The sequence below is a fragment of the Nonomuraea sp. NPDC049129 genome, from assembly GCF_040648495.1.
In the GTDB taxonomy this organism is placed as follows: Bacteria; Actinomycetota; Actinomycetes; order Streptosporangiales; family Streptosporangiaceae; genus Nonomuraea.
In genome coordinates this window covers 1-55011 of record NZ_JBEZDU010000022.1, presented here as the reverse complement: position 1 = coordinate 55011, position 55011 = coordinate 1, and the positions used below count along the sequence as shown (strand labels likewise).

Annotated in this window: 60 protein-coding genes and 1 riboswitch (1 of these 61 only partly in view); of the genes, 35 read left to right on the top strand and 25 right to left on the bottom strand. The window is 70.9% G+C overall.

What is annotated here, in order from left to right:
• Positions 1-178: the 3' end of a carbohydrate ABC transporter permease gene (locus AB0B64_RS45720; RefSeq protein ID WP_357945026.1), read on the top strand. The gene continues 650 nt to the left of window position 1, outside the view; only the last 178 of its 828 coding nucleotides appear in the window; its start codon lies off the left edge, out of view; it ends in the stop codon at positions 176-178.
• 53 nt (positions 179-231) lie between these two features.
• On the opposite strand, the gene AB0B64_RS45715 is transcribed toward AB0B64_RS45720, so the two are convergent.
• Positions 232-582: a hypothetical protein gene (locus tag AB0B64_RS45715; RefSeq protein WP_358188051.1), complete on the bottom strand. Its 351-nt coding sequence runs from the start codon at positions 580-582 to the stop codon at positions 232-234.
• 142 nt (positions 583-724) lie between these two features.
• A complete protein-coding gene (locus AB0B64_RS45710; protein ID WP_358188046.1) occupies positions 725-2491 on the bottom strand; it encodes an AMP-dependent synthetase/ligase in 1767 nt (588 codons plus the stop codon).
• A 105-nt stretch (positions 2492-2596) separates the two neighbouring features.
• On the opposite strand from AB0B64_RS45710, the gene AB0B64_RS45705 reads away from it, so the two are divergent.
• Genes AB0B64_RS45705 through AB0B64_RS45675 form a run of 7 tightly spaced genes read left to right on the top strand, consistent with a single transcriptional unit; the run spans position 2597 to position 8238 of the window.
• The gene (locus AB0B64_RS45705; RefSeq protein WP_357945035.1) at positions 2597-3364 is read left to right on the top strand and encodes a metallophosphoesterase; all 768 of its coding nucleotides are present in this window, start codon (positions 2597-2599) and stop codon (positions 3362-3364) included.
• A 21-nt stretch (positions 3365-3385) separates the two neighbouring features.
• Complete coding sequence (locus AB0B64_RS45700; RefSeq protein WP_357945038.1) at positions 3386-3823, top strand: SRPBCC family protein; 438 nt, start codon at positions 3386-3388, stop codon at positions 3821-3823.
• A gap of 1 nt (position 3824) precedes the next feature.
• Positions 3825-4982, top strand: coding sequence for an ArsA family ATPase (locus AB0B64_RS45695; protein WP_358188036.1), 1158 nt, complete (start codon positions 3825-3827; stop codon positions 4980-4982).
• The gene (locus tag AB0B64_RS45690) at positions 4975-5376 is read left to right on the top strand and encodes a hypothetical protein (RefSeq protein WP_357945041.1); all 402 of its coding nucleotides are present in this window, start codon (positions 4975-4977) and stop codon (positions 5374-5376) included. Before AB0B64_RS45695 ends, AB0B64_RS45690 begins: the two co-directional genes overlap by 8 nt.
• 47 nt (positions 5377-5423) lie before the next feature.
• Positions 5424-6356: an ROK family glucokinase gene (locus AB0B64_RS45685; RefSeq protein ID WP_357945043.1), complete on the top strand. Its 933-nt coding sequence runs from the start codon at positions 5424-5426 to the stop codon at positions 6354-6356.
• Positions 6357-6371: 15 nt separating this feature from the next.
• Positions 6372-7064 (top strand): endonuclease/exonuclease/phosphatase family protein, encoded by a 693-nt coding sequence (locus AB0B64_RS45680; RefSeq protein ID WP_358188027.1) that lies wholly within the window; start codon positions 6372-6374, stop codon positions 7062-7064.
• A 37-nt stretch (positions 7065-7101) separates the two neighbouring features.
• Positions 7102-8238, top strand: coding sequence for a hypothetical protein (locus AB0B64_RS45675; protein ID WP_357945049.1), 1137 nt, complete (start codon positions 7102-7104; stop codon positions 8236-8238).
• A 28-nt stretch (positions 8239-8266) separates the two neighbouring features.
• On the opposite strand, the gene AB0B64_RS45670 is transcribed toward AB0B64_RS45675, so the two are convergent.
• Positions 8267-8725: a hypothetical protein gene (locus tag AB0B64_RS45670; RefSeq protein WP_357945051.1), complete on the bottom strand. Its 459-nt coding sequence runs from the start codon at positions 8723-8725 to the stop codon at positions 8267-8269.
• 46 nt (positions 8726-8771) lie between these two features.
• Positions 8772-9530, bottom strand: a complete 759-nt coding sequence (locus AB0B64_RS45665) for an alpha/beta fold hydrolase (protein ID WP_357945054.1) — start codon at positions 9528-9530, stop codon at positions 8772-8774.
• Between the two features lie 147 nt (positions 9531-9677).
• Here AB0B64_RS45665 and AB0B64_RS45660 point away from each other — a divergent pair, with 147 nt between their 5' ends.
• On the top strand, positions 9678-10379 hold the full coding sequence (locus AB0B64_RS45660) for a lysophospholipid acyltransferase family protein (RefSeq protein WP_225298509.1): 702 nt from the start codon (positions 9678-9680) through the stop codon (positions 10377-10379).
• Between the two features lie 98 nt (positions 10380-10477).
• Here AB0B64_RS45660 and AB0B64_RS45655 read toward each other — a convergent pair whose 3' ends face one another.
• Positions 10478-10933 carry a MarR family transcriptional regulator gene (locus AB0B64_RS45655; protein ID WP_358188014.1) on the bottom strand — a complete coding sequence of 152 codons (456 nt, stop codon included), beginning with the start codon at positions 10931-10933 and terminating at the stop codon, positions 10478-10480.
• Between the two features lie 84 nt (positions 10934-11017).
• Here AB0B64_RS45655 and AB0B64_RS45650 point away from each other — a divergent pair, with 84 nt between their 5' ends.
• The gene (locus AB0B64_RS45650; protein WP_358188007.1) at positions 11018-11449 is read left to right on the top strand and encodes a DoxX family protein; all 432 of its coding nucleotides are present in this window, start codon (positions 11018-11020) and stop codon (positions 11447-11449) included.
• Between the two features lie 62 nt (positions 11450-11511).
• On the opposite strand, the gene mmuM is transcribed toward AB0B64_RS45650, so the two are convergent.
• From mmuM to AB0B64_RS45625, 5 genes are all read right to left on the bottom strand, one after another.
• Positions 11512-12378 carry a homocysteine S-methyltransferase gene (gene mmuM / locus AB0B64_RS45645; protein WP_357945062.1) on the bottom strand — a complete coding sequence of 289 codons (867 nt, stop codon included), beginning with the start codon at positions 12376-12378 and terminating at the stop codon, positions 11512-11514.
• Between the two features lie 89 nt (positions 12379-12467).
• Complete coding sequence (gene otsB, locus AB0B64_RS45640) at positions 12468-13286, bottom strand: trehalose-phosphatase (RefSeq protein ID WP_358187999.1); 819 nt, start codon at positions 13284-13286, stop codon at positions 12468-12470.
• 42 nt (positions 13287-13328) lie between these two features.
• Positions 13329-14048, bottom strand: coding sequence for a Crp/Fnr family transcriptional regulator (locus tag AB0B64_RS45635; RefSeq protein ID WP_358187992.1), 720 nt, complete (start codon positions 14046-14048; stop codon positions 13329-13331).
• 115 nt (positions 14049-14163) lie between these two features.
• Complete coding sequence (locus tag AB0B64_RS45630) at positions 14164-16587, bottom strand: VIT domain-containing protein (protein ID WP_357945071.1); 2424 nt, start codon at positions 16585-16587, stop codon at positions 14164-14166.
• Positions 16584-17441 (bottom strand): helix-turn-helix domain-containing protein, encoded by an 858-nt coding sequence (locus AB0B64_RS45625; RefSeq protein ID WP_358187985.1) that lies wholly within the window; start codon positions 17439-17441, stop codon positions 16584-16586. The genes AB0B64_RS45630 and AB0B64_RS45625 overlap by 4 nt, the downstream gene beginning before the upstream one ends.
• 108 nt (positions 17442-17549) lie before the next feature.
• Here AB0B64_RS45625 and AB0B64_RS45620 point away from each other — a divergent pair, with 108 nt between their 5' ends.
• Together AB0B64_RS45620 and AB0B64_RS45615 are read left to right on the top strand one after the other, a co-directional pair.
• Positions 17550-18017: a DNA starvation/stationary phase protection protein gene (locus AB0B64_RS45620; RefSeq protein WP_357945077.1), complete on the top strand. Its 468-nt coding sequence runs from the start codon at positions 17550-17552 to the stop codon at positions 18015-18017.
• 156 nt (positions 18018-18173) lie between these two features.
• Positions 18174-19196, top strand: a complete 1023-nt coding sequence (locus AB0B64_RS45615; RefSeq protein ID WP_358187980.1) for an alkaline phosphatase PhoX — start codon at positions 18174-18176, stop codon at positions 19194-19196.
• A gap of 68 nt (positions 19197-19264) precedes the next feature.
• Here the strand turns inward: AB0B64_RS45615 and AB0B64_RS45610 are convergent, their stop codons facing one another.
• Positions 19265-19588 carry a hypothetical protein gene (locus tag AB0B64_RS45610; protein ID WP_358187976.1) on the bottom strand — a complete coding sequence of 108 codons (324 nt, stop codon included), beginning with the start codon at positions 19586-19588 and terminating at the stop codon, positions 19265-19267.
• On the bottom strand, positions 19570-20481 hold the full coding sequence (locus tag AB0B64_RS45605) for a helix-turn-helix domain-containing GNAT family N-acetyltransferase (RefSeq protein WP_358187973.1): 912 nt from the start codon (positions 20479-20481) through the stop codon (positions 19570-19572). Before AB0B64_RS45605 ends, AB0B64_RS45610 begins: the two co-directional genes overlap by 19 nt.
• Before the next feature lie 22 nt (positions 20482-20503).
• Here AB0B64_RS45605 and AB0B64_RS45600 point away from each other — a divergent pair, with 22 nt between their 5' ends.
• Both AB0B64_RS45600 and AB0B64_RS45595 read left to right on the top strand, forming a co-directional pair.
• Positions 20504-21418 (top strand): lactonase family protein, encoded by a 915-nt coding sequence (locus AB0B64_RS45600; RefSeq protein ID WP_358187969.1) that lies wholly within the window; start codon positions 20504-20506, stop codon positions 21416-21418.
• Between the two features lie 125 nt (positions 21419-21543).
• Entirely contained in the window at positions 21544-22902 is a 1359-nt protein-coding gene (locus tag AB0B64_RS45595; protein ID WP_358187966.1) for a N,N-dimethylformamidase beta subunit family domain-containing protein, read from the top strand.
• On the opposite strand, the gene AB0B64_RS45590 is transcribed toward AB0B64_RS45595, so the two are convergent.
• Positions 22899-23627: a Clp protease N-terminal domain-containing protein gene (locus tag AB0B64_RS45590; protein ID WP_357945093.1), complete on the bottom strand. Its 729-nt coding sequence runs from the start codon at positions 23625-23627 to the stop codon at positions 22899-22901. The two genes, AB0B64_RS45595 and AB0B64_RS45590, sit on opposite strands and share 4 nt — an antisense overlap.
• A gap of 361 nt (positions 23628-23988) precedes the next feature.
• Positions 23989-24591 (bottom strand): IS607 family transposase, encoded by a 603-nt coding sequence (locus AB0B64_RS45585; protein WP_357945096.1) that lies wholly within the window; start codon positions 24589-24591, stop codon positions 23989-23991.
• Positions 24592-24669: 78 nt separating this feature from the next.
• On the opposite strand from AB0B64_RS45585, the gene AB0B64_RS45580 reads away from it, so the two are divergent.
• Positions 24670-25695 (top strand): 6-phosphofructokinase, encoded by a 1026-nt coding sequence (locus AB0B64_RS45580; protein ID WP_358187960.1) that lies wholly within the window; start codon positions 24670-24672, stop codon positions 25693-25695.
• Positions 25696-25830: 135 nt separating this feature from the next.
• Here the strand turns inward: AB0B64_RS45580 and AB0B64_RS45575 are convergent, their stop codons facing one another.
• The gene (locus AB0B64_RS45575; RefSeq protein ID WP_357945100.1) at positions 25831-26685 is read right to left on the bottom strand and encodes an MHYT domain-containing protein; all 855 of its coding nucleotides are present in this window, start codon (positions 26683-26685) and stop codon (positions 25831-25833) included.
• Between the two features lie 62 nt (positions 26686-26747).
• The gene (locus AB0B64_RS45570; RefSeq protein WP_358187953.1) at positions 26748-27761 is read right to left on the bottom strand and encodes an MHYT domain-containing protein; all 1014 of its coding nucleotides are present in this window, start codon (positions 27759-27761) and stop codon (positions 26748-26750) included.
• A gap of 113 nt (positions 27762-27874) precedes the next feature.
• Between AB0B64_RS45570 and AB0B64_RS45565 the strand changes: the two genes are divergently transcribed.
• The 3 genes from AB0B64_RS45565 (at position 27875) to thiI (ending at position 31112) form a co-directional block, all read left to right on the top strand.
• Positions 27875-28975 carry a DUF5931 domain-containing protein gene (locus AB0B64_RS45565; protein ID WP_357945106.1) on the top strand — a complete coding sequence of 367 codons (1101 nt, stop codon included), beginning with the start codon at positions 27875-27877 and terminating at the stop codon, positions 28973-28975.
• Between the two features lie 240 nt (positions 28976-29215).
• The gene (locus AB0B64_RS45560) at positions 29216-29857 is read left to right on the top strand and encodes a response regulator transcription factor (protein ID WP_357945109.1); all 642 of its coding nucleotides are present in this window, start codon (positions 29216-29218) and stop codon (positions 29855-29857) included.
• A 58-nt stretch (positions 29858-29915) separates the two neighbouring features.
• Positions 29916-31112, top strand: a complete 1197-nt coding sequence (gene thiI, locus AB0B64_RS45555) for a tRNA uracil 4-sulfurtransferase ThiI (protein WP_357945112.1) — start codon at positions 29916-29918, stop codon at positions 31110-31112.
• A gap of 110 nt (positions 31113-31222) precedes the next feature.
• On the opposite strand, the gene AB0B64_RS45550 is transcribed toward thiI, so the two are convergent.
• Together AB0B64_RS45550 and aroF are read right to left on the bottom strand one after the other, a co-directional pair.
• Positions 31223-31513, bottom strand: a complete 291-nt coding sequence (locus AB0B64_RS45550) for a YiaA/YiaB family inner membrane protein (RefSeq protein WP_357945114.1) — start codon at positions 31511-31513, stop codon at positions 31223-31225.
• Between the two features lie 112 nt (positions 31514-31625).
• Entirely contained in the window at positions 31626-32657 is a 1032-nt protein-coding gene (gene aroF, locus AB0B64_RS45545) for a 3-deoxy-7-phosphoheptulonate synthase (RefSeq protein WP_357945117.1), read from the bottom strand.
• A 257-nt stretch (positions 32658-32914) separates the two neighbouring features.
• Here aroF and AB0B64_RS45540 point away from each other — a divergent pair, with 257 nt between their 5' ends.
• The 3 genes from AB0B64_RS45540 to AB0B64_RS45530 all read left to right on the top strand — a co-directional run bounded on the left by AB0B64_RS45540 (position 32915) and on the right by AB0B64_RS45530 (position 35535).
• Positions 32915-33511 carry a sulfite oxidase-like oxidoreductase gene (locus AB0B64_RS45540; RefSeq protein WP_357945120.1) on the top strand — a complete coding sequence of 199 codons (597 nt, stop codon included), beginning with the start codon at positions 32915-32917 and terminating at the stop codon, positions 33509-33511.
• A gap of 44 nt (positions 33512-33555) precedes the next feature.
• Complete coding sequence (locus AB0B64_RS45535) at positions 33556-34728, top strand: histidine kinase (protein WP_358187936.1); 1173 nt, start codon at positions 33556-33558, stop codon at positions 34726-34728.
• Positions 34729-34794: 66 nt separating this feature from the next.
• The gene (locus AB0B64_RS45530) at positions 34795-35535 is read left to right on the top strand and encodes a LytTR family DNA-binding domain-containing protein (RefSeq protein ID WP_357946337.1); all 741 of its coding nucleotides are present in this window, start codon (positions 34795-34797) and stop codon (positions 35533-35535) included.
• A gap of 589 nt (positions 35536-36124) precedes the next feature.
• Here the strand turns inward: AB0B64_RS45530 and AB0B64_RS45525 are convergent.
• Positions 36125-36967 (bottom strand): deoxyribonuclease IV, encoded by an 843-nt coding sequence (locus AB0B64_RS45525; RefSeq protein WP_358187930.1) that lies wholly within the window; start codon positions 36965-36967, stop codon positions 36125-36127.
• Positions 36968-37122: 155 nt separating this feature from the next.
• Between AB0B64_RS45525 and uraD the strand changes: the two genes are divergently transcribed.
• The 9 genes from uraD to alc all read left to right on the top strand — a co-directional run bounded on the left by uraD (position 37123) and on the right by alc (position 45053).
• Positions 37123-37608 (top strand): 2-oxo-4-hydroxy-4-carboxy-5-ureidoimidazoline decarboxylase, encoded by a 486-nt coding sequence (gene uraD, locus AB0B64_RS45520; protein WP_357945128.1) that lies wholly within the window; start codon positions 37123-37125, stop codon positions 37606-37608.
• Complete coding sequence (gene uraH / locus AB0B64_RS45515; protein ID WP_357641973.1) at positions 37605-37907, top strand: hydroxyisourate hydrolase; 303 nt, start codon at positions 37605-37607, stop codon at positions 37905-37907. The genes uraD and uraH overlap by 4 nt, the downstream gene beginning before the upstream one ends.
• 3 nt (positions 37908-37910) lie before the next feature.
• Positions 37911-38783, top strand: coding sequence for a factor-independent urate hydroxylase (gene pucL, locus AB0B64_RS45510; protein ID WP_358187919.1), 873 nt, complete (start codon positions 37911-37913; stop codon positions 38781-38783).
• Positions 38784-38787: 4 nt separating this feature from the next.
• On the top strand, positions 38788-39648 hold the full coding sequence (locus tag AB0B64_RS45505) for a xanthine dehydrogenase family protein subunit M (RefSeq protein ID WP_358187913.1): 861 nt from the start codon (positions 38788-38790) through the stop codon (positions 39646-39648).
• Positions 39648-40121, top strand: a complete 474-nt coding sequence (locus AB0B64_RS45500; RefSeq protein ID WP_357945137.1) for a (2Fe-2S)-binding protein — start codon at positions 39648-39650, stop codon at positions 40119-40121. Before AB0B64_RS45505 ends, AB0B64_RS45500 begins: the two co-directional genes overlap by 1 nt.
• The gene (locus tag AB0B64_RS45495) at positions 40118-41515 is read left to right on the top strand and encodes an 8-oxoguanine deaminase (protein ID WP_358187905.1); all 1398 of its coding nucleotides are present in this window, start codon (positions 40118-40120) and stop codon (positions 41513-41515) included. The genes AB0B64_RS45500 and AB0B64_RS45495 overlap by 4 nt, the downstream gene beginning before the upstream one ends.
• A gap of 131 nt (positions 41516-41646) precedes the next feature.
• A complete protein-coding gene (locus AB0B64_RS45490; protein WP_357945143.1) occupies positions 41647-42786 on the top strand; it encodes a glycerate kinase in 1140 nt (379 codons plus the stop codon).
• 11 nt (positions 42787-42797) lie between these two features.
• Positions 42798-44108 carry an allantoinase AllB gene (gene allB / locus AB0B64_RS45485; RefSeq protein WP_357945145.1) on the top strand — a complete coding sequence of 437 codons (1311 nt, stop codon included), beginning with the start codon at positions 42798-42800 and terminating at the stop codon, positions 44106-44108.
• On the top strand, positions 44109-45053 hold the full coding sequence (gene alc / locus AB0B64_RS45480) for an allantoicase (protein ID WP_358187894.1): 945 nt from the start codon (positions 44109-44111) through the stop codon (positions 45051-45053). It begins immediately after the preceding gene.
• 58 nt (positions 45054-45111) lie between these two features.
• On the opposite strand, the gene pknB is transcribed toward alc, so the two are convergent.
• The 4 genes from pknB to AB0B64_RS45460 all read right to left on the bottom strand — a co-directional run bounded on the left by pknB (position 45112) and on the right by AB0B64_RS45460 (position 49527).
• On the bottom strand, positions 45112-47052 hold the full coding sequence (gene pknB, locus AB0B64_RS45475; protein WP_358187890.1) for a Stk1 family PASTA domain-containing Ser/Thr kinase: 1941 nt from the start codon (positions 47050-47052) through the stop codon (positions 45112-45114).
• Between the two features lie 228 nt (positions 47053-47280).
• Complete coding sequence (locus AB0B64_RS45470) at positions 47281-48036, bottom strand: thiazole synthase (RefSeq protein ID WP_358187886.1); 756 nt, start codon at positions 48034-48036, stop codon at positions 47281-47283.
• Positions 48029-48229, bottom strand: coding sequence for a sulfur carrier protein ThiS (gene thiS, locus AB0B64_RS45465; RefSeq protein ID WP_357945155.1), 201 nt, complete (start codon positions 48227-48229; stop codon positions 48029-48031). The genes AB0B64_RS45470 and thiS overlap by 8 nt, the downstream gene beginning before the upstream one ends.
• Positions 48226-49527: an FAD-dependent oxidoreductase gene (locus tag AB0B64_RS45460; RefSeq protein WP_357945158.1), complete on the bottom strand. Its 1302-nt coding sequence runs from the start codon at positions 49525-49527 to the stop codon at positions 48226-48228. The genes thiS and AB0B64_RS45460 overlap by 4 nt, the downstream gene beginning before the upstream one ends.
• Positions 49517-49634: riboswitch (TPP riboswitch) on the bottom strand. (Overlaps the previous gene by 11 nt.)
• A gap of 58 nt (positions 49635-49692) precedes the next feature.
• On the opposite strand from AB0B64_RS45460, the gene AB0B64_RS45455 reads away from it, so the two are divergent.
• The 3 genes from AB0B64_RS45455 to thiE are packed head-to-tail and all read left to right on the top strand — an operon-like array spanning position 49693 to position 51874.
• The gene (locus tag AB0B64_RS45455; protein WP_357945160.1) at positions 49693-50856 is read left to right on the top strand and encodes an FAD-dependent oxidoreductase; all 1164 of its coding nucleotides are present in this window, start codon (positions 49693-49695) and stop codon (positions 50854-50856) included.
• 30 nt (positions 50857-50886) lie between these two features.
• Positions 50887-51261: an Rv2175c family DNA-binding protein gene (locus AB0B64_RS45450; RefSeq protein WP_225298599.1), complete on the top strand. Its 375-nt coding sequence runs from the start codon at positions 50887-50889 to the stop codon at positions 51259-51261.
• Positions 51239-51874, top strand: a complete 636-nt coding sequence (thiE, locus tag AB0B64_RS45445; RefSeq protein ID WP_357945162.1) for a thiamine phosphate synthase — start codon at positions 51239-51241, stop codon at positions 51872-51874. Before AB0B64_RS45450 ends, thiE begins: the two co-directional genes overlap by 23 nt.
• A 121-nt stretch (positions 51875-51995) precedes the next feature.
• Here the strand turns inward: thiE and AB0B64_RS45440 are convergent, their stop codons facing one another.
• Positions 51996-53063, bottom strand: a complete 1068-nt coding sequence (locus tag AB0B64_RS45440; RefSeq protein ID WP_357945164.1) for a polyprenyl synthetase family protein — start codon at positions 53061-53063, stop codon at positions 51996-51998.
• A 73-nt stretch (positions 53064-53136) separates the two neighbouring features.
• On the opposite strand from AB0B64_RS45440, the gene metF reads away from it, so the two are divergent.
• Positions 53137-54060, top strand: coding sequence for a methylenetetrahydrofolate reductase [NAD(P)H] (gene metF, locus AB0B64_RS45435; protein ID WP_357945167.1), 924 nt, complete (start codon positions 53137-53139; stop codon positions 54058-54060).
• Positions 54061-54298: 238 nt separating this feature from the next.
• Here metF and tnpA read toward each other — a convergent pair whose 3' ends face one another.
• On the bottom strand, positions 54299-54715 hold the full coding sequence (gene tnpA / locus AB0B64_RS45430) for an IS200/IS605 family transposase (RefSeq protein WP_358187862.1): 417 nt from the start codon (positions 54713-54715) through the stop codon (positions 54299-54301).
• A 67-nt stretch (positions 54716-54782) separates the two neighbouring features.
• Here tnpA and AB0B64_RS45425 point away from each other — a divergent pair.
• Positions 54783-55011 (top strand): helix-turn-helix domain-containing protein (locus AB0B64_RS45425; protein ID WP_358188523.1); only part of this gene is annotated, 229 nt, incomplete at its 3' end.

The window sequence follows — 55011 nt, the reverse complement described above, 5'->3', positions numbered from 1 at the left end:
GCCGCGCGAGGGTACGACGATCATGACGGGCATCTACAAGTCGCTCGGGCAGTACGCGGCGGACTTCGGCGGGATGTTCGCGCTCATGTTCCTGGCCACGCTGCCGATCCTGGTGTTCTACCTGTTGCTGCAGAAGCAGTTCGTCAAGGGGCTCACGGGCGGGGCGACGAAGGGCTGACACGCGAACGGCCCCCGGCGCGTGGTGCCGGGGGCCGTTCGCGTGGCTGCTGCTTAGTTGAGGTCGAGCTTGCGCTGGATGGCGACGAGGATGTGCATCATCTCCGTCTGGGTCTGCTGCATCGTTGCCTGTCCGGCCTGGAGCCCGTCTATCGACGTCTGCATCGTTGCCTGTCGGGCCTGGAGGTCGTCTATCGACGCCTGCATGGACGTGACCTTGGCGTCCAGAACGGTGACCTTGCCATCCAGAACGGTGACCTTGCCGTCCAGTGTCTTGACCCGGTCCGCGACGCCGTTGATGCGTTCAGTGAGCTGCTGGCCCATCTCCATCTGGTCGGCCCCTATCCGGACGAATTCGTTCTCGATGCTGCCGATGAACTGCATACCCGCTTCCTTGATGCTCACCGTTATCTCCCCTACCTTTGAAGGTAGGGACCGGGGATGTATCAGATCTCCGGTCCCGATTGCCTTCTCAGGCTAGCGAAGTGGCGTCAAGAGCGTCCAGAGAATCCGGGACAACGGGTAGCGATTTCTATACCCAGCGTAATCATTTGTACAGTGCGTCCACATCCTTGGCGAAGTCCCGCATCACCACGTTGCGCTTGATCTTCAGGGTCGGCGTCAGGTGCCCGCTGTCCTCGGTGATGTCCACATCCAGGATGGCGAACTTCTTGATCTGCTCCGCCTTCGACACCGTCAGATTCGCCGTGTCCACGGCCTTCTGCACCTCCGCCAGCACCCGCGGATCCGTGCAAAGCTCACTCAGCGTAGCCGTCGGCAGGTCGTTGACCGACTTCCAGTGGTCCAGCGCCTCCGGGTCCAGGGTGATCAGCGTCGCCACGAAGGGCCGCCCGTCGCCGACGATCATGGCCTGGGAGATCAGCGGGTGCGCCCTCAGCGCGTCCTCCAGCGGGCCGGGGGCGACGTTCTTGCCCGCCGCCGTCACCAGGATCTCCTTCTTGCGTCCCGTGATGCGCAGGTAGCCGTCGGCGTCGAGTTCGCCCACGTCGCCCGTGTGGTACCAGCCGTCGGCGTCGATCGCCTCGGCCGTCGCCTGGTCGTTGTGCCAGTAACCGTGGAAGACGTGGCGGCCCTTGGCCAGGATCTCGCCGTCGTCGGCGATGCGGATCGACACGCCGGGCAGCGGCTTGCCGACCGTGCCGATCTTGTTGGCGCCCGGCATGTTGACCGAGCAGGGCGCCGAGGTCTCGGTCAGGCCGTAGCCCTCGAACACCTCGATGCCGACGCCCCTGAAGAAGTGGCCGAGCCGGTCGCCGAGGGCCGAGCCGCCGCACACCGCCGCCGTCAGCCGGCCGCCCGTGGCCGTGCGGAGCTTGCCGTACACCAGCCGGTCGAACAGGGCGTGCCGCAGGCGCAGGCCCAGGCCCGCGCCGCCGGAGCTCTCGGCCTTGCTCCACGCGACGGCGGTGTCGGCGGCGCGGGCGAAGATCGCGCCCTTGCCGCCGGCGATGGCCCGCTGCTCGGCGCCGTTGTAGACCTTCTCGAACACGCGGGGCACGCCGAGCAGGAACGTCGGCTGGAACTCGGCCAGGTCCGGGGCCACGTTCTTCATGTTCGGGGTGTGGGCCAGGATCGCGCCCGCCTCGATGATGGCGACCTGGATCATGCGGGCGAAGATGTGCGCGAGCGGCAGGAACAGCAGCGCCGCCGGCGACTTGCCGGCGAAGAGCGCCTCCAGGGGGCCCGCCACCACGTTGCGGGCGGTGAACAGCAGGTTGTCGTGCGTGATCCGGCAGCCCTTGGGCCGGCCGGTGGTGCCGGAGGTGTAGACGACCGTGGCCAGGTCGGCCGAGCCGACCCCGGCGCGCCGCTCTTCGAAGGCGGCGTCGGTCACCTCGGAGCCGTCGAGGGTCTCGTCGACGCGCCAGATCGGCTTCAGGCCGGGCGCGGCCTCGCGCACGGTCTCCTCGTGCCCGTCGAGCTCGACGAACACCGCCTTGGCCTCACTGTCGGACAGGATCCACTTGACCTGCTCGACCGCCGACGTCTCGTAGATCGGCACGGTGACCGCGCCGATCGACCAGATCGCGTAGTCGATCAGCGTCCACTCGTAGCGGGTGCGCGACATGAGCGCGACCCGGTCGCCGTGCTCGATGCCCGCCGCGATCAGCGCCTTGGCCAGCTCGACCACCTGGTCGCGGAACTCGGAGGCGGTGACGGCGGGCCAGCCGCCGTCCTGCTTGCGCCGCATGACGACCGCGCCGGGCTCCTGCTCGGCCCGCCTGAAGACCGTGTCGGGCAGGCTCGCGGAGGCAGGTACGTCGACCAGCACCGGGACGCTGTACTCGCGCACGGAATCAACTCCTGTTCGGGGGGACCGCCTGGACGCTATCGCGTTGAATTACCCACGGGTAGGGGTCATTCTCACGCTAGCAGCCGCTCTCATAGGATTTCCCGCATGAGGGTCCATGTCATCAGCGACGTACACGGCAGAGCGGACGCGCTGGCCGGCGCCGGGGCGGGGGCCGACGCGCTGATCTGTCTCGGTGACCTGATCCTCTTCATCGACTACGACGACCACGCGCAGGGCATCTTCCCGGACCTGTTCGGCGCCGAGCGGGCCGCGGAGTTCATCGCGCTGCGCACGGCCAAGCGCTTCGACGAGGCCAGAGCCATGTCGGCGCGGCTGTGGTCCACCCTCGACGGCGATCCGCGCGAGCACATCGAGCGCAACGTACGCGCCCAGTACAAAGAGCTCTTCGCGGCCATGCCCGCGCCGGCCTACCTCACCTACGGCAACGTCGACATCCCGCGCCTGTGGTCCGACTACCTCCAGGACGGTCACCAGGTGCTCGACGGCCAGAGCGTGGAGATCGGCGGCTGGCGGTTCGGCTTCGTCGGCGGCGGGCTCAAGACCACCTACCGCACCCCGTACGAGATCAGTGACGAGGAGTTCGCCGCCAAGGTCGAGGCGGTCGGCGAGGTCGACGTGCTGTGCTGTCACATCCCGCCCGCGGTGCCCGAGCTGCTGTACGACGTGGTGGCCAGGCGCTTCGAGCGCGGCAGCGAGGCGACGCTGGCGGCGATCAGGCGGACGCAGCCGCGCTACGCCCTGTTCGGGCATGTGCACCAGCCACTGCACCGGCGCACCCGTATCGGGCGCACCGAGTGCGTGAACGTGGGTCATTTCCGGGGAAAGGGGGTTCCGTTCATCCTCGAATGGTGACCCGACCGGTACGGTGGTCGCATGGCTGATCGCACCACTTCGAGCATCACCGTCGGCGCCGACCGGGCCGCCGTGATGGCCGTCATCGCCGACTTCGCGGCCTACCCCGAATGGGCGGGTCAGGTGAAGGAGGCGGAGGTCCTCAGCACCGGGGCCGACGGCAGGCCGGAGACGGTGCGCTTCGTCCTGGACGCCGGAGTGATCAGCGACGCCTACACCCTCGGCTACACCTGGCAGGACGACGAGAGCGTCCGCTGGCAGGTCGTCGAGCCGGGCAAGATGCTCGCCGAGCTCGCGGGGAGTTACCAGCTGGCCGAGACGGGCACCGGCACCGAGGTGACATACGAGCTCTCGGCCGACCTCAAGGTCCCCATGATCGGCATGATCAAGCGCAAGGCGGAGAAGGTCATCGTGGACACCGCGCTCAAGGGCCTCAAGAAGCGCGTCGAAGGGCACTGAGGTGAGCCCGCGAGTTCTGCTCTTCACCGGCAAGGGCGGTGTGGGCAAGACCACCGCCGCCGCGGCGACCGCCACGCTCGCCGCCAAGCGCGGCCTGAAGACGCTGATCGTCTCCACCGACACCGCCCACTCGCTGGCCGACGCGCTCGGCGTCGAGCCGGGCGAGGTCGCGCCGGGGTTGCACCTGCACCAGGTCGACACCCAGAAGACGCTGGAGCGCCACTGGGGCGAGCTGCAGGACTACGCAAGAGGGCTGCTCACCGAGCTGGGCCTGGATGAGATCACCTCCGAGGAGATCACCATCCTGCCCGGCGCAGAGGAGGTCATCGCCCTCCTGGAGCTGCGCGAGCACGCCCGCGAAGGACGCTGGGACGTCATCGTCGTCGACTGCGCCCCCACCGCCGAGACCCTGCGCCTGCTGGCCCTGCCCGAGGCGCTCGACTGGCACATGACCAGGCTGATGCCGGTCGGCCGCAAGATCATGAAGATCGTCTCGCCGTTCGTGCGCAGCGTGGCCCACGTCAGCGCGCCCGGCGAGGAGGTCATGAGCGCGGGGGAGCGCTTCCACCGGGGCCTGCTGGAGGTGCGCGAGCTGCTCACCGGCGACAACGCCTCCGTGCGCTTGGTGTTCACGCCGGAGGCCGTGGTGCTCGCCGAGGCCAGGCGCACCCTCACCTCGCTCAACCTGTACGGCTACCGCGTCGACGCGGTGGTCGCCAACCGGGTCTTCCCCGCCGAGGGCGCCGATGAGTGGCGCGCCCAGTGGGTGGCGGCCCAGTCGAGGCTCCTGGCCGAGGCCGAGGAGTCGTTCGCGCCGCTGCCCATCCACGTCGTGCCCTACCTTCCGGCCGAGCCGGTCGGCAAGGACGCGCTGGCCCAGGTGGGCGGGGCGATCTACGGCGAGGTGGACCCGTTCGCCGCCCCGGAGGTGGAGCCGCCGCTGCGGCTGTCCGCCGACGAGCTGACCCTGGCCCTGCCTGGCGCCGACCGGGCCGAGGTGGACCTGGCCCGCAAGGGCGACGAGCTGATCATCACCGCCGGCCCCTACCGGAGGATCCTGGCACTGCCGGCGGCGCTGGCCCGCAGACGGATCAGCGGCGCGGCGCTCCGCGACGGCCTGCTCCGGGTACGGTTCACAGCAGGAGGGCCAGATGACTGAGAGCAACAGAGACCCGATCGGCACCGTCACGGACGAGGCGCGCAAGCTCTTCGACACCATCCAGGGGCGGGCCACCCGCCAGGTCGGCAGGACCGTGCTCAACTCGTTCACCGGGGGCGGCGGCGGGCAGAGGGACAGAGACGTGTGGAGCGAGGCGGTGTCCGAGCCCCACGATGAGTACATCTGCCGCGCTTGCCCGGTCTGCCGGGCCATCGCGGCACAGCGGGAGTCCGGCAACGACGTGGCCGGGCACCTGGTGGCGGCCGGCGGCGAGCTGTTCGCCGCGTTCCGCCAGACGATCGACGCGCTGAGCAGGCCGGCCCCTCGCAGGCCACGCGACGATCAGAGTGGCGATCGCGGTCGCGACAATGTGGAACATATTGATCTGGGATAGACCAGATTTGGGATAGACCGGATTTTGGATAGAGGAGACACAGGGGCATGCTCACGATCGGTGTGGACATCGGTGGCACCAAGGTCGCCGCGGGCGTGGTCGACGACGACGGCGAGATCATCGCCCACACGCTCAAGCCCACCCCGGCCGACCAGCCCGAGCAGGTCGCCGCGACGGTGGCCGAGGTCGTGCGCGAGCTCGCCCAAGGCAGGGAGATCGAGGCCGTCGGCGTCGGCGCGGCCGGGTTCGTCGACGAGACCCGGTCGGTCGTGCGGTTCGCGCCCAACCTGGCCTGGCGCGAGGAGCCCCTGCAGAAGAAGATCAGCGGGCTGATCGGGCTGCCGGTCGTCATCGAGAACGACGCCAACGCCATGGCCTGGGGCGAGACCAAGTTCGGGGCTGGGCGCGGTCAGTCGCACGTCGTCTGCATCACGCTCGGCACCGGCATCGGCGGCGGCCTGGTCTTCGACGGCAAGCTGTTCAGGGGCCACTGGGGCATGGGGGCCGAGCTCGGCCACATGCAGGTGGTGCCCGAGGGCCGGCTGTGCGGGTGCGGCCAGCTCGGCTGCTGGGAGCAGTACGCCAGCGGCAACGCCCTGGTCATCGAGGCCAGGCAGATCTCCACCGCCCAGCCGGAGCGGGCCCAGATCCTGCTCGGCCTGGCCGGTGGCAAGATCGAGGGCGAGGAGGTCACCGAGGCGGCCAAGCTGGGCGACGAGGCCTCCCTCGCCGCCTTCGCCAGCCTCGCCGACTGGCTCGGCCAGGGCATGGCCGACCTGGCCGCGATCCTCGACCCGGGCTGCTTCATCGTGGGCGGCGGCGTCTCCCGCGCGGCCGATCTCTTCCTCGACCGGGCCCGCGAGACCTTCGCCCGGCAGCTCACCGGCAAGGGACACCGGCCGCTGGCCGAGATCCGGCTGGCCGAGCTGGGCGCCGCCGCCGGGGTCGTCGGCGCGGCCGACCTCGCCAGGATGCGCTGACCGGGTTCGCCCGCGATGGCGCGCGTGGCCACCTACAACGTCCGCGGGCTGCGTGACAGCGTGCCCGCGCTGGTCCGGGTGATCGAGTCGATGCGGGCCGACATCCTGTGCCTCCAGGAGGTCCCGCGCTTCCTCAACTGGCGCGGCCGGCGGCGCGAGCTGGCCGAGGCGTGCGGCCTGCGCGTGGTGGCCGGGGGTCGGCTCGGCGGCGTGGCGGTGCTCGCCCGCCCCGGGATCGAGGTGCTGGCGGCCGAGCACCACCGGCTGAAGGTGTTCGTCGGCCTGGAGGTCCGGGGGCTGGCCGTCGCGGTCCTGCGCGTCGAGGGGGTGCCGCTGGCCATCGGCTCGATCCATCTCGATCTCCACGGCGCGGCCCGGCTGCGGCACGCGTACGAGGCCATGACGCTGATGGAGCGTACGGCCGCCGCGTACGGCGCCGCCATCGTGATCGGCGGCGACCTCAACGAGCAGGAGACCGAGCCCACCTGGCGCTATCTGGCCGGGCGGCTCACCGACTGCCGACCGGCCGCGCCCCGGGGCGACGGGCTGACCTTCCCCGCCCGGCAACCGCGTGAGCGCATCGACGCGGTGTTCGCGGCGCCCGAGCTGACGGTCGTCTCCTGCGGCGGCGCGGACGCCGCCGCGGCCGATCTGGCGGCCGCGACCGACCACCTGCCGGTACTCGCCGAGCTGCTAGTCAGGCCCTAACGGGGCGGGGAGGTCCGCGAACCCGTAGCATTTGCTCATGACCCGTCGCTATCAGCGGCGTGCGCTCACCCTGATCTTGGCGACGTCCGTGGCCTTGTCGCAGGTCACGCCCGCCGCGCATGCCGATCCCCGCCCCGCCACCATCGAGGCGTGGCAGCAGTCGACGAGCGTCCGCCTGGACGCCGACGGCTCGCTTTCCGACGTTACCGCGCTCTCGTCAGGCGATGTCTGGGCCGTCGGCCAGCAGGAGATCTGGGACGTCTGGAAGAACCGCGGCACGGTCCGCCACTGGAACGGCTCCAGTTGGTCCGAGGTGACCCTGCGCGACGCCACCGGGGCCGGCAACCTGCGCGGTGTGGCCGCCGCCTCACCGTCCGACGTGTGGGCCGTGGGCGACGGCCACGACGGCCTGCCCTACCTCGCCCACGGAGATGCCGGCGGCTTCGACCGGGTCAGGGCGCAGGGGATGCGCGGGGGCGACTGGCTCGGCGGCATCGACGCCCGTCCGGGGCGCGTCGTGGCCGTCGGCAGCCGCGACAACTCCTGGCTCATCCTCACCGGCCAGGGCGGCGAGTGGACCACCCAGGAGTCACCCAGGGACGACGACGGAAAGGTCCTGGAGCCGGGCGCGCTCTATGGTGTGTCCAACGGGTTCGCCGTCGGCGACACCGGCCGGGCACCGCTGATCATGCACCTGTCGGGCGCCACCTGGAAGCCCATGCGCGTGCCCGACATTCCCGGCGGCTACCTGCGCGACATCCAGGTCGACGGCCCCAAACGGGCGCTGGCCGTGGGCGGGGTCTACGGCAGTGACGGCGAGGTCGACCCGCTCGTCCTGTCGTGGAACGGCAAGCGCTGGAAGCGCGAGCGGCTGCCCGAGACCGAGTCGCGGCTCTACGGGGTCACCGGCGACGGCAAGGGCCGCTTCTGGATCTCCGGCTTCGACCCGTCGCGGGCCACCGAGCCGTTCATGATGCGCTGCGAGAAGAGCGACTGCGAGATCATCCGGGGCGGCGCCGCGAAGGGCAAGGACAGCGTGCGGTTGCAGGCGGTCACCTACCTCGCGGGCAAGGGCGACGTCTGGGCGGTCGGTCACGCCGTGGACGCCCGCGAGCAGTACACGGACGTGGTGGAGCTGTTCGGGCTCAGAGAGCCTTCGCTGAAGGACTCCTAGCCGGTCGCTGAAGGAGTCCCAGCCGGTCTCAGAGCACGGCGCCGTCGTCCCAGCCGTCGTTGGGCGGGCCGTCGCCCATCCGCACCACCAGCGCCACGAAGCCGCCGATGAACGCGGCCACGGCGGTGAAGAGCGCCCAGCCCTCCATCTGCCAGTTGGCCATCGCGGCGATCAACAGGTAGGCGGGGCCGCCGAACAACGCCACCCAGGCGAGCTTGGTCGGCAGGTCGAGCTTGGGCAGCGGGGGCGGCGGCGGGGGCACGAAGCGCTCCTCGCCGTCCTCATCCTCGTCGAGGTCCTCGTCGCCCTGCTCCGCCTCCATGTCGGCGTCCTCGTCGACCGCGGGTTTGACCACCCTCGCGATGGGTTCGACCGGTACGTTCTCGCTGTCCGGCCATGGCTGGTCGGCCGAGTCGCGCTCGGCTGTGTCGTTGAAGGACGCGACGATCTGCCGCCAGACCTCGTCCTCGTCACTCTGGGGCGTCACCTAGATCGGCCTCTCCGCAGCGATCGCGACTTCCCCCTGGGTGCGATCAGTCCCTCTGCAAGGGTACCGAGGCATGTGTCCGGATGAAGTCGAGGCTACCGGCAAAGATCTTGTCGGCATCGTTGTCCAGCGTCGCAACATGGTAGCTATCGGTAAGCTCCTCGATCGTGGCCTGCGGTACGTTCTGGCGAATGATCTCCACGCTCCTCGGTTTCACCACATGGTCCTCGGTGCTGTGGAAGACCAGCAGCGGCTGCGTCACCTTCGTCAGGTCGGCCTGGACCAGTGACCACAGGCCGGGCAGCGAGGCGGCCGCCTTCACCGGCGTGCGCGCGTAGGCCAGTTCGGTCACGCCCGGCTTCTTGACGTCGTTGGCCACCCCCGGCACCGACGGCAGGAACCACTTGAGCACCGGGGCCAGCATAAGCAGCGGCACGTCGCGCACGATCGACGGGTTGACCACGATGACGCCGCTGATCGCGTCCCCGTGCACCTCGGCCAGCCGCAGCGCCAGGCAGCCGCCCAGCGACAGCCCCGCCACGAACACGTTCGCGCAGCGGCCCTGGAGGTTTTCGAACGCCTTCTCCACCTCGGCGTACCAGTCGTCCCAGCGGGTGCGGTTCATCTCCTGCCAGGTGGTGCCATGTCCGGGCTGGCGGGGGAGGGAGACGCTCACCCCCTGCCCGGCGAGATACTCGCCCCAAGGCCGTAGCGACTGCGGGGTGCCGGTGAAGCCATGGCACAGCAGTACGCCGACCTGGCCTGCTTCGTGGTGATAGGGCTCCGCGCCTGGCATGAGCGGCATAACAGCTCCTCGGTGGGATTTCATCCCGGAATTGCCCGATCGTCGCACGATCGAGGTGGATTGTGCGAGAGGTGAGGTAGGAGCATCGGTTCTGAGATGCGAAGATGACTTTGCTTACAGATCGCGCTGTGGGGAAGAGGTGGCCGGGTGTTCTACTGGGTGGTCAAGGCCATCTTGGGGCCGATCCTCCGCGTCGTCTTCCGGCCGTGGGCGGAGGGTGTGGAGAACGTGCCCAGGCAGGGGCCGGTCATTCTCGCCGGAAACCACCTGTCGTTCGCCGACCACTTCTTCGGGCCGCTGCATCTGCGCCGCAAGGTCATCTCGCTCGGCAAGTCCGACTACTTCACCGGGCGGGGCGTCAAGGGCTTCTTCACCCGGCTGTTCTTCAGCGGCGTCGGCACCGTGCCGATCGACCGCTCGGGCGGCAAGGCCAGCGAGGCCGCGCTGCGCACCGGCATGCGGGTGCTGCGCGAGGGCAACGTCCTGGGCATCTACCCGGAGGGCACCCGCTCACCCGACGGCCGCCTGTACAAGGGCAAGACGGGCGTCGCCCGCCTGGCCCTCATGTCGCGGGTGCCGGTGATCCCGTGGGCCATGGTCCACACCTTCGAGATGATGCCCCCCGGCCACCCGCTGCCCAAGCTCGGGATCCGGCCCGGGGTCCGCTTCGGCAAGCCGCTCGACTTCTCCCGCTATTACGGGATGGAGGAGGACCGGCTGGTGCTGCGCGCCGTGACCGACGAGATCATGTACGCGCTCATGGAGCTGTCGGAGCAGGAGTACGTCGACAAGTACGCCGCCAGCGCCAAGGTCGAGATGGAGCGCGCGGCCCGAGCCGCCAAGGGCTGACCACCGTTCATCACGGCGGTTGCCGTGGTGCCTGTCCGGTCTCGCGCCCGGCGGCGGTCACTGCCGGAGTGCCTGTCCGGTCTTGCGCATGGCGGCGGTCACTGCCGGAGTGCCTGCTCGGTCTTGCGCATGGCGGTGGTCATCGTCTCCAGCTCGCCGCGGGTCATCCGGTCGATGAGGTAGGCCCGGACGACCTCCACGTGGCCGGGGGCGACCCGCTCCAGGCAGTGGACGCCCGCCTCGGTCAGCACGGCCAGCACGCCGCGCTCGTCGGACGGGCAGGTGGTCCGCTCGACCAGGCCCGCCTTCTCCAACTGGCCGATCTGGTAGGTCAGCGCGGACTTCGACACCACGACGCCCCTGGCCAGCTCCGTCATGCGCATCTGGCGGCCGGGGGCGTCGGCCAGGCGGGCCAGCACCTCGTACTGCGGATGGGTCAGCCCGGCCGCGGCCTTGAGCTGCTCTTCGATGCGCCGCTCCAGCAGGTGGGAGGTGGACAGGAAGGCGCGCCAGGCGGCCATCTCCGTCTTGTCGAGCCACGCGGTGTCCGTCACGGCGTCCAGTGTACTTGTTGTTCAGATTTGAACTTCCGGGTAGAGTGCTGGTTCAAATCTGAACAACTGCCTTTTGGAGAGCGCATGCTTGACCAGTCACGTTCCGTAGCCATCCTGGTCGCCCGAGTGGCCGTCGGCGTGATCTTCCTGGTGCACGGCTACCAGAAATTCGCCACGATGGGGATCGCCGGGACCACCAAGTTCTTCGAGTCGGCCGGGATCCCGCTGGCCGCGGCCGCCGCTCCGGCGGTGGCGGTGCTGGAGGTCGCGGGCGGCCTGGCGCTGATCCTCGGTGTGGCGCTGCCCGTCGTGGGGACGCTGCTGGCGCTCGACATGGCGGGCGCGATCCTGTTCGTCCATGGGGCCAACGGGTTCGGGGTGGACAAGGGCGGCTTCGAGTTCGTCCTGTCGCTGGCGGCGGGCGCGCTGGCCGTCGGCTTCAGCGGGGGCGGCGCGCTCGCCCTCGACCGCGTGCTGTCCTCCCGCCGCCGCACCCCTGAGAACGTCGCGGCCTGACCGCCGTCGCCCCTGACCGTGGTGGCTGGGGCTCCCGTTTCTGGGCTTCTGCGGCGCGGTGCTCAGGACAGGTGGGCGCGGATCTGCTTGATGTGCTCGGGAGTGGTACGGCAGCAGCCGCCGATGAGCGAGGCGCCGGCCCGTTGCCACTCCTCGGCCGCCTGGCCGTACTCCACGGGCTCGGCGGTGCCGCGCCACCGGCCCTGCTCGGCGTCCCAGTATTCGCCGGAGTTCGGGTAGACGACCACCGGCAGGCCGCCGGCCAGCGTGGCGATGAGGCCGGGGATGTGCCGCGGCGCGGTGCAGTTGACACCGACGGCCACCACCTGCGAGCTGCCGGCGAACAACGCGGCGGCCTCGGCGATCGGGGTGCCGTCGTTGAGGTGCGCGGCGTCGCGGCAGGAGAAGCTCACCCACGCCTTGACCGATGGCGTCTCGGCGAGCAGCCTGGCCAGCGCCCGCGCCTCCGGGTAGGACGGGATGGTCTCGCAGGCGAGCAGGTCGGGCCCACTTGAGGCGAGGATCTCCCAGCGCGGCCGGTGCCACGAGAGCAGGCCCAGCTCGTCGAGGTCGTAGTCGCCGGTGTATTCGGCGCCGTTGGCCAGGTAGGCGCCGTAGGGGCCGATCGAGGCGGCCACCAGCCCGCCCCCGGCCTCGTCACGGGCCTGGCCGGCCAGCTCGACCGAGAGCCTGATCAGCCGCTCGGCCTGCGCCTCGTCGAGCCCGCGCCGGACGAACCCCGGGATCGACGCCTGGTAGCTCGCGGTCGTGGCCACGTCGGCGCCGGCGGCGAAGTAGTCGGCGTGCACGCGCCGGATCAGCGCCGGATCCTCCACCAGCAGCCGCGCCGACCACAGCTCGTCGCTCAGGTCGGCGCCGAGCATTTCGAGGCGGGTGGCCAGACCGCCGTCCAGGACAAGGGTGCTCACCCGTCCAGAATATGGTGCCCCGCGTACTCGACAGCACTTTCCGGCTCGGGTGAAGGACTCCAATAAGCCGGGGTGAATTTCCGGCCGGGCTATTGCGTTTGCCGGTTGTCATGGAAAGCGCGGATTATCTCGTCCAGCATGGCCGGGACGTCGGCCGGGCCGGCCACGGTGAAATCCGCCTGCCGGGCCAGTTCGTCGCCGGTTTCGCTGTTCGCCACCGCCACTCTGACTCCGACGAACTCCGGGTCGCCTTCCTCGCGCGTACGCAGGGCCTCGAAGGCGCGGGCGTCGGACAGGTCGTCGCCGAAGTACCAGGCCCTGGCCAGGGCGGCGCACTCCGTTTCGACGACGGTGCCCTTGTCGCCGTGCACCGGTGGCTTGAGCTCGACCACCATGCGGCCCAGCTGCTCGGCCAGGCCCAGCTCGGCGGCCTTGGCCGACGACCATCTCTCCACCGCGCCGCGCAGCGCCGGATCCGCTCTGTAGTGCAGCGCCACCATCAGCGCCTTGTCCTCCACCAGCACCTTGCCCGGCAGATCGCGGGCGGCGTCGGCGACCAGGCGGCGGATGACCGGCGCCCATGGCTCCGCCTCGCCGGCGTTCATGATCTCGCCGTCGACCACCGTCTGCAGGCCGTACAGGCCGAAGAGCCGCACACCGGGGGCGCCGGAGAAGCGGTCGCGCAGGAACGCGGCGGGGCGCGCGGAGACGACGGCGACGCGGGCGAACAGCTCCGCCAGCGCGCTCAGCCGCTCCACGGCTCCGGGGACGGGGAGTACCGCGTCGGGATCATTCATGATGGGCGCGACAGTGCCGTCGAAATCGAAGAAGAAACCCGATTCCCGGGCCGCGGAAACGGTGGCGGAGACCGCCTCGGCGAAGCGCAGCGGTGCGCGAGAGGTCGCCATGTACGGTGACGATAGAACAGCCCGCCGGACTCCGATAGACGCCTATTCGTAGCTCCGATGAACCTTTTTCCGGTGAACCTGGCCGGAGTTCGTTCCGTCGCCGGCCGGAGTGGTCTTCGCGATGCGGGCGAGCGCTTCGGCGTCCTTCACCGTCACCTCGCCTTCGCCGATCTCGACGAGCTCGCGGCGTTCGAAGGACCGCAGGGCCCGGTTGACGCTCACCCTGGTCGCGCCGATCTCGGCGCCCAGGCCCGCCTGCCCGGCGTGCAGCTGGACCCGGCCGCCTCCGCTGCGTCGTACCAGCCACTTGGCCACCCGCGCGGAGACGTCGAGTACGACCGCGTCCGTGAGCCGCTCGTCGAGGTCGCGCACGGTCTGGGCGAGCGTACGCATGAGCCGGGCCGCCACCGACGGCTCGGTGGCGATCACCTCGAGCACCGCCACGCTTGGCAGGTAGGCCACCTCCACCGGCGTGAGGGCCGTCAGCGTGGCCCGGTGCGTACCCTCCACCAGGAGCGTCGTCTTGTCGAACGCCACGGGCGCGGCGTCCACCGACAGCACCACCTCGCGGCCGTCGACGCTCACCCGCCCGGCCTTGACCCGACCGTCGAGCAGCACGATCAGCTGGTCGGCCGGGTCGCCCTCGGTGCAGAGCACCTGCCCCGCCGGGTAGCGCCGCTGCCGCGCGACGGACTCCAGCCTGCGCAGCCCTTCTTTGCCCAGCTCACGGAACATCGGGAGGGCGGCCAGCGTGTGCGTCATGTATCAGGTGATACACCACGGCCGTGCCCGGTGATGCGGCGACCGTCAAGCTCGCGGGCCTAGCGTGCGGGTATGGCGAGATTTGTGGTGCAGCTGGCGTTCGACGGCGGTGCCGTCAGGTGCGCTTCCAGAACGGGCGGCGGGGCGTACCCGGCGCGGGCGATCCGGTCGGGGCCGAGGGGGATCCGCTCGTGAGTGCGGTGAGCACCTCGATGGCGTGCGCCCGCAGCGCTTCGGCGTCGATGCCCGGTTGCTCCGCCGTCTGCAGCTCGCGGCCCAGGGCGGCCAGCTCCGGATGCCCGCCCAGGAAGGCGGCCAGCGCCGCGAGCCGAGAGCCCAGATCCGCCAGGTAGAGCGGGTCGGGAGCGCCGAGCAGCGCCCGGAGCCGGTCGAGCTCGACGACCAGCTGCGTCCTGACGGACTCCAGGCCGGGCCCGCCCGGACGGGGAGCGGCGGGCGGCGCGAACCGCGGCGACGGGCTCATCCGCCCACCGGCCGAGCTGCCGCCGAAACCACCGGCCGAGCCTCCGCCGGGGCTGCGGGGGGCGCCGCCGGGACCCGCTTCCGCCTCCCAGTCGACCCCCCTGGAGCGGCGGGTAGCGTCTGAGGCGCCGGTCTCCTGGGTGCCCATGAGGCCGTGACTCTGGCCGGGGGCGAAGCCCGGGTCGGGGATCGACATGGGGCGGGAGGGCGCGGCCATCACTGCGGCCTGGGCCATGAAGGGCATCATCGGCGGGTTCTGCGGCAGCTCCCAGCCGCTCGGCGGCTCCACGGGCTGGATGACGCGGTGCTCCGGCTCGCCTTCCGCCACCTTTCTGGTGTCGATCGCCACGTAGGCGGTGAAGCGGCACAGGACGCCGTTCTCCAGCGAGACCCGGACGATCTCCGCCTCCAGTTCGTGCTCGCCCATGGCGTACCGGTCCTCCAGCTCGCGCAGGTGCGCGCGGGCCCAGACGGCGCGGATCGCCGGGTTGTCCACCACGGTGCCCGTCACCTGCTGCTCCCACGGGGCGCCCGACGCCAGCCCGCGTACGGTCACCGATGAGCCGTCCCGATAGCGGCCGTGCACGCGCAGCGGGACGCCCGGGAAGATCGAGCCCAGGTGGGTGACCGTGCCCGGCTCCACGTCGAGGCCCTTGAGGGACAGGTCGGTCACGAGAGGCGCGCCGATGCGGCGGTGGATCTGCTCCATGGCGGCGTCCAGGCGGTCCTCCGACTCGACCAGCTCGCAGCGGCCCGCGCCCAGACCGGCCAGCCGGCCCAGGAACCCGGCGTTCACCGCCCGGTCGATGCCGACGGTGTGCACCCGCATGGCCGACAGCGCGCCGCCGGTCTGCTCCAGGATCTGGTCCTCGTGGCCCACTTGCCCGTCGGTGACCAGCACCAGGACGCGTTCGCGCCCGTCCTGGTCGTGGAGCAGGGAGATCGCCCGGCGCAGCGGCTCAAGCAGCTCGGTGCCGCCGCGGGCGTCCACGCGCGCGAGATGTTCGACCGCGCGGTAACGGTTGCGGTCCGAGGCCGTCACGAGCCCCTCGAACGCCTCCTCCACCACCGAGTCGAACGTCAGCACCGCGAACCGGTCCTGCTCCGTCAGCGTGTCGACGATCCGCGCCGCGGCCCGGCGGGCGGCGACCATCTTCCAGCCGCCCATGCTGCCCGACCTGTCCAGCAGCAGTACGAGGTCACGCGGCGTGCGCGGCGACTCCAGCGCCGGGGGCAGCACGGTCAGCGAGAACGCGCCCCGGCCGTCGAGCTGCAGCGCGGTCGAGGCCTCGAACGACAGCCGCAGGATGAAGTCGCGGTCCAGCCGCTCGCCCGGCCGCAGTCGTACCGTATGACCCTCTTCCTCGACCACGTGCAGGCTGGAAGCCAGCTCCCGCAGGTCCAGCCCGGCGGGGTCGATCGTCGCCGTCAGCGACAGGCGTACCGGATCGGGGAAGCCGGGTAGGAGCACGGGCGGGGTGATGCGCGAGGCGTCGGGGACCGCGTCGGTGTCGGGCGCGGTGCCGTCGCCGGCGCCGGGGCCGTCGAGCGGCGTGCCCGGAATGTAGCGGGGGGCGACGACCAGCGGGAAGCGGAACGTGGCCGCGCCGTCCTCGTACGGCAGCGGCTGGCTCAGCGTGAGCCGGACCGTCACCCGCTCGCCCGGCAGCAGGTTGCCCACTGTGATCGTGAACACGTCGGGCCGGTCCTCCTCGGCGATCGCGGCCCGCTTGCCCTCGCGCAGCGCCCGGTCGTAGTCGGCCCTGGCCTGGCCGCGCTCCTTGAGCACGCCGTCGATCACCCGGTCGTCGGCCTCCATCCTGAACCCCGTCACCGCCGCCCTGTCGGGCAGCGGGAAGACGTAGGTGGCCTCCAGCGTGACGTCGTACGGGTTGCGGAAGCCCTGCGTAACCTCGACCTCGGCCATCAGGCCGGAGATGTCGGCGGACACGTCGACGCTCTCCAGAGGCAGGTTCCCGCGCGCCGTCCGCAGCGCGCCGAACCCGGCGTCCGGCACCGGCAGGCACCGGGTGGGCTCGAGCGAAGTGATCTTCATGCTAGCTTCCTCTCTTCGAGCAGCGCCAGCAGCGGTGCCGCCGCGGTGAGTACCGCCTGGATGTCGTCTTCAGCCGGGGTACGGCCGGCGCCGTCGAGCACGAGGGTCACTCCGTCGGTCAGCCTGATCCCACGCACCAGCGCCCCGTGCCCCCTGGGCCGGGGGAGGTGTGCGGGTCGGCCCGCGCCGTCGGTCGGAGGAGTATCGGCCGGTCGGAGAACGTCGGCGGGCAGGGGCACGTCGGCGATGCCGGTGGATGGGGGAGCGTCGGTGGGCGGGGGATGCGGAAGGGCGGGGCCGGTCGCATCGGCGGGGTGCGCGGCCCAGAACCGGCCGCGCGGGCTCCCGGATCGAGTCGCCGAGCCGTCGGGGAGGGCCGCCGCCTCAGGCGTCTCGCCTTCCGCAAGGCCTGTCTCGCCCTCCGTAAGATCCGCCGCATCCTGAGCCGCCTCGCCCTGGGGCGCCGTCGTCCCAGTCGTCGTGGCGTCCAGAACGGCCGCCGTCGCCGCGACGTCCTCGTCCAGAGTCGACCAGCCGGGGTGGGCCGTCCGCTCCAAGGTCGTGTCCGTGGCGCCGGTCAGGGCGGTCTGGATCTCCGCGATCGACCGCCCGGCCGCCTGCAGCCGCTTGATGGCCACGAGCTGCAGCAGATGCCGCCGGCCGTACTGGGCGATGCGTCCACGCCTGGTCAGCGGTGGGTCGACGAGGCCGATCGTGGTGTACCACCTGATCAACCGCTCGCCGGGCACGTCGCGGACCCGGCCGTTGAGCGGCTGCGCGTGCGGCTGGGCGTGCGCGCGCAACGCGTCGGCGGCGCGCTCCGCCAGCTCACGGATGGTCCAGGTCTCGCTCATACCTTCACAATTACACTGTCACTATTGCAGTGTCAACCAAGAGAAAGCGGGCAAAGGGGACTGGATCGCATAGAGACCCTGATGTCGAACCACGGGGAGGAACACATCATGGCTACGATCACCGGTCCGCTCTCGGGCGACGCGAAGAAGACGGTCGCGACGGCCCTGCAAGGAGCCCTGGTCGATCTCCTCGATCTCTCGCTGCTCGCCAAGCAGATGCACTGGAACCTGACCGGCCCGCACTTCCGGCAGATCCACCTCCAGCTCGACGAGGTCACCGCCCTGGCCCGTGAGCACGCGGACACCATCGCCGAGCGCGCCGTCGCCCTGAGCATCAACCCGGACGGCCGCGCGGCCACCATCGCCAAGTCCACCAAGCTCTCGCAGCCGGAGAACGGCTGGATCGAGGACGGCAAGGTCGTGGCGACGATGACCGACATCCTGGAGGCCGTCGGCAAGCGAATGCGCGAGCGCGTCGCCGCGACCGACGAGCCCGACCCGGTCAGCCAGGACCTGCTCATCGCGGTGGCTCAGGACATCGACAAGCAGCACTGGATGTTCCAGGCCCAGCGCTGACGCCGCCACAGCCCGGGGCCCGCGCTCCGGGTCCCTGGCGGCGCACCGCCGCGCTCATCCGGTGGCCAGAGATTTCGCGCAGAATTTGATCTCGCGCCTCCCTGTCATTCATGTCGGCGGGGTCGACTAGCGTGGCACCTAGAGGGAGGCCTCACGATGTCCAGCAAGACTCTCCTCCGCACGGGCCCGCTCTGGCAGGGCGGGATGAGCCCTTACGGCCCGCTGGAGCCGCCAGGTGGCGACGATCTGGCGCTGCCCGGGGGGTTCAGCGGCCGGGTCGTGGCCCGCTCGGGCCAGAAGGTGGCCGGGCTGACGTGGCACGCGGCGCCCGACGGCGGCGCGTGCTTCCCTGACGGCACCGGCTGGATCTACGTGTCCAACTCCGAGCTGCCGCTGCTCGGCGGCGCGTCCGCGCTCCGGTTCCGCGCCGACGGTTCGATCGCCGACGCGTACCGCATCCTGTCCGGGACCGACCGCAACCGGGCGGGTGGCGCGACGCCGTGGCACAGCTGGCTCTCCTGCGAGCTCGGTGACCGCGGCCGGGTGTTCGAGTGCGATCCGTACGGCATGCGAGCCGGGCGCCCCCGCCTGGCCATGGGCCGGTTCAAGCACGAGGCCGCCGCCTGCGACCCCGACCGGCAGGTCGTCTACCTGACGGAGGGGGAGCCCGACGGGTGCTTCTACCGGTTCAGGCCCGGCGACTGGGGCGATCTCACCGAGGGCACCCTGGAGGTGCTCTGCCTCGCCGGTGACTGGAAGCCGGTGCCGTCGCCCGCCGCGGTGCTCAAGGCCACGCGCCACCAGATAGACGACGCCCGCCACTTCGACGGCGGCGAGGGCTGCCACTACGCGGGCGGGGTCTGCTACTTCACCACCGAGGGCGACAGCGGCCTGTGGGCCTACGACGCCGAGACCTCCACGCTCGACCGGATCTGCGACGGCGTACGCGCGATCACCGCCGCCCCCTCGGGCGACCTCTACGTGGCCAGGCAGTCGACGGAGATCGACGTCATCACCCCCGACCGGGCGGTCACGCCGTTCCTCAAGCTCGGTGGCCTCAGCGGGGCCGAGCTCACGGGGCTGGCGTTCGCGCCCGACGGCGGGCGGCTCTACTTCTCGGCCAGACGCGGCCGCGAGGACGGCCGCACCTTCGAGGTGGCCGGCCCCTTCCGCGCCTAGCCCGGTTCGCGCACGCCACCTCCGCCGATCGCGGGGAAGCCGATCGCGGGGAAAACGGAAGTACGGGCCTAGCCGGGCCAGCCGGGGACGACCAGGACCGCCCAGGCGACGAGCGGGCCCGCCACGACGATCACCGCGACGTAGGTCAGGAGCCGGCGGTAGAAGACGTCCGGGTCCATGCCTCTGACGTTGGCCACGAGCAGGGCGCCCGTGGTCGAGAACGGGCTGACGTCCACGATGGCCGACGACACCGACAGCGCCGCGGTCATCGCGATCGGTCCCAGCGTGCCCTGCGCGAGGAAGGGTACGGCGAGCGGCACCAGCGCGCCCAGGATGCCGACCGTGGAGGCGAAGGCTCTGAGCGGGCGGTGAACTAGAGGTCGCGGCTCCACTCCTGCTCGGTGACCTCGATCCCGTTCTCCGTCTCCTTGTGCTCCGCTTCCAGCTCGAACCCGGCGGCCTGGTAGATGCGCCGCGCGCTGTCCAGACAGTCGCGGGTCATCAGCGTGATCCGCTTGTAGCCCTCGGCCTTGGCATGACGCAGGCACTCGCTCACGAGCCGTCCGCCCAGGCCCAGTCCGCGGGCCGACGGCTCGACCAGCAGGAGCCGGAGCCGCGCGGTGGTGTCGTCCTCCCGTACGCAGAACACGCACCCGGCGGGCTCCCCGCCGACCTCGGCGATCCACCCCATGTCGCGCGACGGGTCGTAGGCGCCGATGATCCTGGCCACCAGCCGCTCGAAGTCCATGCCCCAGCCGTACTCCCGGCTGTAAAGGACGCCGTGCCGGTAGACGACCCAGCTCAGGTCGCCCGTGCGCAGGGGGCGGATCACGTACGGCTCGCGCTCGCCGGCGCCCTCCAGCAGTGTCCTGATCGTGGCCATGCTCGCGACCAGGCGTTCCTGTCCCGGCTCGGGCAGCGTGGTCAGCAGTCGCTCGGCCTCCTCGTCCGACCGCGCGTCCAGCAGCCCGTACGACTCGACGCCCGCCGCGGTGAGCCGGACGACCTGCTTGCGGGCGTCGGTGGCCGCGCGCTCCTTCGAGATCAGTCCGTCGCCCTCGAGGCGGGTCAGGATCCTGCTCAGGTAGCCCGCGTCGAGACCGATGAGGGCGCGCAGCTCGCCCGTCTCCAGCCGGCCTGCGTGCCCGAGCTCGAACAGCACCCTGCACTCGGCCAGCGAATAGGGCGAGTCGAGCATTCCGGCCTGAAGGACGCCGATGACCTTCGTATAGAACCGGTTGAAGGCTCTGATCTCGGCGACTCTTGCCTTTGTCAACGAACTCATTGCTTTAGTCAAGCATGAGAGGATGCCTTCTGTGAAGCACCTGTATATAGGCGGATATGGGCCCGGCATCGTCACCCCCGGCGGAGAGTTGACCCGCCTCACCTCGTCCTCGTTCCTGGCCGCGCATCCGAAGCTGCCGGTGCTGTACGCGGTGGGCGAGCTGGCCCAGGGCTGGCTGAGCGCGTTCAGCACGGAGGCGGCCGCGCTGGCCCCGCTGGACGAGCGGCCCAGCATGGGTGACAGCCCCTGCCACGTGGCGGTCGATCCGGAGGGCGAGCTGCTCGCCGTCGCCAACTACGGCGACGGCACGGTCAGCCTGCATCACCTCGACTCCCGCGGCGCGTTCGAGGGCCGCCCGATCGTGCTGCGCCACGAGGGCTCCGGGCCGCACCCCGAGCGCCAGCAGGGCCCGCACGCCCACCAGACGGTCTTCCACGACGGCCTGCTGTACGTCTCCGACCTGGGCACCGACCAGATCCGCCGCTACACCCCCGAGGGCGAGGCGCTGGAGCCGCTGCGCCTGACCCCGGGCACCGGGCCGCGCCACATGGTCTTCTCCGGCTCGCGCCTGTACATCGTGGGCGAGCTCGACGGCATCGTCACCCTCATCGACGGTGAGAAGTCGGCGGGCGCCCTCGCCTCACGCGCCGAGGGCGTCAACCAGCCCTCGCACCTCGACCTGGACGGGGACTTCCTGTACGTGGCCAACCGCGGCCCCAACACGATCACCGTGCTGCGGGCCGAGGACCTGACGCCGGTGGCCGAGGTGCCGTCGGGTGGCGAATGGCCCCGGCACTTCGCCATCGCCGGCGACCGCCTGTACGTGGCCAACCAGCACTCGGGAGTGGTCACCGAGTTCGCGCTGAAGGACGGCGTACCCGAGCCGACGGGTCAGGTGCTGGAGGTCGACAGCCCCTCTTGCGTGCTGCCGGCGTAAGGAGCTTCTTGGGTGCCGCCGACGTAAAGGTCCTTGCGCGTCCGGGGCCTTCTTGCGTGCTGCGGGCGTAAGGACTTCCCCAAGTCGCCGGTCCGGTGGGCGGGCGAGCGTGACCATGGTGCGCTGTGCGCAAGTCCTTGATCGTCCTGATCCTGCTGGCGTCCGCGTGCGGCAGCACCACCCCCGCCGCCCCGGCCCACCCGCTCGCCCCGCCCGCTTCGGCGCCCGAAGCCGCCGCGCCCGCCCCCGCTGAGGTCCCGGCCGCCCGGCCGGTGCGCTGGCGCATCACCGAGCGCGGGGCGGAGCACGAGATCGAGGGATACGCCGACCGCGTCAGCGTGCTGCCCGGCGAGCGGTTCCGGATGCGCGTCTCCACGACCGCGCCGCGCTTCACCGCGCACGCCTTCCGCGTGGGCGCCCACCCGGCGGAGGTGTGGCACTCCGGCCCGCGTCCCGGGGTACGTCAGGCGCCGCCCCAGACGGTGGAGGGCATGGTCACGGCCGCCCACTGGAAGCCCTCGCTCACCGTCGACACGACCGGCTGGCGGGAGGGCGCCTACCTGGTACGCCTGGACGCCTCCAGCGGCGGCCAGCGCTACGTGCCGATCACCGTACGCTCGGCCTCGACGCAGGGGCGGGTGGTGCTGGTCAACGCGGTGACCACCTGGCAGGCGTACAACCTGTGGGGCGGCCGCAGCCTCTACCAGGGTCCGGGCGGGTTCGACGACCGCTCGCGCAAGGTGACCTTCGACCGGCCCTACGACACCTCGGGCGCGCGGCTCTTCCTCGACTTCGAGCTGTCCGCGATCGAACTGGCCGAGCGCAGCGGCGTGCCGCTGGCCTACCTGACCAGCCTGGACCTGCGCCCCGGCGTCCTCGATGGAGCCAGGGCCGTGGTGTCCCTGGGGCATGACGAGTACTGGTCGCCCGGCATGCGCGCCGCCGTCACCAAAGCCCGTGACGCCGGCACGAACCTGGCCTTCCTCGGCGCCAACGCCGTCTACTGGCGCATCGGGCTGTACGGCCGGATGATCATGTGCGACAAGGAGAGCCAGTGCCCGCTCTGGCGCGCGTCCGCGCCGGAGAGCGCGCTGGTCGGGCAGGAGTACGACTGCTTCCCCGCCGAGGCCGCCTACGTGCTGCGCAGACCCGGCCACTGGATCTTCGAGGGCACCCGGGGCAGGCGCTTCCCCGGCCTGGCCGGCGTCGAGACCGACAAGGTGTCCGACGGCTCGCCCGAGAACATCAAGGTGCTGGCCCATTCGCCGGTCGACTGCGGCGGCCGGGCGACGTCCTCCGACAGCACCTACTACACCGCCCCGGGAGGGGCCGGGGTGTTCGCCTCCGGCACGATGCGCTGGGTGTGCGGGATGCGGGGAAGGCGGTGCGGCCACGGGGTCACCAAGGCAGCCGCCCCCTTCACCCGCCGCGCGACGCGCAACATCCTGACCAGGTTCGCCCAGGGTCCGGCCGGGGAGCCCTAAGCCTTCCCCTCGCGCCCGCGCAGGATCTCGGCGAGCATCCGCTGGATCTCGGGCTCGGCACCCTCCTTGGTCACGCCGAGCCCGTCGAGCGCGGCCACGGCCGTCCCCTCGCCGAGCGACAGCACGCCGAGCAGGATGTGCTCGGTGCCGATGAAGTTGTGGCCGAGCCGCAGAGCCTCGCGCAGCGTCAGCTCCAGGGCCTTCTTGCTCTGCGGGGCGTAGGGCGGCTTGTCGGGCGCGTTCTCACTCGGCGGGGCGAGCATGGCCGTCATGACCTCCTCGACCCGCTCCAGCGGCGCGCCGAGCGTCACCATGGCCTTGGCCGCGAGCGCTTCCGGCTCGCTCAGCAGCCCGAGCACGAGGTGCTCGGGCTCGATGTACTCGCTGCCCGCCCTGATGGCCGCCTGCTCGGACTGCACAATGACCGAGCGCGCCCGGTTGGTGTAGCGGGCGTAGGCGCGGAGCTCTTCGGCCAGCCCTCCCTCCTTGGGGACGAACCGCTTCTGGGCGGCCTGCTTGGTCACGCCCATGCTGCGGCCGATCTCGGTCCAGGAGGCGCCGGAGTGCCGGGCCCGGTCGACGAAGTGGCCGATGAGGTGGTCGGCCACCTCGCCCAGGTGCTCGCCCAACGTCACGGCGTCGGAGAGCTGGCCCAGGGGGTCGCCGTCGGGGTGACGGCTCTTGATCGCGTTGATGAGGTCGTCGAGACGCACGGTCTGGTCCATGGGTCAACCATAGGTTGACGATGCCTAACCGTCAACCTATGGTTGACGATCTGGGGTCGTCCATTCATGCATGGCGTGGTGTGCGGTGCGGCCGACGCCATCGGTTCGGTGCTGGCCGGATGGCTCCAACGCCTGTTCGGCTGAGATCTCCCCGCCGCCGGGAGCCTGCCCATGGCCGACACACTCACGAAATCGCCTCCCGGAGAGGGGTTTCGCTCGCTACGCTCGCGTTTGGTCTAGACCACTGCCCGCGTGGACGGGCAGAATTACGGTCCAGGTCGTGAAACCGTTCGGAGAATCTTAGTGATCCTCGTGCCGGCTCCATCGGCATGCGCCTCGCTCGCCGGGGACATGCGCCGCCTCACGCTGCCTCGAAGGCGGCCCGGAGCGCGGCCCTGGCCCTGCGGGCGGCCGAGCGCCGGCCGTACAACCGGGCGCAGAGCGAGGTGAGGACCTCCGCCATGTCACGCAACAGCTCGTCGTCGACCCGGGCGCCCGGGACGGCGCCCGACTCGCCGGCCTCCGTTTCGTCGGTGACCACGATCCGGCGGCCGGTGGCCTCCAGCGCGGCCGACAGCTGCTCCAGCCCGAACCGGGCGAGCCGGTCACGGCGCTCGACCACGATCACGCCCACGGACGCGTCGCGCAGCAGACGGGCCAGCTTCGGCCGGTCGCCGTCCATGCCCGAGCCGACCTCGCCGACGACCTCGGTGACCGTCAGGCCCATCGCGGTGGCCGCGCGGACCACGCGGACCGCCTGCCGATCGAGCTCGGCCAGCTGGTCGGTGCCGGACACCCTGCAGTACGCGACCGTCCGGCCCGTGACCTCGGCCGTCCGATCGAGGACCATGTACCTACCGGTGGCGGTCTTGACCACCGGGACGGGCATCTTCCCGTCTCGCGCCCACTGCCAGGCGGTCTGGTAATGCACGCCGTTCCGCCGCGCCCACTCCGAGAGCTTCACATATCGACAATCTCAGACGAAGACTGAGAAGAGCTGATGTTTTCACTAACGGCAAGAAACCCATAGGAGGAACCCGTCATGCGAATCGGAGTGCTCACCGGAGGCGGCGACTGTCCCGGACTCAACGCGGTGATCAGGGCGGTAGTGCGGAAGGGGGTGAGCGTCTACGGTCACGAGTTCGTCGGGTTCCGTGACGGCTGGCGCGGCCCGCTCGAAGGCGACACGATGCCGTTGGACATCCAGGCCGTACGGGGCATCCTTCCGCGGGGTGGCACGATTCTCGGCTCCTCGCGTACCAACCCCATCAAGATCGAGGGGGGCGTCGACCGCATCAAGGAGAACCTGGCGGCCACCGGCGTAGACGCGCTGATCGCCATCGGCGGCGAGGACACCCTCGGCGTCGCCAGGCAACTCTTCGAGCGCGACGTCAAGGTCGTCGGCGTGCCCAAGACGATCGACAACGACCTGTCGGGCACCGACTACACCTTCGGCTTCGACACCGCCGTCAACATCGCGACGGAGGCCATCGACCGCCTGCACACCACCGCCGAGTCCCACCACCGGGCGCTCATCTGCGAGGTCATGGGCCGGCACGCGGGCTGGATCGCGCTGCACGCGGGCATGGCGGGCGGCGCCAACGTCATCCTGATCCCCGAGCGGCCGTTCGACATCGACCGCGTCTGCGAGTACGTCGAGTCGCGCTTCCGTACCCGCTACTCGCCGATCCTCGTGGTCGCCGAGGGCGCGCACCCGATCGAGGGTCAGATCGCGCTGCAGGCCGGCGAGCTCGACGCGTTCGGCCACGTACGGCTCGGCGGCATCGGCGAGGTGCTGGCCAAGGAGATCGAGAAGCGCACCGGCAAGGAGGCCCGCACCACCGTGCTCGGCCACATCCAGCGCGGCGGCACCCCGACGGCCTACGACCGGGTCCTGGCCACCAGGTTCGGGCTGCAGGCGATCGACGCGGTGCACGAGGGCGACTACGGGATCATGGTGGCGCTGCGCGGCACCGACATGGTCCGGGTCGGGCTCGACGTGGCGACGGCCGAGCTCAAGACGGTGCCGGTGTCGCGCTACGCGGAGGCCGAGGTGTTCTTCGGCTGATTGAAAGCGGGTTGCAAGCGGGTGGCCGTAGCTTCTGTATCGGCGGGGTTACCGCTACAACCCCCTCAGGGTACGGCTTGCGCCGCGGCGAGTCGGCGGCCCACCACGCGCCGCAAGCCGTACCTATGACATAGCTCAAGAACGGGGCGTGCCGAAGAGATCCACATCCGGCGCGCCCCCGTTTTGTGCCACCCGGGCACCGCCCTGTGGCTGCGGCGGGGTGCGTCCCTCCAGCCGGGCACGAAACTCCGCCTCCCGGTGCAGTTCCTTCTCCGAGGGCGAGAGCATGACGGTGAGCAGCAGCCCCATGGTGATCACGCTGAGCCCCACGATCAGCGGCAGCAGGAAGTCGATGGCCTTCGCGCCGGTGACCGGCCCCGCCGGGCTGTGCGCGTGCACCGACATCCCGTACATCCCCGTGTAGTGCATGCCGGTCACCGCGACGCCCATGACCAGCGCCGCGCCGCCGATCTTCAGCGCGCCGCGGACCCGCAGGGTGAACCAGAGCGCGACGGTGGCCGCGACGATCGCGATGACCACCGACAGCGCCACGAACAGCGGGTCGTAGGTGACGTCCCCCGCCATGTTCATCGCGTACATGCCCAGGTAGTGCATGCCGGCCACGCCGATGCCCGTCAGGACACCGCCGCCGAGCAGGTACGAGGCGCGCTCACCGCCGCGCCAGACCACGAACAGCCCGGCGCCGACCACCACGACCGCGAGCAGCGCCGAGGCCGCGGTGAGCGGCATGTCGTAGCGGATCACCGTGCCCTGCACCGAGAAGCCCAGCATGGCGATGAAGTGCATCGTCCAGATGCCGGTGCCGCCGATGGCCACCGCCGCGCCCGCCAGCCAGTATCGGGCCTCCCTGGCGCTGACCAGCCGGGCCCGCGAGGTCAGCAGCAGGCCGAGCATGGACCCGATGCTGGACATGCCGTAGGCGACAAGAAGGGTCAGAGGCCCATAGGAGAAGTGATCAATCGGCGACATAGGCGCACACGTCCCTTAGAGGTGAATAAGGGAGTATGAGCAGGGCTCAGGTGATTTTGCAACTACCTCCGTCTAATTTTGGAACGTGGCGAATCTTCCGGGAACCCCTGCTGCTGCGGGGATGTAGGCGCGCCCAAGATCGGTTGCGGCTCGGGGACGGGGGCGCCGAAGACGGGTTGCGGCTGAACGGGCCGTTGCTGGGCGGGCTGCTGTTGGACGGGTTGCCGCTGGGCGGACTGCTGCTGGGCGGGCCGCGGGTGAAGGGGAATGGGCGCGGGGTAGGGCTGCGGCTGCTGGCTGGCACGCCGGCGCAGCTCCAGCCGGGCGACCAGCTCGGCGTCCTCGTGCAGCTCCTCCTCCGACGGCGACAGGATGACCATGAGCAGCATGGTCAGCGTGATCAGGCTGATCACGGTCATGAGCGGTACGAGGAAGTCGAGGGCGTCGGCGCCCGGCACGGCGCTGGGCTCGGGGTCGACCGTGACGAGCATCGCGTACATGCCGGTGTAGTGCATGCCCGAGACGGCCACGCCCATGACCAGCGCCGCGCCGGCGATCCAGACGGGGCGCTTGACCCGCATCGTGAACCACAGGGCCACGGTCGCGGCGATCACGGCGATCGCGACGGAGGCGGCCACCACTTTTCGGTCATAGGAGACGTGCGCGGACATGTTCATCGCGTACATGCCGAGGTAGTGCATGCTTGCCACGCCCAGGCCGGTCAGCAGGCCGCCGCCGAGCAGGGCGAGCAGCCGGCCGCCGCCGTACGAGACCAGGAACAGGCCGGTGCCGACGACCACGATGGCCACCACGGCGGAGGCGACCGTCAACGGCACGTCGTACTTGATCTGGGTGCCTTCGACCTCGAAGCCCATCATGCCGATGAAGTGCATGACCCAGATGCCGGTGCCGCCGATGGAGATGGCCGCCCCGATGAGCCACCGGATCCGCGAGGCGCCTCGCGAGGCGTGCGCCTGGGCGGTCAGCCGCAGTCCGAGCATCGACCCTATGCACGACATCACGTACGCGAGGAGCGGCGTGAGCGGGCCGTGGGTGAAATGGTTAACAGCGGACATTCAGTCAGTTTCCTTGCATTAGGGGTCACCGGATTGTGCCAGCTGGCCTGTCCGATTCACATAGATATCTCGACTATCTGTCAACCTGTAATGTCGGAACGTGAGAAGGGCTCATGGGTATCGAGAGGCCGTTCTGGCGCGCGATCGCGGTCTTCCGCGTCGCCTCGCTGCTCTACGCGGCGGTGTTGATGGCGCAGCACCGCGGCTACGCGGAGCCGCTCACGGGGTGGCTGGTGATCGGCGTCATGGGGCTGTGGACGGCGGCGGCGATCTTCGCGTACTCCGTCGAGGCGCTGCGCCGATGGCCGCTGCTCGTGCTCGATCTGCTGGTGGCCGTGGCCTGCCTGCTGGCTTCGCCGTACGTACAGGGCGCCCAGCAGCCCGGTGAGGGCACCATGCCGGTCCCGGCCACCTGGATCGCGGGCCCGGTGCTGGCCTGGGCGGTGCACGGGGGACGGCGGCTCGGCACGGTGGCCGCGGCCGTCGTGGCGGCGGCGGACCTCTGGCTGCGGATCCACGGGCCCGACGCGCCCGTCCTGATCAACGGCGCGGTGCTGCTGTTCATGACGGGCGTGGTGGTCGGGCACGTGGCGCGGCTGGCCAAGCGGGCGGAGGAACGCATGCAACGGGCCGTCGAGATGGAGGCGGCGCAGCGCGAACGCGATCGGCTGGCGCGGGACGTGCACGACTCGGTCCTGCAGGTACTGGCGCTGGTCCGGCGCCGCGGCCAGGAGCTGGGCGGCGAGGCGGCGGAGCTGGGCCGGCTCGCCGGGGAGCAGGAATCGGCCCTGCGCTCGCTGTTCATCCGGCCCGCCTCCCCGCCTGCTGGGGTGGCGGATCTGCGGGCGTTGCTCATGCGGTACGGCTCGGCGTACGTGACGGTCTCGACCCCGGCGACGCCCCTGGCGCTGCCGGGGCCGGTGGCGGAGCAGACGGCGGCGGCCGTCGGGGCGGCGCTGGCCAACGTCCGTGCGCACTGCGGGGCCTCGGCGCGGGCGTGGGTGTTCGCCGAGTCGGGGGACGGCACGGTGACGGTCAGCGTCCGCGACGAGGGGCCGGGGATTCCGGCCGGCCGGTTGGAGGAGGCCGCGGCGGCCGGTCGCCTGGGTGTCTCCCAGTCCATCCGTGGGCGCATCGAGGGTCTTGGCGGGAAGGTCTCGATCACCAGCGTTCCGGGGGAGGGCACGGAGATCGAGCTGACGGTCCCGGCCTAGGGGAGGGTTTTCCCGGGGTGGTTCGTCACGCGGCTGTCTCGGTCCCTGTGACGGTCTGTGGGTGGCGGGGGTCCTTTGGGTGGGGTACGCCCTTCGGGGGAGCGGAAGAGGGCGGCCGTCGTGGCTGGGGTCCCAAGGGTGGGCGCCGGGGGGCCAAAGAGGGTGGCTGGGGGCTCTGTGGGGATGTCCCTTCGGGAGTGGAAGGAGACGGGTCGGCGTCGCGACCCTAGAGTGGCGGCCATGGTGCGGGTGATGGTGGTGGATGACCATCCGATGTGGCGCGACGGGGTTGCCAGGGATCTGGCCGAGGCGGGCTACGAGGTGGTCGCCGCCGTGGGTGAGGGGCGTCAGGCGCTTCGTGTGGCCGGGGCGGTGCTGCCCGAGGTGGTGGTGCTCGATCTGCGGTTGCCCGACATGTCGGGGGCGGAGGTGGCCGAAGGGCTGGCCGGGATGCCGGTGCCGCCGCGGGTGCTGGTGTTGTCGGCCAGTGCCGAGCAGGACGACGTGCTGGACGCGGTCAAGGCGGGCGCTTCTGGGTATCTGGTGAAGTCGGCGAGCCGGGAGGAGTTCCTCGACGCCGTACGGCGGACCGCGGACGGTGACGCCGTGTTCACGCCGGGCCTGGCCGGGCTCGTGCTGGGGGAGTACCGGCGGCTCGCCGCCCAGTCCGCGCCGGCCGAGGGGCCCCGGCTGACCGAGCGGGAGACCGAGGTGCTGCGGCTGGTCGCCAAGGGCCTGTCCTACCGGCAGATCGCCGACCGGCTCGTGCTCTCGCACCGGACCGTACAGAACCACGTCCAGAACACGCTTCAGAAGCTCCAGCTCCACAACCGGGTAGAACTGGTGCGATATGCGATCGAGCGGGGGCTCGACGCGGACTAAACTCGGTGGGTCGAGGCGTTGGCCTCGGCACGTCCCCATCACTCCCGGAGGTTCTGCCATGTCGATGTCCGCCCTGGGCGAGCCGTGCGTTCTGCTCAAGCTGGGCGAGATCGTCCTCAAAGGTAAGAACCGCGACATTTTCGAACGCCGCCTGGTCGACAACATCCGCGAAGCCGTCAAGGAGCTCGGCCTCAAGCTCGACGTGCGCAAGCGGCACGGCGTCATCGCGATCTTCCTGCCGGACGGCGCCACGGCCGAACAGTCGGAGACCGTCGCCAAGCGGGTCGCCGACGTGCCCGGCCTGGTCTGGATCCACTCGGCCTGGCGGGTCGCCAAGGACCCCGACGCCGTGCTCAAGGCGAGCCTGGAGCTGGTGTCCGAGCGCGAGGAGGTCAAGCGCGGCGCCTCGTTCGCGGTGCGCTCCCGCCGCCGCGACAAGCGCTTCCCGCTGCGCTCCAACGAGCTCGACCGGCTGGTCGGCGGCGCCATCAACGACGAGTACGGCCTGCCCGTCAACCTGAAGAACCCCGAGCTGACCGTCTCCATCGAGGTCGACAAGGACGAGGTGTTCGTCTTCACCGGCGGGATCCCCGGCCAGGGCGGCCTGCCGGTCGGCAGCAGCGGCCGGGCGCTGGTGCTCATGTCGGGCGGCATCGACTCGCCGGTGGCCGCCTACCGGATGATGCGCCGCGGCCTGCACGTCGACTTCCTGCACTTCTCCGGCATCCCGTTCACCACGTCCGAGTCGATCTACAAGGCGTACGCGCTGGTCAGGAAGCTCGACCGGTTCCAGGGCCGGTCGCGGCTGTGGGTGGTGCCGTTCGGCAAGGCCCAGCAGTCGATCCGCACCTCCGGCCAGGACCGGCTCGCGGTGATCGCCCAGCGCCGGCTCATGCTCAAGACGGCCGAGGAGGTCGCGCATCGCATCCGCGCCGCCGCGCTGATCACCGGTGACGCCCTCGGCCAGGTCTCCTCCCAGACGCTGACCAACATCACGGCCCAGGACCACGCGGTCGAGCTGCCGATCCTGCGCCCCCTGGTGGGCTGGGACAAGACGGAGATCATGGCCGAGGCCCGGCGCATCGGCACGCTGGAGATCTCCGAGCTGCCCGACGAGGACTGCTGCACGCTGCTGGCCCCCAAGCGGGCCGAGACGCGCGCGAAGATCGAGGACCTCAAGCAGATCGAGAAGCGGCTGGACGCCGAGGAGCTGGCCGTCCAGCTCGCCGACTCGATCCAGGAATACAAGCTCTGAGCTCGGGCTGAGGCCGGGCCGCTCGTGGGGGACCATTCCGCTGGGCGACCCGGCCTCAGGCTTGAGAGGGCGACCGAGCCCGCCGCACGGAGTGCGGCAAATAAGCACGGTCAGGACGCGTCCACCCTGAACGGGTCGTGCTCGGCGAGCAGCTTGTCCAGGCGGGCCTGGTCGACGCGGGTGCTGACCCCCGACAGCTCCTGACGGTCGCGTACGACCTTGCTGAGCGTAATGGTCGAGGTGATGACGTACAGGACGCCCAGGGCGAGGAAGGCCCTGATCCACCCGGAGGCCGGGAGGTAGACCAGGGCGAGCACCACGGACGACACGGAGACCCCGAACGACAGGATGGCCTGGACGTAGTAGGCGGTGGTCTGGGTGGGTTGGATGGGCTTCGTCATGCCGACCATCATCAGGCTGGGCGACATGTCGGCACATGGGGTTACGTACTCAAGTTACTCATGAGTACGGCCGACCGGGCGCGTGGTGCCGGCCGTACTCATCCCGGGCGGATCAGACCGTCAGCGCGGCGGCGGCGGTCTTGCCGAGCAGCGGCGGGAAGTCCCGCATGACCTGGGCCAGCTCGCCCAGATCGGTGTCGACCAGCGCCTGCGGCCCGTCGACGATCGCCTGCTCGGGATGCGGGTGCACGTCGATGATGACGCCGTCGGCGCCCACGGCGATCGCCGCGCGCGTCAGCGGCAGCACCAGGCCACGCTGGCCGCCCGAGTGCGACGGGTCGACGATCACCGGCAGGTGCGACAGCCGCTGCGCCACCGGCACGGCCGAGACGTCGAGGGTGTTGCGCGTGGCGGTCTCGAACGTCCGGATACCGCGCTCACACAGCACGATGTCGAGGTTGCCGCGCTGGGCGATGTACTCGGCGGCCATCAGCCACTCCTCGATCGTCGAGCTCATGCCGCGCTTGAGCATGACCGGCCGGCCCGCCGCGCCGACCGCCTGCAGCAGCGCGAAGTTCTGCGCGTTGCGGGTGCCGACCTGCAGCATGTCCGCGTACGAGGCGACCAGGGCGACGTCCTGCGCGTCGACCACCTCGGTGACGATCGGCAACCCCGTCTCCTCGCGCACGTCGGCGAGGATGCGCAGGCCCTGCTCGCCCAGCCCCTGGAAGGCGTACGGCGAGGTGCGGGGCTTGAAGGCGCCGCCGCGCAGCAGGGTCGCGCCCGCCGCCATGGCCATCCTGGCCGCCTCCAGCGTCTGCTGGGGCGTCTCCACCGCGCACGGCCCCGCGATCAGCGTCACGGTGCCGGGGCCGATCGGCACGCCGCCCACATGGACCGTGGAGCGTTCGGGATGGTTCTCCCTGCTCACCAGCTTGTACGGCGTGCTCACCCGCATCACGTCACGCACCCCCGGCATGCCCCGCAGGCTCGCCTCGTCGAGCTGGGTCACATCGCCCACCAGCCCGACGATCGTGCGCCGTACACCCCTGCTCACGAACGCCTCTACCCCGGCCGCCTGGACGACCGCGACGATCGACGCGATGTCATCCCCGGTTGCCTCCTGGCCCATCACGATCACCATCTGCTGCTCCTTTGATCAAGCGCGGAAAAAGCCCTGGAAACGCCGAAAGGCCCCGGGTCCATGTGGACCCGGGGCCTTTCGTTCGCCTGTCTGCTAGCGCAGCGTCAGGTGGCGAACGGACACGGGTCCGTCGCCATACCAAAACACGAACGCTTTACGCATAGTCGCCATCGTAGCGCACCGCACCCGGGCGCGAGGCAGACACAGGCCGATGGCAGGATGGCCCAAGACCACGGAAACCGGCGAGGGGAGTGTACGTGGAGGAATCGCGGCTGCCTCCGGGCCAGTACGTCCCGCGCGGCCGGCCAGTGATCCACTACGGCAGGGTGCCGCAGTTCCGGCCCGAGAGCTGGGACTTCCGCGTCTTCGGAGCCACCGCCTCGGGCGAGGAACACCGCTTCACCTGGCCGGAGTTCGAGAGCCTGCCCCGCACCGGCGTCATCGCGGATTTCCACTGCGTCACCAAGTTCTCGATCATGGGCAACGAGTGGCGGGGGGTCAGCCCGGCGACGATCGTCGCGGCGGCCCCGCCCGACCCGGGCGTGCGGCACGTGATGATCTGGGCCGAGTACGGCTACAGCGCCAATCTCCGGATGTCCGACTTCACCGCCTCGGACACGCTGTTCGCCATGGAGCTGGACGACAAGCCGATCAGCGCCGAGCGGGGCTTCCCCGTACGCGCCGTCGTGCCCCATCTGTACGCCTGGAAGAGCGTCAAATGGGTGCGGGCCATCGAGTATCTCCTCGAAGATCGCCGAGGCTTCTGGGAGGAACGCGGCTACCACAACGTGGCCGATCCCTGGCGCGAGCAACGCTACTCCTACCAGGAAGAACCCGGCGAGGGCCCTCCGTAGGGTTTCCGCCCGAACACGGTCCGTTGTTGGCTACGGTTGCCCGCATGTCGACCACCGCGTACGTGGTGCTGTCCTGCCTGACCTTCGTCCTCGGCTACGTCGTCGCCCTGGTGCCGCGGGGACGCCGGGAGCCGCGCGAGCCGTCCGATCCGGCCGGGCCGCCCCCGGGTGACTGGAGGGACGAGGCGACGTACACGGCGCTGCACATCGCGGCCCTGGCGGCCCCCTCGCTGCGCGCCGGGCTGAACCGCGACTCGGCCCGCAAGGCCGTACGCCATCTGCACGCCCTGCTCGGCACCTACGCCGTCGCGATCACCTCGACCGAGGCGGCGCTTGCCTGGGACGGCCCGTGCACCGACGAGGTGCTCACCTACGCCCGCACCGCGCTGGCGTCCGGGCGGCCGCAGGTGTTCGCCGGGGAGCCGTACGGCGCGGTCGTGGTGCCGCTGCTCGTCGACGGCAAGCTCGTCGGCACGCTGGCGGCCTTCGACCAGGAGGTGAGCGCGGCGCTGGTGCGTACCGTCACCGAGGTCGGCCGGTGGGTGTCGGGCCAGCTGGAGCTGGCCGAGCTCGACACCTCGCGGCGGCGCGCGCTGGAGGCGGAGATGCGCGCCCTGCGGGCGCAGATCTCGCCGCACTTCATCTACAACGCGCTGACCACGATCGCCTCCTTCGTCCGCACCGATCCGGCGCGGGCCCGGGAGCTGCTGCTGGACTTCGCCGACTTCGCCCGGTACGCGCTGCGCCGGGCGCACGACTTCACCACCCTGGCCGATGAACTGACCTGCGTCGACCGCTACCTGCTGCTGGAGCGGGCGCGCTTCGGCGACCGGCTGCGCTTCAGCGTGCAGGTGGCGCCGGAGGTGCTGCCGGTGCCGGTGCCGTTCCTGTGCCTGCAACCGCTGGTGGAGAACGCGATCAAGCACGGCATGGGCAGCCGCGGCGGCGTCGGGCAGGTCCGCGTGGTGGCCCGCGACGCCGGGCCGGAGGCGCACATCACGGTCGAGGACGACGGCACCGGCATGGATCCGGAGCACGTCAGGCGGGTGCTGGACGACGACCCGAGGCGCGAGGGCAACGGCATCGGCCTGGCCAACGTGGACGTGCGGATGCGCCAGATCTACGGCGACGGCTACGGGCTGGTGGTGGAGACGGCGCTGGGTTCGGGCACCACCGTGCGGCTCCGCGTGCCCAAGACGCGCCTCAGCCCTCTGTAGTCAATTATTCGCGCTGCGTGCGCAAGTGGGTTGTGACCTCAGCGTTATTAAGGCAGCGTGGTGGTCATGCTGCGTGTGCTGGCCGTCGACGATGAGGTGCCCGCTTTGGAAGAACTGGCCTACTTGCTGCGCAAGGACGCCAGAGTGGAACGGGTCACAACCGCGAGCGACGGCGTCGCGGCCCTGCAGGAGATGGTCCAGATGATCGGGACCGGCGAGCGGCTCGACGGGGTGTTCCTCGACATCCGGATGCCCGGCATCGACGGGCTCGACCTGGCCAAGCTCGTCGGCGGATTCCCCAGCCCGCCCAGGCTGGTGTTCGTCACGGCGCACGAGGACTGCGCGGTGCGGGCGTTCGAGCTGGAGGCCGTCGACTACCTGCTGAAACCGGTCCGGGCCGAGCGGCTGGCCGAGGCGGTGCGCAGGCTGGAGGTGGCCGTGGCGCCGCCCGCCGAGCCGGCCCTCGACGACGTGATTCCGGTCGAGCTGAGCGGGATCACCAGGTTCGTCCCGCAGCAGGCGGTCTGGTACGCCGAGGCGAAGGGCGACTACGTACGCCTGCACACGGTCGACGGCAGCTACCTCGTACGCATGTCCCTGGCGGCGCTGGAGCGGCGCTGGGCCGACGCCGGGTTCATCCGGGTGCACCGCAGCACCCTCGTCTCCGCCAGGCACGTGAGCGAGCTCAGGTTCGAGGGCGGCAGGGTGATGCTGACCGTCGGCACCCAGACGCTCCAGGTGAGCAGGCGGCACAGCCGTCAGGTGCGCGAGCAGCTGGTCCGCCAGCATCGCGGCGCCATTTCCTGACCCGTCGCCGACCCGTTGTGCCGCCCGTTTCCCGGGTGGGGTGGGCGTGAACGCGGGGAGTGTGAACGGCCGCCCGCGCGGTTCGGCGCGCCGGGCGATTTCTCCGTGATGGTGGCGAGTTCCCTGGTCACACCGGGTCGGGTGGCTCTGTGGCGTCCGGACGGCCGTCGTGTCCGGGATCGCGGGGCCGCGGAAGTGGCCGCTCGTCGTGCCGGAACCGCCGTTCGTCGTACCCGTACGCTCCGTATGGCGATGACTACAGACCGTTCGACGAGCTGTCCGTAAACGGGGGTTCGCCCGCAAGATCGCGACCGTAGTGTTTGCGCATCGGAAGCCACCCGGCGCATCGGGGGGGACGGGCCGAATGGCTCGCTGATTAGTCTGATGCGTCGGATCCTCCGGTGACCGCGCAGGTCACCACGGCTGTCGGGCCCTCTACCGGGGGGCAGGGCCCGCCTGCCGAGCACGTGTGGGACGCCCGCTGTGGCCGCGGAAAGGACCGCGATCCGGCTTACGGGGGTGGCCGGATCGCGAGAGCGGGCGTCCCGACACGTGCGTCAAGGCCCGACTCAACCGAGCAGGCCGGAGATCACGGCTCGTCGCGGAGCTTCTTGAGGGTGGCGATGTCCTCGCGGTGCTTGTCGGCCTTCCCCGGCGTCTCGATGCAGATCGGGACGCCCGCCACGGCCGGATGCCGCATCAGGTCGGCGAACGGCTGGGCGCCGATGTGCCCCGCGCCGATGTTCTCGTGGCGGTCCTTCTTCGAGCCGCACACGTCCTTGGAGTCGTTGGCGTGGATCAGCTTCAGCCGCCCCGGCGCGATCGCGTGCAGCGCGTCGAACGTCTCCTTGACCCCGCTCGCCGTGACCAGGTCGTGCCCGGCCGAGAACGCGTGGCAGGTGTCGAGGCAGATGTTGGCCCGCGGGTGCCAGTCGAGCGCCGCCAGGTAGGGCTCCAGATCCTGCACCGTGGCGCAGAGCATCGCCCCCTGGCCCGCCATCGGCTCCAGCAGCAGGTCGGGGCCGCCCTCGGGGATCTCGTCGAGCAGCGGCAACAGGTGCTCGCGCAGCTGGCGCATCGCGTCGTCGCGTGGCTGCGTCACCGCCGAGCCCGTGTGCACCACGACTCCCTTGGCGCCGACCTCGGCGCCGCGGCGCAGCGTGTAGCGGACGAGCGCGATGGTGCCGGCCACCGTCTCGGGGTTGGGCGAGCCGAAGTTGGCCAGGTAGGGCACATGCACGAAGGTATCGACACCCGACGCGGCCAGCGCGGCGTCCTGTTCGGGCTTGCCCGGCGTGAGCGCCCAGGCGCGCGGGTTGGTGACGAACACCTGGATCATCTCGGCGCCGATCTCGGCCATGTACGCGAGACCGCCCGTCGCCAGGCCGCCCGCGACGGAGACGTGCCCGCCGATGAGAGAGGTTGGGGTCATGATGGCTACCAGTTTAGGCGGGTGGCGGAGCGGGCCGGCCGAGTGGGATATGCGGCGAGCTTGGAGCATGACACGAAAAGTCCTAGCCAACCGCTGGGCCACTTGAGAGTTCTTGCGGATGGACCGGGCACCAGGCGGGTGTGTGTACTGCTGCTATGCCCAACACGCTCACCGGTCTGGCCGGGTTCAACGCCCGGGAGGACATCGAGGCGGAGCTGCTCGCCTGCTGCGCCTCCCGCGCCTTCGCCAGGTCCGTCGCGGCCCGGCGCCCCTACAGTGACCCGGACCGGCTCGCCGACGCCGCGGACGCGGCCGTGCGCGGCCTGGCCTGGCCCGACGTACTCGAAGCGCTCAGCGCCCACCCCAGGATCGGGGAGCGCGCCCAGAGCGCCTGGTCCAGGCAGGAGCAGTCGGGCGTGGCGGACGACACGCGCGCCGAGCTGGCCGAGGGCAACCGGGCGTACGAGGACCGTTTCGGCCACGTCTACCTGATCTGCGCCACCGGCCTGACAGGCGCGGAGATGCTGGCCAGGCTGCGCGAACGCCTGCTCCACGACGAGGAGACCGAACGCGCCACCGTTCGCGACGAGCTGGCCAAGATCACCAGGCTGCGGCTGGTCAAGCTGCTGGAGGGGTCCTGATGAGCTTCTCCACGCACGTCCTGAACGCCGTCACCGGCCGCCCCGCCGCCGGAGTGGCCGTACGGCTGGAGTACGAGGGCGAGGTCGTGGCCGACGGCCGCACCGACGCCGACGGCCGGATCAAGGGCTGGAACCCCGGCGCCGGCGTCCACCGGGTGGTCTTCGACACCGGCGCGTACCTGGCCGACACGTTCTACCCCGAGGTCGTCATCACCTTCACCGTGACGGACCCGGCCGCGCACTATCACGTGCCGCTGCTGCTCAGCCCGTTCGCCTACTCCACCTACCGAGGGAGCTAGAACGTGCCCGACGTCATCCTGGGCCCCAACCGCTACGGCAAGGCGGAGACCAGGCTCGTCCGCGTCGTCCGGGAGGGCGACGTCCACCACCTCAAGGACTTGAGCGTCAGCTCCTCGCTCTCCGGCGACATGGAGGCCGTCCACCTGACCGGCGACAACGCCACCGTGCTGCCGACCGACTCGCAGAAGAACACCGTCTACGCCTTCGCCAAGAAGCACGGCGTCGACCAGATCGAGGAGTTCGCGCTGCTGCTGGCCAGGCACTACGTCGCGGCGCAGCCGTCGATCCACCACGCCAGGGTGGAGATCGAGGAGTACGCCTGGGAGCGGATCGGCGGCGACCGGCCGCACTCGTTCGCGCGCAAGGGCGGCGAGGTGCGCACCTGCGTCGTCCACCATGACCGGGACGGCCGCACCACCGTGGTCTCCGGGCTGAAGGACCTGGTCGTGCTCAACTCGACGGGCTCGGAGTTCCACGGCTACATCCAGGACGAGTACACCACGCTGCCGCCGACCACCGACCGGGTCCTCGCCACCGCCGTCGCCGCCCGGTGGCGCCACGCTTCAGAAGGGTCCGCGTACGGCAAGTCGTACGAGGAGGTCCGGCGCCGCCTGCTCGAGGCGTTCGCCGACACGCACAGCCTGTCCCTGCAGCAGACGCTGTACGCGATGGGAAAACGGGTACTGGACACCCGAGGCGAGGTCTGCGAGATCAGGTTCGCGATGCCGAACAAGCACCACTTCCTGGTGGACCTCTCGCCGTTCGGCCTGGACAACGACAACGAGGTCTACTTCGCGGCCGACCGCCCCTATGGCCTGATCGAGGGCGGCGTACTGCGCGAGGACGCCCCTGACGCCGCATTCGCCTGGGAGTAGAACGATGGAATTCCTGCGCCCCACGACATGGGACGAGGCGCTGGCCGCCAAGGCGGACCGGCCCGGGGCCGTGCCCATCCAGGGCGGCACCGACGTGATGGTCGAGATCAACTTCGACGTGCGACGGCCGGAGGCGCTGCTGGACCTCACCCGCGTGCCCGAACTGCGTACCTGGTCCCTGGAGGACGGCCGCTACCGGGTAGGGGCCGCCGTGCCGTACACCACGATCATCGAGGAGCTCGGCGGCCCGCTGCCGGGACTCGCGCAGGCGTCCCGGACGGTCGGCTCGCCGCAGATCCGCAACCGCGGCTCGGTCGGCGGGAACCTCGGCGCGGCCTCGCCAGCCGGGGACAGCCACCCGCCGCTGCTCGCCGCCGGAGCGGTGATCGAGGTGGAGTCGCGCGACGGCGGCGTCAGGATGATCCCCGCGCACGAGTTCTACCTGGGCGTCAAGCGGTCCGCGCTGCGGCCGGACGAGCTGATCAGGGCCGTCCACCTCGAACCCGCCACCGGCCCCCAATACTTCTCCAAGGTCGGCACCCGCAACGCCATGGTCATCGCGGTGTGCTCGTTCGCGGTCGCGCTGCATCCGGGGGAGAGGCGGGTCGGCACCGGCCTCGGATCGGCCGCGCCCACGCCGCGCAGGGCGCTGGAGGCCGAGGAGTTCCTGCGCCGCGAACTCGACTGGAACGCCCGGCTCGACCCCGCCGTGCTGAAGCGGTTCGGCGAGCTGTGCGCCCGGGCCGCCTCGCCGATCGACGACGTGCGCGGCACCGCCGACTACCGCAGGCACGCCATCGGCGTGATGGCCCGCCGCACGCTGACCTGGGCCTGGAACGACTACCGAGGAAGGAGGGCCGCCTGATGCGCGTCACCTTCACCGTCAACGGCCGCGAGGAGTGCGCCGACGACGTGTGGGAAGGCGAGAGCCTCCTGTACGTGCTGCGCGAACGGGTCGGCCTGCCCGGCTCCAAGAACGCCTGCGAGCAGGGCGAATGCGGGTCGTGCACGGTCTACCTCGACGGTACGCCGGTCTGCGCCTGCCTGGTCGCCGCCGGGCAGGCCGAGGGCCGCCACGTGCGTACCGTCGAGGGCCTGGCCGACGGCGACCGGCTCGACCCCGTGCAGGAAGCGTTCGTCGAGAGCGGCGCGGTGCAGTGCGGCTTCTGCACGCCCGGTCTGATCGTGCAGACGCACGACCTGCTCGAACGCGTCGACCGGCCGTCCGACGCGGAGATCCGCGAGGCCCTCGCGGGGAACCTGTGCCGCTGCACCGGCTACGAGAAGATCCTGGACGCGGTACGGCTGGCGGCCGAGCGAAAGGCGGCGACCAGATGACGCCCGGCTCTGTGCAGATCGACAACGTCTACATCGCGCCTGTTGCCGGGCCGGAGGTCGAGTCCGGATATGTCCGTATCGAGGGTGATCTGATCACCGGCCTCGGCCCCATGGCCGAGGCGCCCGCCACCCCGCCGGCCACCCGGATCGACGGCACCGGCTGCCTGGCCACGCCCGGCCTGGTCAACACCCACCACCACCTCTACCAGTGGGCCTCGCAGGGACTGGCCCAGGACGCGACCCTGTTCGAGTGGCTGGTGGCCCTCTACCCCGTGTGGGCCGCCATGGACGCCGAGGTCGTCAGGGGCGCGGCCGGGGCGGGACTCGGCCACCTGGCCCTGTCCGGCTGCACCACCTCCAGCGACCACCACTACGTCTTCCCCAAGGGCCGCGGCGACCTGCTCGCCGCCGAGATCGAGGCGGCACGCGAGCTGGGCATCCGCTTCCACCCGGCGCGCGGCTCCATGGACAGGGGCGAATCGCAGGGCGGCCTGCCCCCGGACGTCGTCGTCGAGCGGCTCGACGAGATCCTCGCCGCCACCGCCGAGGCCGTCGACGTCTACCACGACCCGTCGTTCTCCTCGAAGCTGCGGATCGCGGTGGCGCCCTGCTCGCCGTTCTCGGTAAGCGGTGAGCTGATGACCGAGGCCGCCGCCCTCGCCAGGGACCGGGGAGTCCGCCTGCACACCCACCTGGCCGAGACGCTGGACGAGGAGGAGCACTGCCGCGCGCAGTTCGGCATGCGGCCCGTCGAGTACATGGACAAGCTCGGCTGGCTCGGTCCCGACGTCTGGTTCGCGCACGCGGTGCACCTCAGCGACTCCGACATCGGCAAGCTCGCCGCCACCGGCACCGGCTCCGCGCACTGTCCCTCGTCGAACGGCCGGCTCGGCGCCGGGATCGCCAGGGTGTCGGAGATGCTGCGCCGCGGCGCGAACGTCGGTCTCGGCGTGGACGGCAGCGCCTCCTCGGAGCTGACCACGCTGTCCGGCGAGATGCGGCAGGCACTGCTGTTCCAGCGGGCCGTGTACGGTCCCGGCGCGCTGACCGCCCGGCAGGCACTCGAACTCGCCACGCTCGGCGGGGCCCGCAACCTCGGCCGTGAGGGCGAACTGGGCACGCTGGAGGCGGGCAAGCTCGCGGACATCGCGCTGTGGCGGGTGGACGGGCCGTTCGCCTCGGCGGTGACCGACCCGGTCTGCCGCCTGGTCTTCGCCACCCGCCAGCCGCCGCTGGCCCGGCTGCTGGTCGGCGGCGAGACGGTCGTCGAGGACGACGAGCTCAGGACCGTCGCCCATGACGCCGTCGGCCGCGCGGGCGTTGAGGCCCACCGCCGCCTGAGCCGGCTGGCCGAGAAGCATGGCATCACCGCCGCCAAGGAGATCCACCGGTAACCACGCCCGTCTGTCGTGAATCACGCACCGGACGCCAGTTCGAGGCGCCGTCCGCCGGGATGTGATGATGAATCGTCGCGTCTCCCCGGAGGCGGGGCCGTTCGCCGTTCGTCACCGTGTGGGAGTTCGTAGTGGTTGAGCATGTGCTCGTTGCCCCCGACAAGTTCAAGGGGTCGCTGACCGCCGCCGAGGTGGCGGCCCATGTGTCGGCGGGGCTGGGCGTCCCGGCGATAGAGCTGCCTGTGGCCGACGGGGGAGACGGCACCGTGGACGCGGTCGTGGCCTGCGGCTTCACGCGCGTCTCCCGCCAGGTCACCGGGCCCACGGGCGAGCCCGTCAAGGCTTCGTACGCGCGGCGTGGGGACACGGCCGTCGTCGAGCTGGCCGAGGCGTCCGGCTTGCGCCGTCTCCCCGGCGGGCTCGAGCCGCTCACCGCCACCAGCTACGGCACCGGCGAGCTCGTCGCCGACGCGATCCGCCAGGGCGCCAAGCGCATCGTGCTGGGCCTGGGCGGCAGCGCCTGCACCGACGGGGGCGCGGGCATGGCGCAGGCGCTCGGCGCCCGCTTCCTCGACGCTCAGGGCGACGAGCTCGAGTACGGCGGAGCCGCCCTGGGCGGGCTCGACCGCATCGACATCTCCGGTTTCACGGATATGTCGGGCATCGAGGTGGTGGTGGCCAGCGACGTCGACAACCCGCTCCTCGGCCCGCACGGCGCCGCGGCGGTCTACGGTCCGCAGAAGGGCGCGACCCCGGAGGACGTGCCGGTCCTGGACCGGGCGCTCGGCCGCCTCGCCGCCGTCGCCACGCGCACGCATGGTCTCGCGGGCGCCGTCGAGCACGACGACGTACCCCGCCCGATGGGCGTCGCCGGGGCTCCGGGCGCGGGGGCCGCCGGTGGCGTGGGGTTCGCCGCGCTGGCGTTCCTGCACGCCGAGGTTCAGCCGGGCATCGACTACCTGCTCGACCTGCTCGGGTTCGGTGAGCACGTCAAGGGGGCCCGGCTGGTGATCACCGGTGAGGGCTCGCTGGACGAGCAGTCGCTGCGCGGCAAGGCCCCTGTCGGCGTCGCCCAGGCGGCTGCCCGGGCGGGCGTTCCGGTGGTCGCCGTGTGCGGTCGCCGTACCCTGTCCGACGCCGAGCTCCGGGCAGCCGGTATCGAGGCCGCCTACGCCCTCACCGACCTGGAGCCCGACCCGGCCCGCTGCATGGCCGACGCCGCCGCGCTCCTCGAACGCCTGGCCGCCAAGCTCGCCGCCGACCGCCTCTGACCGGAGTTGATATGAGCGGCTATGACCTCGTGATTCGATCGCGCAGGACCGTCACGCCCGACGGCGAGCGGGCCGTCTCGGTGGCCGTCCGCGACGGCCTGATCGCCGCCATCGGCGCGTACGGTGACGCCATCGAGGCGGCCGAGGACATCGACCTGCGTGACCTCGCGCTGCTGCCCGGCCTGGTCGACACCCACGTGCACGTCAACGAGCCGGGCCGTACGCACTGGGAGGGGTTCGCCTCGGCCACCAGGGCGGCCGCCGCCGGCGGGGTCACCACGATCGTGGACATGCCGCTCAACTCGCTCCCGCCCACCGTCACCGTGGACGCCCTCGACGCCAAGCTGCGCGCCGCCGACGGGCAGTGCCACGTGGACGTCGGCTTCTGGGGCGGCGCGATCCCCGGCAACGTCAAGGACCTACGCCCGCTGCACGACCGTGGTGTCTACGGTTTCAAGTGCTTCCTGTCGCCGTCGGGTGTGGAGGAGTTCCCGCCGCTCAGCCCTTCAGAGGTACGCGCGGCGCTCACGGAGCTCGCCGGGTTCGACGGCCTCATGGTCGTACACGCCGAGGACCCGGCGCTGCTGGCCGAGCCGGCGGGTCCGACGTACCGCGAGTTCGTGGACTCCCGGCCGGGCGCGGCCGAGCGCAGCGCGGTCGAGCAGGTGATCCGGCTGGCCAGGGAGACCGGCGCCCGGGTGCACATCCTGCACGTCTCCAGCGCCGACTGCCTGGAGCCGCTGGCCGCCGCCCAGGCCGAGGGAGTACGCGTCACCGCCGAGACCTGTCCCCACTACCTGACCCTGGCCGCCGAACAGGTGCCCGAGGGCGAGACCGCCTACAAGTGCTGCCCGCCGATCCGCTCCGCCGCCAACCGCGACCGGCTCTGGGACGGGCTGGCCGGCGGCGTGCTGAGCTGCGTCGTCTCCGACCACTCGCCCGCACCGGCCGACCTCAAGGTGCCCTCGTTCGCGGCGGCCTGGGGCGGCATCGCCTCGCTCCAGCTCGGCCTGCCGGCCGTGTGGACCGAGGCGTCGCGCCGCGGTCACGGGCTGGCCGACGTGGTGCGCTGGATGTCCACCCAACCAGCAGCAATGGCCCATATTTCCGGAAAAGGCGCGATAAAGGTTGGCAACGACGCTGATCTGGTGGCTTTCGATGCCACAGCCGTCAACCCGGTCGACGCGGCCCGGCTCCACCACAAGAACCCGGTGACCCCCTACCACGGCCACCTCCTCAAGGGCGCCGTCCTTACCACCTGGCTCCGTGGCCGGCCCACCGACGGCGTACCGCACGGAGCCTTCCTGTTGGGAGAGCAGTAGATGCCCGGCTTCACCGACCTGCCCGACCTCGCGCTGCGTACCCTCGGCGGCTCGGTGGTCGCCGCCAGCGACGAGTCCTTCGCCGAGAAGGAGAGCCTGATCCGGCCGGGACGCCCCGGCTTCCAGGCGGAGACGTTCGGCAACAAGGGTCAGGTCTACGACGGCTGGGAGACCCGGCGCCGGCGCGAGCCCGGCCACGACTGGGCGATCGTCCGGCTCGGCCTGCCGGGCGTCGTCCGCGGCGTGGTGATCGACACGGCCTGGTTCAAGGGCAACTACCCGCCCCACGCCTCGGTCGAGGCCGCGGCCGTGGACGGCTACCCGTCGCCCGCCGAGCTCGCCGACGCCGACTGGGTGGAGATCGTGCCCAGGAGCGATCTCAAGGGCGACGCCGAGCATGCTTTCGAGGTGACCGACGACTCCCGTTACACGCACGTCCGGCTGAACATGTATCCCGACGGCGGAATCGCCCGGCTGCGCGTGCACGGCGAGGTACGGCCGGATCTGTCCCTCTACGACGGGCTCAGCCTCGACCTGGCCGCCCTGGCGAACGGGGGGCGGGTCATCGCCTGCTCCAACGAGTTCTACTCGGCGCCCGACAACGTCCTGGCCCCCGGGCTGGCCCGCCACCAGGCGGAGGGCTGGGAGACCGCGCGGCGGCGCGAGGCCGGAAACGAGTGGCTGGTCATCAGGCTCGCCGCGCGCGGCGTCATCCGGCTGGCCGAGATCGACACCACGAACCTGCTGTTCAACGCCCCCGGCTGGGTGTCACTGACCGGTTACGACGGTGACCGTGAGGTCGAGTTGCTGGCCAGGACGCGGCTGCAGCCCGACACCCCGCACCGGTTCCGCCTGGAGCACGCCGAGCCGGTCACGCGGGTGCGCGTCGACATCTATCCCGATGGTGGGCTGGCAAGGGTCCGGCTGCACGGCAACCTCGCCTGACGGCCCTCGCCTGGCCGCCGCCTGGCCGCCGGGTCACTGCCAGACGACGACCGCCGGGTTACTGCCAGAGGACCACCGTCGAGGCGGGTGGCCGCTCGCTGTTGCCCGCCGGGCGCTGGAATCGTACGACTCCATCGTTGGAGAGCTTGCGGATCTGCACCTTGAAGCCGAGACCCACTAACTCGTTCCTGGCGTCGCTGACGTTCTTGCCCACCACCGACGGAACGAGCTGGAACTCCTGGTCGTCACGCGCCTCGTTGTCCTCATTGTCACCGCCGAACCAGTCCCAGAAGTCGGTCTGGCACCGGGACACCGTGATCATGGCCTGCGCGCCCTTGTCGACCTCGGCCTTGGCCTTGGGCGCCTGCGCGATCACCGTGCACGGCTCGGCCCTGTCGTCGACCTCGTTGACCTGCACCTGGAAGCCCTGGGTGCCGAGGTAGTTGGCCGCCTCGTCCTTGGGCATGCCGCTGACGTCGGGCATCACGAGCCCCGCGCTGACGTAGAGGTTGACCTTCGAGTTCTCCTTGACCTTCTCGCCCACGTCGGGCGAGGTGCGGATCACCTTGCCGCGGGCGATCTCCTGGTTGGCCTGCCGGCTGACGCGGTTGACGTCGAGCCCGGCCTTGCCGATCGCGGTGCGGGCCTCGGGCTCGGTCATGCCCTCGACGTTGGGCACCAGCACCCGCTTCGGGCCCAGCGAGGGGACCAGCGTGAGGGCCGCGCCCCGCTCGACCTCGACGTTGCGCCCCGGGTCGGTTCGCAGCACGAGGCCCTCGGCGACCTTCTCGTCGTGCTGGCCGGGGGCCGTCTTCACCTGGAAGCCCTGGCCGGCGGCGGCTCTCTGGGCGACCGCCAGGTCCTTGCCGACCAGGTCGGGCACCGGCACGTACGTGGTCTGCGAGAAATACCAGCCCGTCAGCGCGACCGCCACCACCATGACCGCGGCGAGCGCGACCAGGAACCAGTTGGGCTTGAAACCGGCGCGCCGCGCGGGCAGCTCCTCGCGCGGCTGGATCATCGTGTGGTTCGGCACCACCTGCGTCATCGCGTGCGGCGCGTGCGGCGCGGTGGCGGGGCCGGCACTCGGCATCGAGTAGGGCATGGAGCGCACGCCGGACGCCCCCGCGTGCATGGGTGGCGTCGTCGTACGGGGCAGCATGCGGTGCGCGTCCACGGCCGCCACCAGCATCGCGGTCGCGTCGGCGGGACGGTCGTCGGGGGAACGGGCCGTGGCGTGCGTCACCAGCGTGTCGATCAGCGGCGGCACCTCCGGCACCACGGAGGACGGCGGTGGCACGGTGTCGTGGACGTGCCGGTAGGCCACCGACATCGGCGTCTCGCCGTCGTAGGGCTGCTCGCCGGTCACCAGCTCGAACAGCATGATGCCCGCCGCGTAGACGTCGCTGCGCACGTCGGCACCGCCGGTCATGACCTGCTCGGGCGACATGTAGCCGATCGTGCCGATCATCACGCCGGTGCGGGTCTGGTTGGTCGCCTCGATCGCCCGGGCCAGGCCGAAGTCCACCACCTTGACCCGGCCGTCGTCGGTGAGCAGGACGTTCTCGGGTTTGACGTCGCGGTGCACCATGCCGGCCTGATGGGCCGCGCCCAAGGCCGCGAGCACCGGTATCATGATCTCCAGCGCCTCGCGGGCGGGCAGCCTGCCCCGGTCGCGCAGGGTGTCGCGGAGCGTCTTGCCGGGGACGTACTCCATCGACAGATAGACCACGTCACCGTCGGTGCCTTGGTCGAAGACGTGCACCACGTTGGGGTGCGAGAGGCTGGCCACGGACTTGGCCTCGCCGATGAACCGCCGCACGAACGCCGGGTCCTCGGCGAGCGAGCGATGCATGACCTTCAGCGCGACCGTGCGGTCAAGCCGGACGTCGAGCGCCAGGTAGACGGTCGCCATACCGCCTCGCGCGATCCGGGACTCGATGCGGTAACGCCCATCGAGCAGCCGTCCGACGAGAGGGTCCGCTGTCGTCGTGTCCACCCCGCTGAGTTTACGGGCGTTTTGCCACTGGCAAGGCCTGACCATCCGAAACCGATGCCGAGCCGTGCTCGTTGGAACGCGCCTATCTGGAACATAACCGGACATATCCTGTCTCGCCGGTTCCGCGTGGCGTCGAGTGGCTACGGGCCCGTCCGGCGGCCTCCGAGTGGCTACGGGCCCGTCCGCAGCATTCGCGTGGCTACGGGCAAGTCAGGGGCCTTCGCGTGGCTACGGGCGCGTTGGGGAGGAGGCCTCCGCGTAGCGGCGGCGGGGGATGCGGCCCGCCTGGTGGGCGAGCCGGCCCGCCTGGACGGCCGCTCTCATGGCCGTCGCCATCAGCTCCGGCCGCTGCGCCCTGGTGACGGCCGTGGCCAGGAGTACGGCATCGCAGCCCAGCTCCATCGCCAGGGCGGCGTCGCTGGCCGTACCGATGCCCGCGTCGAGGATCACCGGCACCGAGGCCGCCTCCACGATGAGCTCGATGTTGTGCGGGTTGCGGATGCCGAGGCCGGAGCCGATCGGCGCGCCGAGCGGCATCACCGCGGCACATCCGGCTAGCTCCAGGCGACGCGCCAGCGCCGGGTCGTCCCCGATGTACGGCAGCACCACGAACCCGTCGGCCACCAGCCGTTCGGCCGCGTCGAACGTCTCGATCGGGTCCGGCAGCAGCGTCCGCTCGTCGGCGATGACCTCGAGCTTGACCCAGTTCGTGCCGAGCGCCTCCCTGGCCAGCCGGGCGGTCAGCACGGCGTCGCCCGCGGTGAAGCAGCCGGCGGTGTTGGGCAGGACCTTGATGCCGCGTTCGCGCAGTACGTCGAGCACCGAGCCGGGCGCACTGGGGTCGAGCCGCCGCATGGCGACGGTCGTCAGCTCGGTGCCGGACGCGACCAGCGCCTGGTCGAGCACCTCCAGCGACGGGGCACCGCCGGTGCCCATGATGAGCCGGGAGGAGAACTTCTCTCCGGCTATGAGCAGATCATCCACCTTGCACCGCCGTCAGCACTTCCATCCGGTCGCTGTCGCCGAGCGCCGTCGTCTCCCAGGCGCTCCGCGTCACCACCTCGTCGTTCACGGCCACGGCCACGCCGGTCGTCGCCGTGGTGAGCGTGAGTACGGCCTGCGCCACGGTGGTGCCGTCGGGCACCTCGTGCGGGGCCCCATTGATGATCACATTCATGAAATATCCCGATACCTCAGCGGCGAGCACAGCTCCGCGAGCTCGCTCTCCTCGCCCAGCAGAATGGCCGCCGTGAGCGGAGCCAGCAGCACCCCGCCCCGGTGATGCCCAGTGGCCAGCACCAGCCCCGGCGTCCCGCTGGGCCCGATGAGCGGAACGTTGTCCGGTGTGCCCGGCCGCAGCCCCGCCACCACGTCGGCGATCTCCAGCTCGGTGACGCCCGGCACCAGCTCGTGGGCGTCCCGCAGCAGCTCGTACAGTCCGCCCGCCGTCACCCTCGTGTCGAACCCCAGCTCCTCCTGGGTCGCCCCGACCACCAGCTCACCGTCACCCCTTGGCACCAGGTACACGGATTTCCCGTGGACCGTCCCGCGTACGCACCTGCCGAGCAGGGGCTGAGGGGAGCGCAGCCGCATGATCTGCCCCTTGACCGGTCGCACCGGGACATCGACCAGCCCGGCGCTCCACGCCCCGGCCGCCAGTACGACCCGCTCGCCCCGGATCTCATGGGGGATGTCCACCTGCGGGCGGCCCTTGTCCAGGGTGGCCGTCCCGTCTGGGGGTGTGAGGCGTACGCCCACCACCTTGTCGCCGTCCCGGAGCAGTTCGCTGACGCGAGCCCGGACGAGGGGGACGCCCAGGCGGTCGAGTGCGGCCAGGAGCGCGGCGGTGACACGGCGCGGGTCCACCCAGGCGTCTCCACGGGCCAGTAGCCCACCGCGTACGGAGGGCGCCAGCATGGGCTCCAGCCGGCGGCACTCGCGCCCGGTCAGCCGCTCGACCGGTAGCCCCAGCTTCTCCATGAACGCGGCCAGCTCACCGAGCGCCGCCAGATCGTCGGCCCCGAACGCCACGGCCAGCGTCCCGTCGACCCGGAAGTCCAGCCCGGCCCGCGCGGCCTCACTGAGCCCGCTCACGACCGCTTCAGCTGCCCCCGCTTCGTCAAGACGGTTGGTGGCGGGACCCGCAGCAGCATGGAGGCCGACATCGGAGGCGGCGAATCCCGTACCAGCATCGCGGTGAGAGCGGTTGGCGGCGGATCCCGTACCGGCGTCGAGGTCGGCGTCGGTGGCGAGTTCGGAGGCGAAGGACGGCCAGCGGCGCAGTGCGGCGAGGCCCAGCCGGAGCAGCGGCTCCTCCGTGTACGTGACCTCGCTCACCGGTGCCAGCATGCCCGCCGCCGCGTGCGAGGCCCCGGTGGCCGGAGCCGGGTCGACCACGGTGACCGGCCGACCCGAGCGGGACAGGCGCCAGGCGATGGACAGCCCGATGATCCCGCCGCCTACGACGATGTCCACGTCCGCTCCCTTCGCCGGCATGATCCGGATCAGGTGTCTTGCGGTCGAAGGCCCGGTGCAGCCTTCCTCTCAGCCCGGTAAACGGCCGGACTCCCGCGCGTCTTACGTCTCCACCCTACGGCCTCGGCGCGACGTCCCGGCACGGGCCCCGTTATGGTCTTGAACGTGAATCATGTGGTGGTGGCAGGCGCCGGTCTGGCCGGTGTACGGAGTGTCGAGGCGCTGCGCGCGAAAGGGTTCGACGGCAGGATCACGCTGATCGGGCAAGAGCGGCACCGGCCGTACGATCGGCCACCCTTGTCGAAGGCGGTCCTGTCCGGCAGCAGTGACTCCAGCTTCGTCGACGCCGACCTCGCCGTGCTGGAGGTGGACTTCTGGCCGGGCGTCTCGGCCAAGGCGCTGCGTCCCGGCGTCGTCGAGACAACCGAGGGCGAGCTCGGCTATGACGGCCTGGTGATCGCCACCGGCGCCGAGCCGATCACGCTGCCCGGCGACGGCCGCCAGCACGTGCTGCGTACCCTCGACGACGCGCTGGAGCTGCGCGCCCGGCTCGTCAAGGGCGCCCACGTGGTGATCATCGGCGCCGGCTGGATCGGCGCCGAGGTGGCCACCGCCGCCCGCCGGGCCGGCTGCGAGGTGACCGTGATCGAGGCCGGCCCCACCCCGCTCGCCCAGGCGGTCGGCCCTGAGATCGGCGCCCGCACCCAGGGCTGGTACGAGGGCATCGACCTGCGGCTCAACACCCTGGTCGGCTCAGTGGACGACGGCGGCGTCACGCTCGCGGACGGAAGCCTCATCGAGGCGCACGTGGTCGTCACCGGTGTCGGAGTACGCCCGACCGTCGGCTGGCTCGCGGGCTCCGGCATCGACCTGGACAACGGCGTCGTCACCGACGAACACCTGCGCACCTCCCTGCCGAACGTCGTGGCCGTGGGCGACTGCGCCGCCTGGTGGTCGCGCCGGTTCGAGACCAGGCTGAGGGTCGAGCACTGGGACGCCGCGCTCAACTCACCCGAGGTGGCCGCCGCCACACTGCTGGGGGTCGAGGCCGCCTATGACCCGGTGCCCTATTTCTGGTCCGAGCAGTTCGGCCACATGGTCCAGTACGCGGGCCACCACCCGGCCGGAGACCGCCTCCTCTACCGAGGCGAACTCGGCGGAAAATGGTCGGCCTGCTGGCTCACCTCGGACGACACCCTGGCCGCGGTACTCGCCGTGGACCGGCCCCGAGACCTCGTCCAGGGCCGCAGAATCATCGAAGCCGGACACCGCGTAGACGCCGAACGCCTGGTAGATCCCGACCTCTCCCTACGGGACTGTGTTGTTTGAGCAAGCACGCCATGTGGTAGTTGTGGTTTCGTGACGCTTTCTGTTGCGCAGATCGACCGGGAGACCGACCAGCTCGTCGCCGAGTGGCTCACTCTCCCCGAAGTGGCCGCGCGCCTCGACCTTTCGATAGGGCGGGCCAAGCAACTCCTCAAGGACCGGAAACTGCTCGGTGTGCGCCGGGGTGGTGGTGGGCCACAAGTGCCCGCGGTGTTCCTTGACGGAAAGGACGTGATGAAGGGTCTGCCCGGCACACTCTCCGTGCTGCGCGACTCCGGTTACGACGACATCGAGTCGCTGCGCTGGCTCTTCACTCCCGACGACTCCCTGCCCGGCTCGCCCGTCGACGCCATCAGGGCCGGTCGCCATACCGAGGTCAAGCGGCGTGCCCAAGCCCTCGCTTTCTGACGCCCGCCTCTACCTCTGCACGGACGGCCGTCGCGAACGCGGTGACCTGGCCGAATTCCTCGACGCGGTGCTGGCCGCGGGCGTGGACATCGTCCAGTTGCGGGAGAAGGGGCTGGAGGCGCGCGAAGAGCTCGCGCTCCTCGAGGTCTTCCGCGACGCCTGCGACCGGCACGGCCGGCTGCTGGCGGTCAACGACCGGGCCGACATCGCCTACGCCGCCCGGCCCGACGTGCTCCACCTGGGGCAGGACGATCTTCCGGTGAAGGTCGCGCGAGAGATACTCGGCGACGACGTCTTCATCGGACGGTCCACCCACTCCGTCGCCGAGGCGTCCGCCGCGGCCGTGGAGGAGGGCGTCGACTACTTCTGCTGCGGTCCCGTCTGGCCGACGCCGACCAAGCCGGGCCGCCACGCGCCGGGGCCGTCGCTGCTGCGGCACGCGGCGTCGCTCGGCACCGGGCGGCCGTGGTTCGGCATCGGCGGCATCGACCTGGGCAATCTCGACCAGGTCAGGTCGTACGGGGTCGAACGGGTTGTGGTGGTACGCGCCATCACGGAGGCCGAGGATCCGGGCGCCGCGGCAGCGGAGTTCGCCAAGCGCCTGGCCGGCTGACAGACGCGCGCGGGCGCCCTCCGGCGCCCGCCGCGCCGTACTCAGGTGGTGTGTGGGGCGGCGGGTTGTACGTGCGGCCGTTCAGGCGTGCCTGAGAGTGACAGGTAGTGCGTGTGATGGCTCAGGTGGTGCGTGAGGTGGCGGCCACCGCCAGGTCCGACAGGGCCGCGCGGGCCTCCGGTGTGATCGGCGCCTTGCCGAGGAACGTCAGCGCCTCGCCGAGGTAGTCGCCGATCATGTCCTCGCACTGGCGCAGCGCCCCGGTGCCCTCGATGATGCGCCGCAGCGCGGCCACCCCGTCCTCGTCGAGCCCGGGGTCACCGAGCAGGGCGCGCACGGTCTCGGCGTCGCCGGGTGCGGCCGCGGCCAGCGTCCGGGCGACGAGCATCGTCCGCTTGCCCTCGCGCAGGTCGTCGCCCGCCGGTTTGCCGGTCTGCGCCGGGTCGCCGAACACGCCCAGGATGTCGTCGCGCAGCTGGAAGGCGATGCCGACCCGTCGGCCGTACTCCATGCAGAGCTCGTCCATCCACGGCTCCAGGCGGCCGGCGGCGAGCGCCAGGCCGAGGCGGAGCGGTTGTTCGACGGAGTATTTGCCGCTCTTGTAGAGGGCGACGCGCAGGGCGGACTCGAAGGTGTTCTCGCCGTGCGCCTGCTCCAGCAGGTCGAGATATTGGCCACACATCAGCTCGGTGCGCATGTGGTCGTGCACCGGCTGGGCCGCCGACAGGGACTCGGGCGGCAGGCCGCTGCTGCGCCACATCTCGCCGGACCAGATCAGCAGCAGGTTGCCCAGCAGGATCGCCGCGCCCTCGCCGAACTGCTCCGCCGAGCCGTGCCAGCCCGACTTCTCATGGATGGCCTCGAAGCGGCGGTGCGCGGACGGCATGCCCCTGCGCAGGTCGCTCTTGTCCATCACGTCGTCGTGCACCAGCGCGCTGGCCTGGAGCAGCTCCAGCGAGGCGGCGGCGGTGAAGATCCCGGGCACGTCGGTGCCGCCCGCGCCCCGCCAGCCCCAGTAGCAGAAGGCCGGGCGCAGCCGCTTGCCGCCGGACAGCAGGTCTTCGGCGGCCGAGCGGAGCGGCTCGAGCTCGGTGTCGCCGGGGGTGGGCAACTGCCGTCGGACGAACGTCCGCAGCGCGGCGTCCACCTTGGCACGCAGGGCGTCCAGGCTCGCGGCGTCAGTGGTCATGCATCTGAGACTAGTGGCCGGGCGGCCGAGCCGGATCTCCAGGGACGGGGCTTGTGGCGGTAGCCTGGGTCACATGGCGCTTGGTCGACCCTCCATCCGGCCCGATCGTGTTCCCACCGTCCGTGAGCTTCTCGCGTCCGGTGGCCGGTCGTTCTCCTTCGAATTCTTCCCGCCGAAGACGGACGAGGGGGAACGGCAGCTGTGGCGGGCGATCAGAGAGCTCGAGTCGCTGCGGCCGACGTTCGTGTCCGTGACCTACGGCGCGGGCGGCTCCAGCCGTGACCGCACCGTCGACATCGTCGAACGGCTGGCCCACGACACCACGCTCACCCCTGTGGCGCATTTCACCGCGGTCAACCACTCGATGCGCGAGCTGCGCCACCTGATCGGCCGCTTCGCGGACGCGGGGGTGCGCAACATCCTCGCCGTGCGGGGCGACCCTCCCGGTGACCCGACGGGCGAGTGGGTTCAGCACCCCGAAGGCGTCCTGTACGCCGAGGAGCTCGTGCGGCTGATCCGGCAGGTGGGCGACTTCTGCGTGGGCGTGGCGGCGTTCCCGTACAAACACCCGCGTTCGCCGTCGATCGAGTCCGACACCGACTTCTTCGTACAGAAGTGCCGGGCCGGCGCCGACTACGCGATCACCCAGATGTTCTTCCAGGCCGACGACTACCTGCGGCTGCGCGACCGGGTGGCGGAGCAGGGGTGTGACACGCCGATCATCCCGTGCATCATGCCGGTCACGCAGATGAGCACGATCGCCAGGTCGGAGCAGCTGTCGGGGGCGCCGTTCCCGGCGGACCTGGCGGCCCGCTTCGAGGCGGTGGCCGACGACCCGGCGGCCGTGCGGCGGCTGGGCATCGACCACGGGGTGGAGCTCTGCCAGCGGCTGCTCGATGAGGGCGCCCCGGGCATCCACTTCATCACGTTCAACCGCTCCAGCGCGACGCGAGAGGTGTTCGAGCGGCTTGCTCCGGTCGAGGCGCTGACCGCGTAACCCGGCGCATCCTGGCCTTTCTCTTGATCTGGCCGTTCGTGCGGGTGACAAGCGGTCTTTTGTACGGCCGGCCCGGTGGGCCGCCAGCCGCCGACCGAGGCTGAGCTCTGTCGAGGGTTACGCTTACCGAAGGTCCGCGGAAAGCCTCGGCCTTCACTTCAGGCCGGGGATGAATGCGGTCCCCCTGTGGGGGATGGCCCGCCGTAGGCGGGGCATCCCGGAGCGCGGATTTGGGACCTCAGGTGGGGCGGCGCTGCTGTTCGATATACGTCTTGATGATCGATAGTGGGGCTCCGCCACAGGAGGCGGCGAAGTAGCTGGGTGACCAGAAGGGGCCGTGCATGATGGCGCGGTTGACGCTGCCGGTGAACTCCTTGCGCAGGTAGTGCGAGGAGACGCCCTTCAACGAGTTGACGAGTTTGCTGATCGCGACCTTGGGCGGGTAGTGGACGAGCAGGTGGACGTGGTCGTGTTCGCCGTTGAACTCGCGCAGTTCGGCCTCGAAACTGTCGCACACCTCGATCATGATGTCTTCGCAGCGGCGCAGCATCGCGTCGTCGAAGGCGTTTCTGCGATATTTGGTGACAAAGACCAGATGGACGTGCATCGCAGAAACCACGTGTCTGCCTCGTCGATATTCTGCTTCCTGGCTCATAGACCAGATGATAATGTGTTCGAGTCGGTGAGACGTGAGCATCCCGAGGGAGAAGGGGGTGTTTCGCATGTTGGCGGGCCGGAAGTATCGCCTGGAGTTCGACTTCGGGCAGCAGGCGTTCGCCGAGAGGCTGGGTGGGATCTGCCGGGCGGTGTGGAACACCGGTCTCGAACAGCGGCGGCAATACCGGCGGCGCGGAGGGTGGATCGACTATGCCGAGCAGTGCGGGCAGCTCGCCGAGGCGAAGAAGGACCCGTACTGCGAGTGGCTCGCCGATGCCCCCGCCCAGGTGATCC

Coding starts and splice junctions, on each gene's coding strand:
- AB0B64_RS45705 (WP_357945035.1), top strand. CDS start 2,597: ATGAGGGTCCATGTCATCAGCGACGTACACGGCAGAGCGGACGCGCTG.
- AB0B64_RS45700 (WP_357945038.1), top strand. CDS start 3,386: ATGGCTGATCGCACCACTTCGAGCATCACCGTCGGCGCCGACCGGGCC.
- AB0B64_RS45690 (WP_357945041.1), top strand. CDS start 4,975: ATGACTGAGAGCAACAGAGACCCGATCGGCACCGTCACGGACGAGGCG.
- AB0B64_RS45685 (WP_357945043.1), top strand. CDS start 5,424: ATGCTCACGATCGGTGTGGACATCGGTGGCACCAAGGTCGCCGCGGGC.
- AB0B64_RS45680 (WP_358188027.1), top strand. CDS start 6,372: ATGGCGCGCGTGGCCACCTACAACGTCCGCGGGCTGCGTGACAGCGTG.
- AB0B64_RS45675 (WP_357945049.1), top strand. CDS start 7,102: ATGACCCGTCGCTATCAGCGGCGTGCGCTCACCCTGATCTTGGCGACG.
- AB0B64_RS45665 (WP_357945054.1), bottom strand. CDS start 9,530: ATGCCGCTCATGCCAGGCGCGGAGCCCTATCACCACGAAGCAGGCCAG.
- AB0B64_RS45650 (WP_358188007.1), top strand. CDS start 11,018: ATGCTTGACCAGTCACGTTCCGTAGCCATCCTGGTCGCCCGAGTGGCC.
- otsB (WP_358187999.1), bottom strand. CDS start 13,286: ATGGCGACCTCTCGCGCACCGCTGCGCTTCGCCGAGGCGGTCTCCGCC.
- AB0B64_RS45635 (WP_358187992.1), bottom strand. CDS start 14,048: ATGACGCACACGCTGGCCGCCCTCCCGATGTTCCGTGAGCTGGGCAAA.
- AB0B64_RS45630 (WP_357945071.1), bottom strand. CDS start 16,587: ATGAAGATCACTTCGCTCGAGCCCACCCGGTGCCTGCCGGTGCCGGAC.
- AB0B64_RS45625 (WP_358187985.1), bottom strand. CDS start 17,441: ATGAGCGAGACCTGGACCATCCGTGAGCTGGCGGAGCGCGCCGCCGAC.
- AB0B64_RS45620 (WP_357945077.1), top strand. CDS start 17,550: ATGGCTACGATCACCGGTCCGCTCTCGGGCGACGCGAAGAAGACGGTC.
- AB0B64_RS45615 (WP_358187980.1), top strand. CDS start 18,174: ATGTCCAGCAAGACTCTCCTCCGCACGGGCCCGCTCTGGCAGGGCGGG.
- AB0B64_RS45605 (WP_358187973.1), bottom strand. CDS start 20,481: ATGAGTTCGTTGACAAAGGCAAGAGTCGCCGAGATCAGAGCCTTCAAC.
- AB0B64_RS45600 (WP_358187969.1), top strand. CDS start 20,504: ATGCCTTCTGTGAAGCACCTGTATATAGGCGGATATGGGCCCGGCATC.
- AB0B64_RS45590 (WP_357945093.1), bottom strand. CDS start 23,627: ATGGACCAGACCGTGCGTCTCGACGACCTCATCAACGCGATCAAGAGC.
- AB0B64_RS45580 (WP_358187960.1), top strand. CDS start 24,670: ATGCGAATCGGAGTGCTCACCGGAGGCGGCGACTGTCCCGGACTCAAC.
- AB0B64_RS45575 (WP_357945100.1), bottom strand. CDS start 26,685: ATGTCGCCGATTGATCACTTCTCCTATGGGCCTCTGACCCTTCTTGTC.
- AB0B64_RS45570 (WP_358187953.1), bottom strand. CDS start 27,761: ATGTCCGCTGTTAACCATTTCACCCACGGCCCGCTCACGCCGCTCCTC.
- AB0B64_RS45565 (WP_357945106.1), top strand. CDS start 27,875: ATGGGTATCGAGAGGCCGTTCTGGCGCGCGATCGCGGTCTTCCGCGTC.
- AB0B64_RS45560 (WP_357945109.1), top strand. CDS start 29,216: ATGGTGCGGGTGATGGTGGTGGATGACCATCCGATGTGGCGCGACGGG.
- thiI (WP_357945112.1), top strand. CDS start 29,916: ATGTCGATGTCCGCCCTGGGCGAGCCGTGCGTTCTGCTCAAGCTGGGC.
- AB0B64_RS45550 (WP_357945114.1), bottom strand. CDS start 31,513: ATGACGAAGCCCATCCAACCCACCCAGACCACCGCCTACTACGTCCAG.
- aroF (WP_357945117.1), bottom strand. CDS start 32,657: ATGGTGATCGTGATGGGCCAGGAGGCAACCGGGGATGACATCGCGTCG.
- AB0B64_RS45535 (WP_358187936.1), top strand. CDS start 33,556: ATGTCGACCACCGCGTACGTGGTGCTGTCCTGCCTGACCTTCGTCCTC.
- AB0B64_RS45530 (WP_357946337.1), top strand. CDS start 34,795: ATGCTGCGTGTGCTGGCCGTCGACGATGAGGTGCCCGCTTTGGAAGAA.
- AB0B64_RS45525 (WP_358187930.1), bottom strand. CDS start 36,967: ATGACCCCAACCTCTCTCATCGGCGGGCACGTCTCCGTCGCGGGCGGC.
- uraD (WP_357945128.1), top strand. CDS start 37,123: ATGCCCAACACGCTCACCGGTCTGGCCGGGTTCAACGCCCGGGAGGAC.
- AB0B64_RS45505 (WP_358187913.1), top strand. CDS start 38,788: ATGGAATTCCTGCGCCCCACGACATGGGACGAGGCGCTGGCCGCCAAG.
- AB0B64_RS45500 (WP_357945137.1), top strand. CDS start 39,648: ATGCGCGTCACCTTCACCGTCAACGGCCGCGAGGAGTGCGCCGACGAC.
- AB0B64_RS45495 (WP_358187905.1), top strand. CDS start 40,118: ATGACGCCCGGCTCTGTGCAGATCGACAACGTCTACATCGCGCCTGTT.
- allB (WP_357945145.1), top strand. CDS start 42,798: ATGAGCGGCTATGACCTCGTGATTCGATCGCGCAGGACCGTCACGCCC.
- alc (WP_358187894.1), top strand. CDS start 44,109: ATGCCCGGCTTCACCGACCTGCCCGACCTCGCGCTGCGTACCCTCGGC.
- thiS (WP_357945155.1), bottom strand. CDS start 48,229: ATGAATGTGATCATCAATGGGGCCCCGCACGAGGTGCCCGACGGCACC.
- AB0B64_RS45440 (WP_357945164.1), bottom strand. CDS start 53,063: ATGACCACTGACGCCGCGAGCCTGGACGCCCTGCGTGCCAAGGTGGAC.
- metF (WP_357945167.1), top strand. CDS start 53,137: ATGGCGCTTGGTCGACCCTCCATCCGGCCCGATCGTGTTCCCACCGTC.
- tnpA (WP_358187862.1), bottom strand. CDS start 54,715: ATGAGCCAGGAAGCAGAATATCGACGAGGCAGACACGTGGTTTCTGCG.